This window comes from Acinetobacter guillouiae CIP 63.46, assembly GCF_000368145.1.
GTDB lineage: Bacteria > Pseudomonadota > Gammaproteobacteria > Pseudomonadales > Moraxellaceae > Acinetobacter > Acinetobacter guillouiae.
On the sequence record NZ_KB849283.1, the window covers coordinates 2,187,913 to 2,245,583 of the forward strand.

The following is a 57,671-nucleotide window of genomic DNA, read 5'->3' on the forward strand; positions in this document are numbered from 1 at the left end:
AGTCAGTTCAAATTGATCCTGATGTTTAGCAAGTTTTACATCAATCACTGGCAGACTAATTTGAATATTGTCATAACCATGTATACGCGCAACTTCTTCAATTAAATCTTGATAAATTGCCATATCGTAACGATGTGATGGTGGTACAACAGTCCATTCACCTTCAGCTTTTACAGTCACATCACAACCTAAACGTTGCAGCGCATTTGTAATAAATGCAGTAGGAACTTGATAACCCAGCAATTGATCCACTTGCGCTTGATTCAACTCAATTGCTTCACGCTTAGGCAATAATTCAGTTTTTTCAGATACGGTAATTGGACCGAAATCACCACCTGCAAGGGTTTGAATCAATTCTGAAGCGCGTTGCATTGCGATCATAGGCAATTCAAAGTCCACACCACGTTCATAGCGTTGTGACGCATCTGTATGCAAACCATAACGGCGTGCGCGGCCTGCGATATGTAATGGTGCAAAGAATGCAGATTCAAGGAAAATTTCAGTGGTCTCATCTGTTACAGATGAGGATAAGCCCCCCATGATACCTGCGATCGCCAATGCTTTTACATCATCTGCAATCACCATAACATCTTCGGTCAATTCAATTTCTTGTTCATTTAACAAAACAAGCTTTTCATTTGCACTTGCCTGACGCACATGCACTGAACCTTGAACCTGACCACCATCAAACGCATGCAACGGTTGACCAATCTCCATAAGCACATAGTTGGTAATATCAACAAGAATACTGTGTTGACGAATACCTGAACGTGCTAAAGCTTGCTCCATCCACGCTGGCGTAGCTGCTTTGGTATTTACATTTTTAATCACACGGCCTAAGTAACGAGGGCAACCATCCGTTGTCACAACGACTTGCTTCTGATCAACAATCGTAGCCGCAACCTCTTGAATTTCAGGTGCTGTTACAGGCAATTGGTTAATTACCCCAATTTCACGTGCCACCCCACGAATACTGAAACAGTCACCGCGGTTTGGCGTGATGCTGATATCAATCACATGATCATCAAGATTTAAATATTCTCGAATATTTGTGCCTACAGGAGCATCTGCAGGAAGTTCTAACAGACCATCAATTTTATCTTCAAGGTCAATTTCTGAAGCACCACACAGCATTCCTTGTGATTCAACACCACGAAGTTTGCCTTTTTTAATTTTAAAATCACCCGGGAGCACTGCACCAATGGTTGCAACTGGTGCTTTCATCCCAACACGTACATTTGGCGCACCACATACGATTTGCAAAGGTTCACCCGAACCAATATTCACTGTGGTGACACGTAAACGATCTGCATCAGGATGCTGTACAACAGTTAAAACTTCACCAATCACCACACCTGTAAATGGTTTAGCTGCAGGAACCAGTTCATCAACCTCAAGTCCCAACATGGTCAGTTGATCAGACAATGTATCGCTATCAATTGCAGGGTTGACCCATGTGCGAAGCCAATTTTCGCTAATTTTCATTTCTAAAACCTATATTCAATATCAATGAATTCCTCTCTGACTCCCCTTTAAAAAGAGGCAGAACCCTTCGTCTCATTATCTTGGACATCCCCTCTCCTTTTAGGAGAGGTCAGGGAGAGGTATAAATTTGTTAAGCAAATTGGCGTAAAAAACGCACATCGTTTTGGTAGAACATACGCAAATCATTGATACCATAACGTAACATTGCGAAACGCTCTACACCAAGACCAAATGCAAAGCCTTTATATTTTTCAGGATCAATACCCGCAGCTTGTAAAACATTTGGATGCACCATACCGCAACCCAAAACTTCTAACCAACGACCACGCTCATCCATAATATCCACCTCAGCACTTGGCTCTGTGAATGGGAAATAAGACGGACGGAAGCGTACTTTTAAATCTTTCTCAAAAAATTCATTTAGCAAATTAATCAACAAACCTTTTAATTCTGCGAAGCTGGTATTTTCAGCAACGTATAAACCTTCGATTTGATGGAACATTGGAGAATGGGTTTGATCTGAATCACAGCGATAAACACGCCCCGGACAAACGATACGAATCGGTGGTTGCGAGTTTTCCATTGTGCGTACTTGTACACCTGAGGTATGGGTGCGTAGCAAATGGTTTGCATCAAAGTAAAAAGTATCATGCATCGCACGTGCAGGATGATGTCCTGGAATATTCAATGCTTCAAAGTTGTGATAATCATCTTCAACTTCTGGCCCTGTCGCAACAGTAAAACCCGCTTTGGTAAAGAATTGACAAATACGTTCTTGAACCTGAGTAACGGGATGAATACTTCCTACAGCTTGCCCACGTCCAGGCAAAGTAATATCGATTGTTTCACTTGCTAGCTTTAATTCTAATTCAGCTTTCTGTAATTCAGTTTGGCGTTCAGTCAACGCTGCACTGATCGCTTCACGTACTGCATGAATTGCAGCACCCTGAACTTTACGCTCTTCAGGGTCCATTTTGCCAAGTGCCTTAGATTGTTCCGCAAGCTGGCTTTTTTTCCCTGTAAATTGCACTCGTACTTGGTCGAGTGTAGTCAGGTCTTGAGCTGCTGCAATCGCAGCGAGCGCTTCAGTGGTCAGGGCTTCCAGTGACATAGTAACTCTCAAAGCAATATTTTAGAAAAATAATATAACTCTATATTCTAACAGTTTTTATGCAGTTGAATGAAGTTTCCGCTTTACAAAAAATACGATTAGTCACAACTTATTCTAAATAATTTGTATATTTCCCTGTTTGATTCCTGTTGAAATGCTAGAACTTTGATTTATAAAAAGTATAAAATGGATTTAATGTCGCTGAGATCTATAAAAAATGGCACTCGATCAAATCTGGAAACGTCAACTTACACTCGTCACTTATGGCAATGAGTATCTCACTCAAGGGATCAGTTTTTCTCGTTGGGTCAATCATGCCATTTTTAATCAGCATGCTTTTGGCTTTCGTGATTTAACCAACCAGCACCTACTGGCACAGCATTTTCAGATTTGGCTTGAAGGGCTAAAAAAACAAGGCGTGTATCGACTCAGCTTACATAGCGCGAGCATTTTAAATGATGAACAAAATCCAAATGCCAATGTTGAACTGTTAGCCATCCCCCACTTTATTGTTAGCCATGATCAACAAAAGAAAACTGCATGGATTTTTGGTAAAGAATTGGCGGAATGGTATAGCGCAGACAATGATTATGAAGCGCCTGAGCAACAACGCCCCAATTTACGTACCGAGATTTTTTGGCGCTATGATCTCAATGCAAAATTGATTAAACGGATTGAACAAGATTTAGTCCAACCGAATTGGGATGATATTCAAGTTTATACAGACAATGAATTGTTCGATACTCAATATGCCAAAGGTTTTCCAGAACCTGTAAATAAAGATTTACCTTATTATGGATTAGATGAAGCGCTATACACGACCGAGGATTCAATTCTTAAACTTGCACTGTTACCCACTGATTATCAAGCTGATTACGCACACGAAACCTTCTGTCGTATCGATGCATTAGAGGGTTTTATTTCTGCAAAATTAAAGCATCCCTATGATGAAAATGAGCAAATCATGAGCCCTGAAGAACAAATGAATTTGCGCCATTTCCTCCAAAAAGTTGAAGATTTAAAATCAAAATTTATCGTTAAAGTTGCAAATCATTATAAATCTGCACGCTTAACGCCAAAACAAATTGCCTCGCCCTTTGACACGCATGACAATATCAAAACCGAGCAGCGTCAAGCGTTTAACAGCAAGGCAAATCCTGAGCATAAACCAGGTAAAACAGGTGTTTTTGCATTAATTATTGTGACCATTTTAATCTGCCTTGCGGCTTATTATTTTGGACTATAATGTCTTATCTATTTGATAAAATGAATCTTAAAAAGAAAGCAACATTAAAGTTGCTTTCTTACTTCCATTAAGGCAAAACCCAAAAGATTTAAACCTTGCCATGCGTTTGGATTTGTCGCATTAACATGATCTGCTGCAAGTCCAATCCCCCAAATTTGATCTACAGGCGAGGCTTCAACAATGATTTGATCTGAGGTACTCAGTAGAAATGCTTTAAGATCACTGTCTTGAGAAAACTTAGCCAAATTACCTTGAACCACAATTTCATAACGATGAGCAATCCAAATCTCATCTTGATAATTTTTGACCAAACGACCTAATGCTTTTATTTTCTTGGGATCATCTGTTTGTAAAATTTTCTGAAAGATATCTTCGTCATTAAATAGTTTGGCTTTCTGAGCCATCATGTATTGTTCTGTACTTTGATAATTGACACCATCAATTTCAAATTTTGCGGGAAACCATTGACTTAAACAGCTCTTATCTATTTTTCCAGAAATCTTTTGACTATGCCCCCAAAAACACAAATAACTATGCTTTTGCCCGTTCTTTACTTGTTCTTGTAAAGTTGTTAAAAATTGAGAGTCACTCATTTTATTTCCCTATGATTAATATCCCACTGATACGATACTTCTGTTATGCCATCACCATAATCAGAAAGAATCTCTTCTCCAAGTACATTTCCCCCTAATTTCTCATAGAAATGACGACTTGGATTTTTATTGATCACGCCCAAGCGAATAAATTGATAATGCTTAGCATGTACATATTGATAAAAGCGCTCAAACATCTCACGACCAATACCTTGTTTTTGAATTTTCTTTAATAAATAAAAAGCTTTAATTTCAGCAACATTATACGAAGTATTTAAATAACCACTTAAAAAACCAACAATTTGACCATCTTGTTCATACACCAATACATGATAATCTTGATGCGAAAAAATCTGTTGCCAAAGCTGTATTCGTTTTTCAATATTTTCGCGCTCTATAATTTCTTGCTTAATCATACCTGTATAGGTTTCATTCCAGCTTTGCACATGTATTTCAGCAATCTGCTGAACATCACCAGAAACAGCTAATCGAATCATATCATCCTCATTTATTGGGATTTACCTCGAAAGCAAACTTTATACCCTTCAAAAAATTAGGTAAAAAACTTTTTTATATTGTTTAATCTTATATGTTTGTATCTATCGCGCGATGTCATGGATATCAGCAACAGGGGAAAGTACTGCACATACCCCACCCAATCCAAGATTTTTATCACTTTGCATGCCAAGTAAAAACACAGCTGTCTGTAGCGTAACTTAAGATATCAGCTACACAAATATATTCAATCAATACAAGGTATAGCAGGATAAGTTAACTTTTAGGGGGGGCTAAATTATAACGCGTCAAATAGACGCTAAAAATTTATCAATATCCTTTCGCGATTTTAAATGGATAAATCGAATATGTGAATATTGAGGATCATTTATCATTGTTATATATTGCTGACGATTTTTTTGATGCGTTTTAATCATCCACCAAATAATCGAATCACGACTAAACATTTTACTAAAACTTTCACGATTATTTGAACTCTCCCAAAGTCTGTGTCTAAAAATAGCACGACGAACAGCTCTCTGTATGGATTGGTAAAGATTGATATAAAAAGGAATATCCAACCAAATTACAGTATCAATATCTTGCCATTTGATCTGCGTAGTTCGCGTATAATTACCATCTATGACAAAACCAGATTTAGCTTGATCTAGTTTGGCCTGAATTTTCTGAAAAAATGCAGTATCGGTAGACTCTTGCCAATCATCCAGCCAGAATAAATCATCCAATTCAATGTAGGTGAGCTTTAATTTTTGAGCTAATCTTATTGAAAATGTTGTTTTTCCTGATGCAGAAGTCCCCACAACATTGATGCGTTTCATAAATTTAAGAACTCTCTAAAAATAAAAAGTAGCCAAATAAGCTACTTTAAATCACGTAACAACCCAATCATCATTCAATCATTTTAGCTGATCTATATCAAAATACGGGTCGTATGCTGAGTATCACTTTATGTTCATTTGCATGCTGATTAATATAGTGCTCAACTGCTGTTACTTCACCTTTAACTTCCGCATCTGCACCATACATCACTTTTAAAACTTCCCCAACTCTGGGTAGTAGTTGCAACTCAACTTCAATTGCACCTTGTTGTAAACCTTCAATCTCAACACGCATACCCACTCCATCATTTTCTATTATTCGTTGTTCTACTCTATGCGAGCTATTTCTAAAACAATAATGCTTTCACGTTGATATTGTGTAATGTGTATGCAAAGTTATTTGAATATTTAAATCATTCGGATGGCCTACTCAATCAGCATAATCCAAATCATCCTCGTCAATATTGATAAAATTTGCTGGTGGTGTAATTTCAAACCTGACGGCTTTAATCGTAAGATGATCGAGTAATTTTGCTTTTGCCGCACGATGCATACCATCCATCACCCTGCCATCAGCAGATAGAATAATTGGATAACTTAGATCTGCCTGTTGCATCAGTTGAAAATGTTCAATCATTTGCTGTGTTGTTGGATGTGTATCTGGAAACCAATACGCTTCATTGAGTTCTTGTATATCGGATAATAGAACTTCATGGATTGGGAAGTCTTGGCTTAGTTCAACCAGATGATGCACATCCCAAATATAAGTGTCTTCACCAACTTGGCGAAAGTGATATTGTTTACGCATAAGACTAGATTCTATAATTTGGTCAATTCAATGCCATAACAAAATAGTTAGAGCAACCATAATGACAGATTTTACTGATTAGTGCTGTATTCGAACAATCAAACTCAATAGAAACTCATCTCGAAAAGTTCCCGCAATAGTTTGAAAATAAATTTTTAGGCATAAAAAAGACCGCTATAAAAGCGGTCTTTTTTAATCATCGAAGATGATTAAGCAGCTAATGCGCCTTTAGCTTTTTCAGCTAAAGCAGCAAATGCAACTGAGTCATGCATAGCGATGTCAGCAAGTACGCGACGGTCGATGATCACTTGAGCTTTTTTCAAGCCATCGATCATACGGCTGTACGACAAACCATTTTGACGAGCACCAGCATTGATACGCGCAATCCATAAAGCACGGAATTGACGTTTCTTTTGACGACGGTCACGGTAAGCGTATTGACCTGCTTTAATTACTGCTTGGAACGCTACACGATAAACACGTGAACGCGCGCCATAGTAACCTTTAGCACGAGCAAGAATTTTTTTATGACGGCGATGAGCCTGTACACCACGTTTTACACGAGCCATTTATAATCTCCTTAGATGTATGGGCACATACGACGAACTGAATTCATGTCACTTACGTGAACCATGACACAACCGCGCAATTGACGAATACGTTTAGCAGATTTTTTGGTCAAAATGTGGCGTTTGAACGCTTGTTTACGCTTGAAACCGTTAGCAGTCGCTTTGAAACGCTTAGCTGCACCACGGCGAGTTTTTAACTTAGCCATAACAACCTCTTTAAACACCTGTTCGGTACGTTCGCACCATTGCGACAACGACCTGCAGGTAAGGGAGGCAGTATTCTAAATCATCTCTGTACAAAACAAAAGCAAAACATCCAACAATTTCACAATTCTCCAATGTAATTTTCGATGTAAATTTCACCTAGTTTTATAAGAAAAATCAGGATTAAATCTTTATAATCATCACATCATGATAAAACTGGACAGTTATGACCCCTGCACAGGATGCTTTTGCTGCGCTTCGCTATCGAGATTTCTCAATTGTTACCATCAATCAATTTTGTTTAACACTCGCAATTTTAATTCAAGAAATTATTGTTGCCTATTCACTCTATCAAATTACCAAAGATCCGCTTACCTTGGGTTTGATTGGACTAGCAGAAGCAATCCCGTTTATTGCGCTGTCGCTTTGGGGCGGTTATTTTGCAGATAAGCTGAATAAACAAACCATAATGAAAGTTTGCTTATTCTTCTCCTTCCCTTTGCCATTGGTGCTTTGGTGGTTATTTCACAGTTATGATCATGGCCAAATTGGTGTGACTACACTGTCTTGGGGGATTTATGCGGTTATTTTTGGTTTGGGTACCATCCGAGGTTTCTACAATCCATCAGCAACCTCATTAAAACCATTTTTAATTCCTCGTGAACTGTATGCCAATGGTGCAACATGGACCACGATTGGATGGCAAAGTGGTGTCATTATTGGCCCAATGCTGGGTGGTTTTATGCTGGCAGGAATCGGTCGTGAAAACAGCTTACTCTCGGTAGCAGTACTTTTATTTATTTGCTTCTGTCTGATTAACTTATTAAAGAAGCGTACTTTTCCAACTATGGAACAAGACAATCTTTGGGACAGTTTAAGTGAAGGTTTTCGCTTTATCTGGAAAACTAAAATTGTACTGTGGGCCATATCTTTAGATTTGGTTTCAGTGCTGTTTGGTGGTGTGATTGCCCTACTGCCAATTTTTGCAGAAGATATTCTAAAAGTTGGACCTGAAGGTTTAGGTTATTTACGTGCGGCCCCCTCTATTGGTGCATTAATAACCATGATCGCTTTAACCAAATTTCCACCTACACATCATGCTTGGCGAAATATGCTGATTGCTGTTGCTGGTTTTGGGGTATTTACCATTATTTTTGCATTCTCAAACAACGTCTGGCTCTCTTTATTTGCTTTGGCTATGACTGGTGCTTGTGACAGTATCTCAGTGGTTGTACGCCAAACCATTTTGCAAGTTTACCCACCTGAAAATATGCGTGGTCGTGTCGCTGCGGTGAATGGGATGTTTGTTTCATCGAGTAATGAATTGGGCGCATTTGAATCTGGGCTGGCTGCAAAATATTTAGGAACGATCACTGCCACCGTATTTGGTGGATGTATGACCTTGGCAGTTGTCGCAATAAGTTGGGTAAAAACCTCTGATTTATTCAAAGTAGACATTACCAAAGGTCAAGAATAATGCCTTTTACAGAATAAAAAACAGTAAAAAAATGCACCTTCGGGTGCATTTTCTATTGCGAGAATACAAAATTCGATAAATACTTTGCGCAATTAAACTACTCTCATGCGTATTAAACTGCATGGATTGCCAAACCTATGAATAAAGCTCTTTTTACCACTTGTTTATTGTGCCTTTCAACCTATAGCTATAGTGCGGATAAACTTCCAACAATAAAGGTCAAAGGGGAGCAATCTGAACAAAATGATCCTCAACATTTGACTACACGTATACAATGGGTCAAATTTCCTCAAATTCACTATCAAATCACTGAATTAAAAGATCAAGATCGTTCAGCAATCATTCGAGTAAAAGCCAATAACGCTGGTGAAGTCACAGAGGCCGATATCCAAGAGAGTACAGGCATCCGTGCATTGGATCAGAAACTTGTAGATGCTGTGGAAAATGCAAAAGTAAAACCCTATTCAAAAAATGGAAAAGCCATTGCTTTAGTCGGTTATCAAACATTTACCTTAACGCTAGAGAATGCAACGGATCATGTTCAGCGCGCTAAGCAATGTACATATAGCTTTAATTCAAAGAATTGGAACAAACAACTACTCGATAAGTCAGTTGCCTTTGTTTATTTAAAACAACCACAACTAGCACTGGATCAATCACTATTAAAAAATAAAGATCGTACAGTAAAGTTTAAATTTAAAGCCAATAAACAAGGCGAAATTACCCAAGTTAAGCTAACTAAACGTTCTGGTATTAATGCACTTGATCAACAAGTACTTACAGCCGTAGAGCATGCATCAATCAATGTAAAACGTTCTTACCGTACTTTATGGATCTATAAACAATCCAGCTTCAATGATACGATTCAATTTAAAATCAATGAATGTAAATAAATTCATCAAGATGCATCTTTTAAGGTTAAAGATAGTTTTGTGTCTTTAGGGTCCGTTGACATTTCATAAATGGCTTGTCAACAGCCCCTAACCTTTTTATTAAAATAATCCGATATACACCAAATAAATAAAAACATACCGACCACCTTTTGCTATGGTCACAATCAATAGAAAACGCCAAAAGTTCTCTTTCATTAGCCCTGCAATAAGTGTGATTGGATCTCCAATAATTGGGGTCCAGCTTAACAACAAAGACCAAAAGCCATACTTTTGATATATTTTTTCTGCTTTAAGCATATTCTTTTCAGAGACAGGAAACCATTTCTTATCTTTAAACTGCTCGATTTTGAGTCCCAAATACCAATTCACGCATGAACCTAAAACATTGCCAATCGTTGCAACAACAAGCAATAAATATGCAGAATGCTGGGTTTGTACCAGTAATCCAAGCAATACTGCTTCAGACTGTAAAGGTAATAGCGTCGCTGCACCAAATGCGGAAAAAAATAAGAGAAGATAAGCCATAAAGTTAGCTAAAGTTGGGTTTAGGTTTTAAGGTATAAGTCAAGAATGACAGTATAAAGGGAGCCAGAAAAGCCAACCAAAATGAAAGATCTGATTTAAAAAATTTCTGCAACAATGTGAGTTGAGCTTTACCCTCTGAAATCGCTTGCCAATCGATTTTGATATGAATAAAGCAGTAGAATAAAACAATAAAATAAAGCGAAAGCAAAACGAGTAAGATCGTGGTATTCAAAAGACTTTGCTGTAATTTACTTTGAAAAATGCCAAAGACCATAGCAAAAACCAAGCCTGAAACACTCACGATGCTAAAAATAATAAACCAGAAGTAATCATATGCGGAGTGATACTGCAAGATGCTACAAAGCATTGCTGTGATTAGCATCACGGCAAAAGAGATAAGGAAGTGCCAAACAAAGTTTTGCTTCATACTCCCCCCTGTTGAATGTACTACTAACAGTTCAATCACCCTAAATTTAGCATTTTTTTGGTTTTACGATACTGAAAATGTGCCCAAATGATTGCCAACAACATAAAGATAATCCGAGACCATTGATAACGTTGCGCAATCGGGTCGATCACACTTCTAATCAGTGCTGACGCTTGACCATTTAATTGCTCTAAAATATTTTGGATATGCACAATTTCCGCAATATAGAGCATTAAACAACCGGCAATACCGACAATAATACTCCAGTAGATTTTTGGATTTGTTTCTAATATTTTCGTAAAGTTCAAAAAGAAATCTTTCATGACTAAAGCCTGCCAACCATCCAAAAATCGATTATTTAAAAAATAAAAAACCACGTAACGTGGTTTCTCATCTTAACATAAAATACATTTTACACTTTGATTGATAGCGCTCTTTGTATCGCTGGGCGCGCAGTTAAACGCTCAATATATTCTTTAACATAAGGATAATCATCTAGCTCTATTTGCTGCCACTCATAGCGTAATACCCACGGTAAAATGGCCATATCTGCAATCGAATATTCACCAGCCACATATTTTTGTCCAATGAGCTGCTTATTTAAAACACCATACAAACGTTGAGTTTCAGTAACATAACGATCAATTGCATAAGGAATTTTTTCTTTAGCAAATTTACCAAAATGATGGTTTTGCCCTAACATCGGCCCTAGCCCACCCATTTGCCACATTAACCATTGTTCGACTTCAACACGATCTTGCTCATCGCTTGGATAATACAGTCCTGTTTTACGGCCAAGATATTGCAAGATTGCGCCTGATTCAAATACTGAAATCGGCTCACCATTTGGGCCATCTTGGTCCACAATCGCGGGGATTTTGTTGTTCGGTGAGATACGAAGAAAATCGGGCTGGAACTGGTCATTCTCTAAGATATTGATAGGAAAAATCTGATAATCCAAACCCATTTCTTCAAGTGCAATGGTAATTTTATGACCATTGGGAGTACCCCAATAATAGAGATCAATCATATTTCATCCTTCTTCGTTTTCACGTATTTTCTGAATTTTATTGCGTTAATCGTTTACTTTTATAACATGAATTGGCTTGATTCAGTATGCTATAAAAAGAGATTATTCTAATAATCTATTCTAAAATTATGTTATTGCATTTTATTAAATACAGCACGTTCTCATATTATGATATTAATTTCAAATATCTACTTCAGCAATTGCATCTATATATGCTTTAGCCTTCTCCCCCACAAATTTACGACCAGCATTGTTTCCCAATATCCATTCATCTGGATTAAATAAGTCAAATAAACCAACTTTCACTAAGGTGGGGATCGCGAGGATCAGTTCTTGCTCAATCTCTCCACGTACACCTGAGTTATACAGATTGATATTATGCAACATGGTTGCCACTGTACCCGTTTGTACAGCGCTACCATCCTTTAACTTAACCACAGGCAACACCTCACCTGCTTGAATAATTTTTTGGTTAATACTCGATAGCGCATTTGAATTTTGAATAGATGACATATCAACTCCACTCGATTCAGATTAATTTACCCGCATTTTAACGTAAAAAAGCACTGCTTAATGCAGTGCTTTTTTTAACAGATGAATAATTACTTTTTCTTTTTAGGTCCAAGTAACATACCCATTTGACGGCCTTCCATTTTTGGTGCTTGTTCAACAAGACCAAACTCTGCTACGTCTGCTTCAATTTTTTGCAATTGTGCAAGACCCAACTGTTGGTGAGCCATTTCACGACCACGGAAACGTAGAGTAATTTTGACTTTGTTGCCTTCTTCAAGAAACTTCAGAATAGCACGCAACTTAACATTGTAATCACCAACGTCTGTACCAGGGCGCAACTTAATTTCTTTCACTTGAACTTGATGCTGTTTCTTTTTCGCATCTTTTTGCTTTTGCTTCAAGTCAAATAAATGTTTGTTGAAATCCATGATTTTACAAACAGGTGGCTCTGCATTCGCCACGATCTCAACAAGATCAAGATCAACTTCTTCAGCAGCACGCAAAGCTTCAGCAAGTGAAACGATGCCTTTTTGCTCTCCATCTGCAGCAACGAGACGCACATCTTTCGCTTTGATCTCATCATTTAATGCAGGACGATTACTTTTAGCACCTTGTTGTTGGTTACGGTCAGGCTGTTTAATCTTTCTTACTCCACAATATACCGGCCGCGTTCGGCTACGGCTGCTTTCACTAGGTCAATAAATGCGTCTATTGACATAGTACCTAAATTTTTTCCAGAGCGAGTACGAACATTCACAGTCCCTTCCTCTACTTCTCGATCTCCAAGTACCAATAGGTATGGAATACGCTCTAGTGTACGCTCACGAATCTTAAAGCCGATTTTCTCATTTCTCAAGTCTGAAATTGCTCGAATTCCATTTTCTTTGAGTTTTGCGACGACTTGCTCACAAGCTTCCGCTTGAGAATCCGTAATATTCATGACACATGTTTGGATTGGAGCCAACCATGGTGGCATAAAGCCTGCGTAGTGTTCAATTAGTATACCAATAAAACGTTCAAAACTGCCAAGAATTGCACGATGTAACATCACAGGATGGTCACGATCGTTATCTTCTGTTACATATGAAGCGTCTAAACGTAACGGTAAGTTAAAATCACACTGGATTGTACCGCACTGCCAGATACGTCCTAAACAGTCTTTTAATGAAAATTCAATCTTCGGACCGTAGAAAGCACCTTCACCAGGTTGTTCTTCCCATTTAAGATTTGCAGCATCTAAAGCATCCGCTAAAGATTTTTCTGCAACATCCCAAAGTTCATCAGCACCCACACGCTTTTCAGGACGTGTAGACAATTTCATTTGAACTTCTTCAAAGCCAAAATCTTTATAAACATCTAAAGTCAGTTTAATAAAGTCTGCAACTTCTTTACCAATTTGTTCAGTTGTACAGAAAATATGTGCATCATCTTGAGTAAAGCCACGTACACGCATAATCCCATGTAACGAACCTGATGGCTCATTACGATGGCATGAACCAAACTCTGCCAAACGAATTGGAAGATCACGGTAAGATTTTAAACCTTGGTTAAACACTTGAACGTGACATGGGCAGTTCATTGGTTTTACCGCATAGTTACGACTTTCTGAATGGGTCGTAAACATATTTTCTGCATAGTTGGCAGCATGACCCGATTTTTCCCACAAAGTGAAGTCTACAATTTGTGGTGTTTTAATCTCTTGGTAGCCATTGTCCTGTTGAACTTTACGCATGTATTGTTCAAGCACTTGGTAGATCGTCCAACCATTGGCATGCCAAAACACCATACCTGGTGCTTCTTCTTGCATATGGAACAAATCTAAAGCTTTACCAATTTTACGATGGTCACGCTTTTCAGCTTCTTCAATACGCTTGATATATGCTGCTAATTCTTTTTTGTCTGCCCAAGCAGTACCATAAATACGCTGTAATTGTTCATTCTTAGCATCACCGCGCCAGTAAGCGCCAGAGATTTTAGTCAATTTGAATGACTTTAAAAATTTAGTATTCGGTACGTGTGGACCACGACACATATCTAAATAATCTTGATGATAGTACAAGCCCATTTGAGTTTCTTCAGGCATGTCAGCAATCAAACGTAACTTATAATCTTCACCACGTGCAGTGAACTCAGCAATCACATCATCACGAGGTGTCATTTTTTTAATGACATCATAATCTTGATCGATGAGCTTTTTCATGCGCGCTTCGATTGCAGCCATATCATCTAAAGTAAATGGACGAGGCATCCAGATGTCATAGTAGAAACCTTCTTCAATGACAGGGCCAATCACCATTTTTGCTTCAGGGAAGAGTTGTTTTACCGCATGACCCACCAAGTGTGCACAAGAGTGACGAATAATTTCTACACCGTCTTGATCTTTTGGAGTGATGATTTGTAAGGTTGAGTCTTCGGTAATTAAATCACTTGCATCGACTAAGCGACCATTTACTTTCCCAGCAACTGTATTTTTAGCCAGTCCAGGTCCAATACTTTGAGCAACTTCCATAACGGAAACAGCTTGATCAAAACTTTTTTGATCGCCATTTGGCAATGTGATAATAGGCATATTTAAAAATCCTTAAGGAGTGATGCCCCGTACAATGGAGCATGTCACCGCGAGATTATGATCGAGGAAGATCCTCAAGATAAAATCGGTGGAACAAAATAAAAGTGTGTCGAATTTTACACCTTTGTTGAATATTTATAAACCTTTGTCTTAAATTAATCTAAATTTTAGTTTTTGATTTTATCCAAGCACTCATTTATGATCGCGCCGTGACACTTTAGTAACTTTAAAATCATAAAACGAATGGATAACTAAATGAATTCGGTAAACTTAAGTAAACTTACTTCAGCAATACTTGTTGGCTTTACATTAACTGCTTGTGGCGGTGGTTCTAGCGATAATCAACAAACATCAAATACATCAATTGCTCCAACTACACCCGAAGAAATTAAATGTGTAAATGGAATTCCAAAAAACCTTAAAACTCAAGGTTCCGGTTTTTATGATGAGGAACAATTTTTCCTTGATACAGAATATGATGCAAACAGTACTGAGAAACTGGTAATCTCCTCACATCAATTAAAAGATGGTGTATGGTATCAAAGCGATACCAACCTATTAAAAAATACAATTCCCCTAACTGCAGATGGCTTTATTGAATATATTTTAACACCTTCAAAATTAGAAACTGGTTTTAAGCGTACAGTGACCAGTTCTGGCATCCCTCTAGGTTATGTTTTGTCTCAAAATGCTGACTCTGCCCAACTTGCAATGTTCACTGACGCATGTAGTATGAATAAAGAATTACAAATGTCTGTCCATACTCAACGAGTTGATCTTTCAGGTAAGAAAATCTCTGAACTGTTTGCTTATACTGTTAATTCACAAGGTCAGAAAGAATATAAATATCTTCCCAATGCTTTGGTTAATTACTTAATTTGGCAAAACCCAGAGATTGGCGAAAAAATTAAAAATAGCCCACTCACCTTTCCTCAAGGGGCTCGTTTAGGTTTTAACGATCAGGAAATTTATACTGCTCCAATCCTGTCCTTTTATACAGATAATGATTATGGTGATAAATCATTAGAAGATTATGCAAAAAAATGGGAACTTGATGCTAACCAAAGTTGGAAAAAGGATGTCTTTGGTGGTCTCAATATCATTTATGCCATCGATAAAGCAACCAGTCAATACGTATATGCTGTAGACCCAGCAGTTGAAATGAATGGTAAAATTTATGACACTGAATGGGTGATTCCTGGCAATCGTTTAGAATATGACAATAGTTATGAAAACGGTATAGAAAATAATGATTTATATTTTAATAAAATCGCAATACAGACACTCGCAGATGCTATTAATGCAGCTGAATAATCCAATAAATACATTCAAAGCCGTTGTATGACGGCTTTGTTTTATTACTCTCTAAAGGTTTCCCATGCTTCAAAATCTCGATTTTTATAACAATATAATTTATGAAATTGAGGAATAATCGCTTCGCTTTGTGTGGGTCTTAAAAATACAAAATCATCAACAGCTATTTCAGTGTTTTTAGGCACATTAACCATTTCCTGATTGGTACTCCGCCCATAAAGTGCATGCGGATGAATCCCTCGCGGATAAACATAATGCGCCATCCAATATCCGCCATAAACAAATAAGGCTTTAGAGCTATGTGGTAATTTATCTAAAACGGCTAATCCAGGTAACTGGGTAAATGGCAGTACTTTTAACACAGGTGTTGAAATCCATAATGCAGCTTGTAAAACACTTAATCCATCACTGTCAAAGTCACTTGGTTTAAGCAACATCGAACCAAAAGAAAGATCATTACACACACTTTGCTCCACGTGGAGATAAAATGTAGGGCTACCACCACCATTAAAACAAAGATCAGCTCGCCATAAATGTGGAAATTGCTGTTGAATAATATTTTTATACTTTTGATAAATGTCTTGTGACTCTCGATACGCGACATCAATCTTTTTAATCACTGAAGGTAGCTTCGTCACATGGGCATCATAGCCCATCAAACCAGCAAGTACTAAATGCTCAGGATTTTGTTCAATCAATCTTAATATTTCGATGAGTGCAAAATCGGAACGAACACCACCGCGATGCAAACCCACATCAATTTCAATATTGATTTTAAGCTTTAAACTAAACTGTTTTGCGACCTCAAGGTACTGTAATAAACGTGCTTTAGAATCAATTAACCATTGTATATCGACTTGTCTGCAATTTTGATTCATCGCATAAAAATGCTGAACTATACTCACAGGCATCGGTTTCCCAAACAACACATCTACATCCGAAAAGTTCTCAAGGATTGGTAAAAGCTGTGGCATATGAAACACCATAAACCGTTGAGTCGAAAGCTTTAGACTAATGGTTTTTAATAATGCTAAGCATGCCAAAGACTTTACCACGATACGTGGTTGCAATTGGCTAGCGTATTTAAGCTTTTTGGCAACGTACTGTAGATTTTGTTCAAGCGCCTGATCATCAACAATTAATCGAGGTAATGCACCATTTGACTGTTTTAAATCACGATTTAATTGCTCAAAAAAGTTGTTCATAGTCTACCTTTATGCTCTATTTTAATTTTACCCATTCACTCAACTTTACCCATTACTCAGATAAGAATAACTTTTCTAAATAAGGGTTTAAAAACTTTCTGCTTGGATCAAGTCGTTCTCTCAACTGCATAAACGCATCCCACTTAGGGTATAGGGTTTTAAGTTGTGTTGCTGTCATACTATGCATTTTCCCCCAATGTGGTCGCCCCTGATAACGTTGTAAAATCGACTCAACTTCATCAAATAATTGTCTAGGTGCTTGCTTATAATATTGGTGTACTGAGATGGAAATAGAGTCCCGCTGATAAAACGGACTTAACCAAATATCATCACCTTTGACAAATCGAAACTCCACAGGGAAAAAGGTTTGTGCTTTTGAGTTTTTTAGCGCTGCTAGAACAGCTTGCAAACATTCCACCCCCAATTCAACTGGAATCTGATATTCCATTTCATTAAATTTCGTTTCACGTGGTGTCGGGAAAATCTTGCCTGACCAATCAACAAATGTGCTTGGCTTAATAAAAACGCCTAAGAGCTTTTGTAGTTTTGGATTCAATGCCGGAAAAGATTTGGTTAACTCGCAACATAGGGTTAATAACGTATCCTCAGATGGCCATGATTCAGTGCGTGGTTGAATTTCATCATCAGTAATATCTAAGGTTTTTAAAATCAATTTATCTGCATGAGAAAATGCAAAACATTCGATATGCCGATGTTGTGCTTTCCATTGGTCAATATTTTGAATAAAGTCTTTGACCGCACACAGTCTAACTTGCTCTTTAAGTTTATAGCGTGGTTTATTCTGCATGGTGATTTTAGTCAAAATCCCTAAGCTCCCTAAAGACACTCGTCCTGCTGCAAAAATATCTGGATTTTCATGGCGATTACAATGAATAATTTCTCCTGATGCTGTAAGTAATTCAAATGCTTGCACATAACCTGAAATACAATGTAGGCCTACACCTGTACCATGTGTTCCTGTTGAAACAGCACCAGCTAAACTTTGCTGGTCAATATCGCCCTGTTGCATTAAAGACTGCTGCATCGGTTCTAAATATTGCCCTAAATTAAATAATCGTGTTCCTGCCCAAATACTGGCTTGGGCAAATTCAGTATTGACTTGATCCACACCACAAAGACCATCCAAAGACAGCAATGTTGCATCGGTACTCACCAAAGGTGTAAATGAATGCCCTGCTCCCACCACTCGAATCTTTGCTTGGGTTTGGACAATGTGTTTTAACTCATCAAGACTGTCAGGCTTTAAAATCTGCTCAGGGTGAGACTGTTGATAGCCCGACCAATTGTTCCATTTTTGCTGATTTAATTTGTGCTTGTTCGGTGCTTGATTAATCAATTGATTCATAATGCTCATCCTTTAGCGTACAGCAGTTTTTAAATTGCCATGATTTGTTCTTTTTTCTATTTCGTGTGGTGGAATCGCTACGGGCCGTGTGATTTGGTCATATTCGCGTTGAGATTTATCTAGATTCAGTTGCGTTGCCAATTGCTGAAATTTGTACTGAATTGCCGCATGTGTCCATTGACCATATAAGGTATGTGCACCTTCATAAGCTTGTTGCTGATATTCTTCATTGGTGGTGATATAGCCCATATAATCATTGCAATAAGACACTAAACCAACCTTTGAAATACCACGATGCTTTGAGAACTGTTTTGCCACAGTCTGAATTACACGTTGCCCTGCTGTTGTGGTAATTTCTCCGGGGCAACAAATCAAAGCTAATTGACCAATTTGGATAATCTGTAGCGGAATAACACTTGGAACCAGTGGGCTGTCTTGAATGGCACCTGCTTTAACTTGGCGATTCATTTCTGCAATTAAAGGATCAAAAATGCTTGGTGAAAAATCTAAACTTTTACCCAGCAACTGATTGTCAGGACTTTCTAAAACAATCTCTTTCGGGAATTGTGAGTCATAGAGTGCTTTATATTTGCTGTACTGCAGAGAATTCGAGTTTGCTAAACGTTGCTTACGTACTCGCTTAGCAAGTAAAGACATCACTTTAAGAATCGCTGTAGGTGTCCCCTTACCATCTATAGGCGTTCCCCCGAAGAAGCCGACGCCATGGCAAGCTGCACTGGTTTTAGCGCCTTGTATCCCCTGACTAAATTCACTCGGCACATCGACTTGACTCAGATCTACATAAGATAAAACAGCATCGACACTGCCTTGGAGTAAACATGCTTCCATCGCATTGTTGGTATTTTTTTCAAGCGGTATAGTCAGTGCTTTAATCGCAATTTCACTTTGATAACGCCCATTTTGCTCAGCATATTGATATTCTCTTTCGCCCTTAATTTTCTTGCGAATCGCATCTTGTTTGGGGCCATGAAAATGTGGAGAGACATCTCCTGCTGTTGCTTGTGCGAAAATGGCAACAGGGTTTGGAATACCTTGTGTTAATAGATAATGTTCACTTAACGCAGCAGCATAGCCTTTATTGTCACCATCATGTGCTTTGAGATGACTACTCAAACAGGTTGCATGCACTCCAAATAATGAAATAAAGGAACATAATTGATCATCACGATAAAAACCGATTAATTGCATTTCACGGTTTAAGGCGAGATGGGTTTCTGCTTCGGTTCTTTGAATCACATCGGGGTTACGATTATATGCCTGCAATGATCGATTCCATGCCACTGGAATATCATCAGGGAATTGGCAACGTTGATAACGAAGTTCAGTTTCTTTTTCAGTGTCTAAGGCATTGGAAATACTGAGCATGACCGCATTTACTACAGCTTCGACATGCTCTGGAACAAAACCTGGGGTCGGCATATTGTATAGAACTTCATAAGCACAACCGCCAGGGCCAGAATGAGTATGAGTTGCCATCAAGACCAAATACTGTTCATTAAATTGCTCAGCTAATTGTTGTTTTAAGCGCTCAACAACACCACTACGGATCGCATAAGTAATACAACCAAAATCCAGACAACAAAAAATAATGGGTTGTTCTAAAGCTAAACGACGGATAGTGAATGTACGAGCAAACAATGCTGTACGTTTTTGATAAGCACGATGCGACCACATACCATAACCAAACATGGCATAACCTTGTGGCTGAATGTTTATTTCTTGTTTATCCCAACCCACCATAAACATATGCAGTCATCCTTTATCTTTTTTATGTCAGCGAATTTATATCAGCGAATACCAGAAGTAGATTGAATCTTAATCAAAAATATGCGATACCAACTAGGGTAAAAGCAACAATAATATGGGGGGCGAAGCGGACTTTATGAGCTTGCAGCAAAAGGAAATTGCCAATACTCAATTTTATATTCCACCAATGATACTGACGAGTTTGGTTCATTATGCAGAACAACAACACTGGCAATATGACAATTGGTTCGCAGCACAAAATTTAGACTTGGAACAAATTCGCCAAGGGCATGGTTTTGTTGGTTTTTCAGAACTCTGTGAGGTTATTCATCTCGCAGTTAAAGATACCCAGCAACAAAATTTAGGTTTATTGCTGGGCAGTAGTGAAGGTCAGATTTCAATTGGTATTTTGGGCTTTGCCATGCAAGCCTGTAAAACGGTGGCTGAAGCATTGGAGACCGCACTGCACTATCATCCCATTTCAGGCAGTGTCTTAGATTTAACCGTCAATCTTGTTGATGATTATTGTGAAATTGAACTTTCTGAGCGAAGTAACTGTGGTGAGCTAAAAGCATTTTTCTGTGATGAAGTTTTTGCCAGTATTATTACCTGTGTCAATATGATGCTAGACCATAGCTATGAGTTAATCAGCTTGGAACTGAGCTATGATCATTCAGCATATATCAATGATTATCAAAGAATTTTCAATTGTCCAATTTATTTTAAAACGGCTAAAAATGTCATCCGATTTAACAAAACACTCTTGTCGAGAAGCCTCAAAAACTATAGTCCTGTCAATTATCAAAGTGCAATTCTGATTTGTGATCAAGCTTTAAAACAATTTGATCAAATGAATCAACACAGTTTGGCAAAAGTGTTAGCACATTTGGTTGAAAGCCATCTACCTGAACGCTTTGATATGCAACAAGCAGCGCAATATTTTCATTTTAGCGAACGCCATTTACGGCGTTTACTACTCAATGAAGGGCTAAATTTTCAGTTATTAAAGCAACAAGTGTTAGAAAAAAAAGCCAAACAGTGGATTGAAGAAAATCAATCGATGAGTGAAATCAGTTTCAATCTTGGTTTTAGTGAGTTAAGAGAATTTCGTCGTGCGTTTAAAAAATGGACTGGATCTTCGCCAACGGAATACAAAAAAGCGAAACTGTTGGGTTCAGTTATTCGTATTTGAATGACGTGGTTTGAAATAAGATTCTGCATAAAATCAGGGTTAATATTTATATTAAGCTTACAAAATATTAATTTAATTCAATAAATTAAATATTCCAAAAAATATTTAAATAAGGGTAAAGATGTATAACGATGCATATTTAGCTGGAGTACTCGACTAAAGCCTAAATGAATTCTGACAGGCTTATGCATATCTTTTAAACACGGAAATTAGAACAAATATAGATGGAGCTAAACATGGTCAGTGCCTATGATCAATTACCACGAACCCCTGCAAACTTTGTAGCATTATCACCTTTACGTTATCTAGAGCGTGCAGCCTACATTTATCCAAATCAAGATGCGATTGTACATGGTGCTCGTCATATCTCTTGGCGTGACACCTATACCCGTTGTCGTCAATTTGCCCATCAATTACAAAATCTGGGGATTCAAAAAAACGATACCGTTTCTGTTCTTTTACCCAATATCCCTGCGATGGTCGAAGCGCATTTTGCAGTCCCTATGGCTGGTGCTGTTTTAAATACGCTGAATACTCGTTTAGATGCCAAAACCATTGCGTTTATGTTAGAGCATGCTGAAACCAAAGTTCTTTTGGTTGACCCTGAGTTTGCGGCTTTGGCTAAAGAAGCGGTAGCGCTTATTGCTCAACACATCTATATCATTGATGTTGCAGATGAGGAATACGAAAACAATGATGCTACAGCACGTATTGGTCAAATTGAATATGAGGATTGGCTGAAAAGTGGTGATGCAGATTTTGAGTGGCATTTACCTCAGGATGAATGGGATGCGATTAGTCTAAATTATACCTCTGGCACTACAGGCAATCCGAAAGGTGTGGTTTATCACCATCGTGGTGCTTATATCAATGCAGCCAGTAATATCATCGCCTGTGGTATGACACCACGTTGTAAATATTTATGGACACTTCCGCTATTCCATTGCAATGGTTGGTGTTTTGCTTGGACTGTTGCAGCCAATGGCGGTACCAATATCTGCTTACGTAAAATTGATCCTGAGTTGGTTTATCAACTTATTGATCAATACAAAGTTGACTATTTCTGTGGTGCACCGATTGTCTTATCGATGTTGATCAACACCCCGAAAGAACAACAAATTAAATTTGAACATCATGTAGAAGTAATGGTGGCTGGTGCTGCACCGCCTGCAGCAATTATTGAAGGAATGCATCATATTGGTATTCAAGTCAATCATGTCTATGGTCTCACTGAAACTTATGGCCCTTCTGCATTATGTGCATCTCAAGCAGGTTGGAGTGACCTGTCTATTCAAGAGCAAGCACAATTACACTCGCGCCAAGGTGTACCTTATCCATTACAAGATGGTATGCGTGTGTTGGATGCTGAAACGATGCAACCTGTGCCTAATGATGGCAAGACCATGGGAGAAATTATGTTCCGTGGCAACATTGTCATGAAAGGTTATTTAAAAAATACCAAAGCCACAGAAGAAGCCTTTAAAGGTGGCTGGTTTCATACTGGTGATTTAGCGGTTTGCCAGCCCGATGGTTATGCAAAAATTATGGACCGTTCAAAAGACATCATTATTTCAGGTGGTGAAAATATCTCATCTTTAGAAGTTGAAGAGGTTCTTTATACTCATCCTGCAATTATGACTGCGGCAGTGGTTGCGCAACCCGATCCACGTTGGCAAGAAGTTCCTTGTGCCTTTATAGAACTTAAACAAGGTGCAGAAACCACACCTGAAGAGGTGATTGAATTCTGCAAACAGCATTTGGCACGCTTTAAAGTCCCTAAAAGTGTAGTGATTTGTGAGATTCCAAAAACATCGACAGGTAAATTACAAAAATTTATCTTACGTGACTGGGCAAAAGAGCGCTCAGTGGGTGAGTTTCAGTAATTTTTATCTTTCATTATTCCCCTCCTAAATAGAAATCACCTTTGGTTTGTTTAAGCAAAGTTGATTGTCTAAAGGAGAGGACACGAAAAATACTGATTAAATTCAAATATAAAGTTACTTTGATAAGCTCATGATTTTTTCTGACCCTAATTTATACGGTAAAATAGACTTCTTGCGTTATATCTGATTACTTAATTTATTGGCACACTCTAAAGCCATACAAAATGGTATTTTACAGGGTATTTTTGTGATAGAACTTTTAGAAATTGGCTATAGTCAAAAATCAGCATTCAATACTTGCATACTTTTAAATATTGATGAAACATAGATGGTCTTTCTATCGTGAGTCGCCATGTTGGGTGGGGGTACAGGACGTGCCCCTCACCCATGAGCAAAAACAAAGCACTGCTTTGTTTGCAGCGCAAGGTTTGGCATCGCCTACGCAAAGCGATTTAAACTTGAAATGTAAAGCGTGGCATTGCAAACTTGATCTTCATACACTTAATTTCTATGTAATGGTAAAATTTTCATAGTTAATAATGCTTAACCACATTTAAAAATCGTCCCAAAGCTTATTTTCGCAAGAGCTCTAATACTTAGCAATGAATAAACTTCGTACAGAAATAGAACCCGATTTCGAAACAGCACAACAACTTTATCCAACTGTGCTCGAATTGATTGCCAATTACCTAGGGTCTATTGACAATTCGTCTATGTTTGCGACTACGTGTGTTTTTTAGGCGATACTAGGCGCGAAATACGAAATTTAGTCATTCTAAATGAGTAGTTCGTAACGACGTAGCGGCAAAAAACACGCTAGTCCCGGCGGCTCCTTGCGCTGCAAACAAAGCAGTGCTTTGTTCTTGCTCAGGGTTGTGGCTAAAATTATCTCAGCCTTCGTTATGAAACTCGAAAATAGTCTCGCTATTCTCTTCGTTTCATGCCTTGCCTGCTCAATTTTAACCTACAACGCAAGCCATTTATGAAATGGCAACAGACCCTAAACTATTGCGATAAGTTTGGTGATGAAGATTCGCTTGAATATCAAAAACTCAGTGAAAAGCTCACAGAAATTACCAGTAAAGACATTTCTCAATATGATCTTTGGGAGTGGTGGGAAGCCGAAGGCATCGAAAATTTAAGCTTTGATATTTGCCTACCTGGGCCTAAAATCATCCACAATATTTCAAAACAAGAACTTACTGAAATCGTCCAGCGGATTAAAAGCTCAGATTTTAATACTCAACATGCAAATGAATTCATCAATGCTTTTTACCTCCGCACCATTTTCTCAGGCGGGTATTTCTATAACTTTATAAAACTCAATTTTAAAGCATTTAAGCATCAATTGTTTCAACGCAATAAAGATCAAGCAGGACGATACTTTGAATATTCGGTAGAAGACATTGTGGATCGGCTTTGGGGCGAGTGATTGCCATAAAAATATCACCATTAACAAAACATGCAGTGCGTCTATTGGTTTAAATCATTCAGAATCATATTGCGTTAAAAAAACTAAAAACGTTCTAAATATCTATAGTTTTAACCACACATTCAATCACGCCTCATCCAAGATCAAGTCTGCACTTCAATCTTTTGCTACATTTTAAAAATATAAATGGCATTTCCGTCATATTTTGACTGGCATTTTATTGGACACAAGTTTTTACGATTTTGACTATTTGTATCCTTATTTTTCAATCAAAAGTGTTTACACTCAATGCACTTACAGCTTTCAAGCCTTTTTTCTTTGACTTTACAGTCACAGAGAAATAACCATGAAATACTTGTACGTCACTATAAGATGTTGCACGATGTAGCGGAACAAATATGTGTCATAGAAGACACACATCGTATTTATGAAGATTATAAATCTGGTTTAACCAGTATTGAGGAAACCGATATGCCACAATACAAAGCACCCTTACGTGATATGCACTTCGTTTTGCATGAATTATTAAATGCTGAAGAACATTACGCGAAACTCCCTGCATTCCAAGAAACCGTAAGCCGTGAATTGATTGATCAATATTTAGAAGCTGGCGCGGATTTCTGTGAAAATGAATTATCTCCACTTAACCAAATCGGTGACAGTGAAGGCTGTAAATGGAATGATGGTGTAGTGACTACGCCTACAGGCTTTAAAGCAGCGTATGACAAATATGTAGAATTAGGCTTCCCTTCTCTTTCAGTTCCAGAAGAACATGGCGGTCAAGGTTTACCAGGTTCTTTAGCAACTGCTATTTCTGAAATGGTGGGTTCTGCAAACTGGGCGTGGGGTATGTACCCAGGTCTTTCACATGGTGCGGTTCGTACAATTGAGCATCATGGTTCTGCTGAGCAAAAAGCAACATATTTACCTAAACTTGTTTCAGGTGAATGGACTGGTACCATGTGTTTAACAGAATCTCATGCAGGTTCTGACTTAGGGATTATCCGTTCTAAAGCTGAGCCACAAGCAGATGGGAGCTATGCAATTTCTGGCGAGAAAATCTTTATCTCTGCTGGTGAACACGATATGGCGGACAACATCGTTCACATCGTTTTGGCGCGTCTACCAGGCGCACCTAAAGGCACTAAAGGTATCTCGTTATTCATCGTACCTAAGTTCAATGTAAATGCAGATGGCTCTATTGCAGACCGTAATGCAGTACGTTGTGGTTCAATTGAACACAAAATGGGTATCCACGGTAATGCAACTTGTGTGATCAATTTTGATAACGCAAAAGGTTTCTTAATTGGACCTGAAAACCGTGGTTTACATGCAATGTTTACCTTCATGAACACTGCGCGTATTGGTACGGCTGTTCAAGGTTTAACAGCATCTGAATCGTCTTTCCAAGGTGCACTTGCATATGCGAAAGATCGTTTGGCAATGCGTTCACTTTCTGGTCCTAAAACACCAGAGAAAGAAGCTGATCCAATCATTGTTCACCCAGCTGTACGTAACATGTTAATGACACAAAAAGCATTTGCTGAAGGTGGCCGTGCATTGGTTTACTTCTTATCTCAATATGCAGATATCGTAGAGCAAGGTGTCACTGAAGAAGATCGTAAATTTGCTGACAATATCTTGTCATTATTAACACCGATTGCGAAAGCGTTCTTAACTGAGACAGGTTCTGAATCAGCGAAGCATGGTGTACAAGTATTTGGTGGTCACGGCTTTATTTCTGAACACGGTATGGAGCAAATTGTACGTGATACACGTATCTCTTGCTTATACGAAGGTACAACTGAAATCCAAGCACTTGATTTGTTAGGCCGTAAAGTATTAGGTACTCAAGGTGCGATGTTGAAAGACTTCACCAAGATCATCCATAAATTTGCGGAAGCAAACAAAGACAATGCTGACCTGAAAGAATTTGTTGAACCACTTGCTGCTCTTAACAAAGAGTGGGGTGATTTAACCATGCAAATCGGTATGAAAGCTATGCAAAATCCAGATGAAGTAGGCGCAGCTGCGGTTGACTACCTATACTTCTCTGGTTATGTAACGCTTGCATTCTTATGGGCTCGTATGGCGCTTGTTGCTCAACAAAAACTTGCTGAAGGCTCTACTGAAACTGGCTTCTATAACGCAAAAATTAAGACTGCTCGTTTCTACTTCAAGAAAATCTTACCACGCGTTCGTTCACATGTTGACGTGATCGCGGGTGGCTTAGATCCATTGATGTCATTAGATGCTGAAGACTTCGCATTCTAAGTAGAATGCTGAGCTAGGTATTTAGAAAACTGTACTCAAGAGTGCAGAAATAGAGAAAGGACGGTCATAGCTTTGGCAGTCCTTTTTCTTTATAAATAGAGCGTTATTTACTTAGACCATCTAACAACATACATGCTTGTTGGTTAAACTGATCTAAGTCTACAGATTCAAACAATAAACAGGTGAACGAACATGCCAATTTATAATGCGCCACTTGCAGATATGAAATTCATTCTGAATGACGTTTTCAATGCAGAGCAATTCTGGCAAGCCAACGAAAAGCTTGCACATGTTGATGCAGCAACGGCTGAAGCAATTTTAGAAGAAATGGCTAAATTTGCACAAAATGTTACGCTTCCTTTAAACCGTACAGGTGATGAAGAAGGCGCTCATTATGAAAATGGCAAAGTCACGACACCTGCTGGTTTTAAAGAAGCATTCCAACAATACGCTGAAGGCGGTTGGATTGGCCTAGGTGCTGAAGAGGAATGGGGCGGTCAGGCAATGCCAAAAATGCTGACTGTACTTGCAGATGAAATGTTATTTGCTACCAATCCATCATTCATGCTCTACCCGCTTCTCTCTGTCGGTGCTGGTATGGCTTTAAATAGCTATGCATCTCAAGAACAGAAAGAAACCTATTTACCTAAAATCTATTCAGGTGAATGGTCTGGTACGATGTGTTTAACTGAACCTCATGCAGGTACAGATTTAGGGATTATCAAAACTAAAGCTGAACCTAATCAAGATGGTACATATAACATTACTGGTACTAAAATCTTTATTACTGGTGGTGATCACGATCTTGCTGACAACATCATTCACCTTGTTTTAGCAAAAACACCTGATGCACCTGCGGGTTCACGTGGTATCTCACTCTTTATCGTGCCTAAATTCCTCGTCAATGCTGATGGTTCATTGGGCGAACGTAATACAGCTGGTCCTGGTTCAATTGAACACAAAATGGGGATCAAAGCGTCTGCAACATGTGTCATGAACTTTGATGCAGCCAAAGGTTTCCTTGTTGGTAAAGAAAATGAAGGGCTTGCAGCAATGTTCGTGATGATGAATTACGAACGCTTGTCAATGGGTATTCAAGGCCTAGGCGCTTCTGAATATGCATACCAAAATGCAGCACAATATGCGACTGATCGCGTACAAGGCCGTAGTGCGACAGGTGTTAAATCTCCAAACAAACCTGCTGACAGCATCCTTGTACATGGTGATGTACGTCGTATGTTACTCAATGCACGTGCCAACAATGAAGCTTCTCGTGCATTTGCAGTCTATGTTGGTCAACAACTCGACATTACTAAATTTTCAACCGATCCTGAAGCTGTAGCGAAGGCAAATAATCGTGTTGCATTATTGACGCCAATTGCCAAAGCCTATTTAACAGACACCGCGTTTAATGCTGCAATCGATGCGCAAATGGTGTTTGGTGGTCATGGCTATATTCGTGAATGGGGCATGGAACAGTGTGTACGTGACTTACGTATCGCGCAAATCTATGAAGGTACCAACGGCGTTCAGTCACAAGATTTAATTGGTCGTAAAACAATTAAATGTAATGGTGAATTCATTGCTGAATATATTGAAGAGATCCGTGATTTTGCCAATGGTCTAGATACCGACTTAAACTTCATTAAAGATGCGACTTTAGATATTGCAACTGAAGTAGATATGATTACGCAGCATATTTTAGAACGTGCAAAAGAAAATGCTGATTTCGCAAATGCTGCGGCAGTAGAGTATCTGCATGTTGTTGGCTTATTAAGCTTCTCTTATATGTTTGCTCGTATTGCCAATGCTGCAAAAAATAAGCAAGGTCAATTCTATCAAGACAAACTTGCATTGACTCATTACTTCATCCAACGCCTCTTGCCTGATTTAAATGCACGTGTTGCTAAAATCAAAGCAGGTGCAGAAGTTATTATGAATTTCAGCGAAGATTATTTTACTAATCAAGCTTAATTTCATCATCAACTGAAATAAAACATTAAAACGCCCGATGATTCGGGCGTTTTTTATTTGCAACTGATGCTTTTTTTAGAACACCTACTGATCTATATCTCTTGAATGTCATAAAGCCGTTAGGTTTGCTTTTCTATGCATCTTAAAATCAAGGATGGTGCAATTATATCGTGTGGCTATAAAAGTTGATCGCAATATAAATCAAGTTACATCAGAAAATCTTACTTTGGATAAAACTTCCGAATTGATTCAGCCATCTCTGGAGATTGGTTTTGTAAAGCATTTGCCGCACTTGTGGCATCCACAGTACTGCGATTTTGACTGACTTTAAATTTCCCTACGATTGAATCTATTTCGATTTCAATCGCCACAATTTCCTGTAATAAAGCAGCGATATAATCATTGGGCGCATCCCCCATTTTCCAAGGTACCGCCTGCGGTGCTTCATGCTGACGAGTCAATCGCGCCAAAATACCCCGCAAATATTTTTCATCATCTATTTTTCGAATTGTTCCCTTCACATGCACAACACGATAATTCCATGTCGGTACTTCCCGATGATGCTCAAATTTCCCTGGATACCAATTCGGTGAAATATAACTTTGCTCAGCATGGAAAATCACATAAGCCGATCGAACCTGTTCTAACAAGGTAAATAAAGGGTTGGCTTTGGCGATATGTCCACGTAACAATCCAGTCTTGCCAGCTGACCGATCCAGTTCAAAAGGAATATGGTTCGCTTCAATTTCACCGTCATAATTAACCATCAAACTTCCCAATGGATTTTTTTCAATTAAATCGAAAAGTTCAGGGAGATTCTCTTGTTTAAAATGAGTAGGAAGATACATGTTTTATTTCCTAATACTCTTTCGAGCCATCTGGACTAGTTTTAAATATTTCAGGTAATTCAGCATCTTCAGTAAAAGCTTCACCTTTAAAAATATTAACCACTTCAATTTTCCCTATAATTTGCTGATTAAACTCGTCTAGTCGCTCAGCTGGAATCCATAACTCCTGACAAAAATCATCACCAACCGTATGTATTTCAAACTGAGCCAGATACTCATCATTCAGTTCAAACCGTGTGACATAGCCAATATAACCACTTGCTTGATCTTTGGTATTCCAATCTAAAGCAATTTTTTCAGCATACTTCTGATTTAAAACAGGATAGAAAATAGGTTGCCAATACAATCTTGGTGGGAAATTTTTAAAGCCACTCTTTGCAATCAATTGATATTCAAAAAGCCCAATTGGTCGGTACAAATACATTGTTATTCCTTTAATTGTATTGAAAATAATCTATCTATAGACTAATCAGATGAAATGATCAATTTCTTAATTAAATCGTTGTGATTTATTCGCCATAAACATTTCACTTCGCTTTTCATGTGCATGAAATTTGCATAGTGTTTAATCATAAATAGTACGCACAAATGGAGGATGTTATGAATAAAGATCCACGTATAGAAAAAATAGAAAACCTCCTCGATAAATTGGGCAATATTGCAGTAGAAGCATTTCATTATATTGCGCTGTTTATCATTGGCTGTATGATCGCTTGGTCAGCGGTACATACAATTATTGAAATTTTAACCGTGAAACAATACGCCAGCATTGACGATATTTTATTGTTATTCATCTATTTGGAATTAGGTGCAATGGTGGGGATCTATTTTAAGACCAACCACATGCCTGTACGTTTCTTAATTTATATCGCAATCACCGCACTCACGCGATTACTAATTTCAGATATTCAGCATGACCATAAAGCAGATATGGATTTAGTGATTATTACGGGATCGGTTTTAATTTTAGCCATTGCAATTTTGATCGTGAGATATGCATCTTGGACATATCCTTCTGTCATTCGTGATAAACATACTGAAAAATCATTACCTCATGGCAAAACACCACGACCAGAAGATGATGAACTAGCTTAGTCTCTTGTCTTGATTCATACGCTTACCCTTCTCTCTAAACAAAATTAAAGAAATTCCTTATGCAAGCGCAAGACATAGAGGAGAAGGGACTTTTTTAAATGTGTTGAAAATTTAATACATTGCTATTGATCATGATGATGCTTTTAAATCACGTTCAGCGATCATTGGGCACTTGTAAATAACGACCATTCTGGAAAATCCAATGCATACCAACCTGCGGATCAGGTAAACCATAACGGCGCCAATCACTAATCAATGTATATTGCGAACTTTCTATATGACCACCCTCCCCATTTACATAACCATAACTGCTACCTGAATACTCCGTCCGGGTTGGAAACTGGTGATTATAAATAATCGTCACACCATTTTGTGGTGGGTAACTTGGGTGTGGGCCATTTGGATGCGGATAGGGCCTGTTCGGATAACTTGGGTACGTTGGATAGGGATGCTGGTATTGAGGTCGAACAGGAATCTCCTGTGACATTTGGCGGCCATATTGATCTGTATATTTATAAGTCGTTGTTGGATATTTCTTTTGAGGGCGCTCAACACTGCGATAATTCGCCCAATCTTTAGCATCTGCCCATGTCATTGTTGAAGTCACTGAAAGCATCAACATCAAGACACTTAAACTGAGTATCTGTTTCATTTCAACCTCCAAACTTGAACGTATACACAACAGCTTAATCCATCATTCAAGATAAATAATGGATGAATTACAGTCGAAATTTAATCTTCTTTATTGTTTATACATCAACTTGGGTAAATTCTGACATCAATCTGATAAAATATAATTTTAATCTGATGAGTGCTGTATTGTGGCTGAACTGAGCTTTGATCGTTTACATCAATTTTTTTGCAAAATCCCAAGTGTGCAAGAGGCATTTATTGATAGCTATGGTTCAGATGGCAAACAAGCATGGTGGTTTAAATTTCAAATCAATATTGACCACCCTTTAGCATGGCAAACTGTGCAAGAACTTGGTCACGTTCTAAATTATATTTCTAAAAATGAACGTCTTCCGACTCAGTTTTTACCCGTTTCTCCTCCTCCGTATATGAATGGTGAAGCGAAACAATTTTTAGCTTGGGTGATTCAATGTAACCATGCAGATTTTTCACCCGATGTGGTGTGTGACTGGTTAGAGGCACGTTTACCAAAACCTGTAGATGATGAAAGCAAATGGAAAATCAAAACTGATTTACATGAGTTAGATCATATTTCAAATAAAGATTTGGATGAGTTAGTGCCACCAAATCCAAAAAACTAAATAGAAAGCGACAGCTAAGCACACATTTCAATTCGTTAACCGTCCCCTTCGCAGCGACAAGCATAGCTTACTTTGAAGGGGGAGGTTTTAAAAATGCTTAACTGATCAACACTAAGGTTGAAGAACTGAGTTTATCTTTTTCGGTTCTTAGATTCAGTTTCAGTACGCTCAGCATCATTATTGATGCTTTCAATCAAGCCACCTAAATTATTGTTGAACTGGGCTCGCATTTGAATATATGTTTTTAGATTTCTCGCTTTGATCGGATCTTTAGTTGTGCCCTTACCTGTTTGATACGCTTCTAGGGCTTTACTTTGCGTATCTTCTTCAGATGATCCATTTTCATAAGCCAAAACAGCCCAACGATAATCTTCTGGTTCATCTTCGATGCGTGCCAAATTATCCATTGCATTGACAGACCCTAGTTGAGCAGCTTGTTTAAAATATTTTTGCGCAAGTGCTTCATCATAGCCTTCATTTTCTTCGTTATAGTACCAAACACCGAGATAATTTATTGCATCAGGATCGTTTTGAGCCGCAGCTTTTTTTAAATAAATTAAACCTTTGTTAATATCTATTTGTTTTTCATCATCTGACCATAAATAGTCAGATCCAAGTTCTGTTAATGCCACATGATTATTTAATTGCGCAGCTTTTAGATACAAATTCTGCTTATCTTTATCCGCATCTTTTTTTAATGCAAGCATCAAGTACGCATCACTTGCCCCTTTGGAAGCTTGTTTTTCATAGTGTGCTAAAATTCCATTTTCAAGCAGTTTAATATCCTTTTCTGACAAGTATGAGTCAGCAGCATAATTTTCAAGTAATTTTATTTTTGCTCCAATATCACCTTGATTAGAAAGTTTCTGAAGCATTTGAAAATGAGCTAAATCACTGTCTTTATGGTCCTTTTCATACGCAGCTTTCGTCTTGGCACCTATTTTTTTTAGAATATTTTCTGAGCAATTTTGGATACTATACCCCGCCCTTAATAAATCCCCCTGCTGTACTGCTTTATATAACCATTTACACTGTTCATCACTGTAATCATCATTCCCATTGTCTAATGCAAGCACGAATGTACGTATGGCTTCAACATCACCTTGTTCAGCAAGTTTTAAAATTTGTGGACGAATTTTTGTTAGTTTTTGCCTGATATCATTAGAAATACCAAAACCTTCAGTTATACCCGCTTCTAAATCTAATGATAAATATGCATCAAAATTACCACGTTGAGCAGCTTCCAAACGCAGCTGTTTATATAAATGACTATTTTCAGGTAAAAAACGATAATCTGCTGAATTAGAATAATATTTTGAAAGTAGAAAATAAGCCTCTGCATCACCTTGATCTGCAGCTTGTCTGAATAATTGAATGGCTTTGTCAATATTGATTGAGACAGTGGGACTACCTGTTTGCAATGTTTTTGCTTGAACTACTAAAGCATTCTCTGCAAAACTAAGTGGTGAAATAAACAGACCCAGTGTAAGTAATGATTTTAAAAATGATGTTTGTAATGTTTTCATTTAAAGCTCAGGTTTGTTATTAAAAAATCTACCAAGCTTTAAATTATGTACCGAAATCTCTTCATTTCGATACATATTTTTTTGAATAAATCAAAACGTCGACAAACCACTCCATTCCATAAAACGGTAAACCCCGTATTTAAGTTTTGATTCATCAGCGTATTTGCTGTAATCCACACTCATTTGACGACCATTTAAGTTTGACCAAGCCGTATTAAAATACTGTTCAGCATCGATAAAAACTTGCTGTTGCGGATTGCCAACCACGCGTAAATCAGTCTCTAAATTATAATTTTTTAAATTACGTGCGGTAAAGTTGGCAGAACCTAAAATCATTTCCGCAGATTGCGCATTATGCTTTACGATCATCTTACTATGGCACTGCTCACCTTGGGTATTACACCAACGTACATCAATCCCTGCGTCATTTAACTCTGAAGCCACTTGACGGTTTGGGATACCATTTTTTTGACGACCAAATGCATCTTTATTCGGATCAAGCAAAATACGTAATTTCACTCCACGTTGCTTGGCAGCTACTAAACCTTTAACAATTTGGCGCTCTGACAAATAGAACATGGCTAAATCAATTTGATCATTGGCTTTTGCTGACGCCAACATGTTTAAAACTGCATCATAAATTGCTTTTTCAGTGAGTACTTGAACCTGAGGATCATTTGGATTTTCAGGTAGTTTGCCAAATGCAACAAAAGGCGTATCACCTCCCGACATATGCGCGACGGTTTGTTCAGTATTTAAAATATCTGTCGCAGTTGCACCGTCAACCATTAATGCAATATTGGAGTGACGTGAACTACCATCATGAGGATTGGCAGATGTGACGATGGTTTTCCAACCTTCTGCAGTATCAACCACGATGGTTTTACGATGATTGGCTTTAAAATTAAATAAATTTAAATAACTGCGGACTGTAATTTTTTCTTCGCCAAATGGATTATTCAGCCAGCCTTTATTTGGGTTATTGCCAATATCCTGACAGCATAAATACCATATCCCAGACCAAGTAGGATTAGATGCGCGGAGTGGTGTTAAATTCGTTTCAATCACGTCAATACCACCTAAACGTAATTGACGATATTGTTCAGGCTGAATTCCACCATAAACAGAATTGATTGGATCGGTAATAAACTTAATTTCTAAGCTTGGGTTTACAATTTTTTCATTAATCAAGGCTTGGGTTAATTGCTTGGTTAATTCTCGTTGCTGAACTTTAGAATCGCCGACTTCACTGTTAAATAGAAACATATCGATCACAATGGTGGTCTTGGCTTGCTTAATCAGCTGTAACACCTGATCAAAGATATGTTGATCAAGTTGCTGCTTCCCTTGCGCATTAATATAGGTTTCATCGGCAATAAATTTTACATTGGCGTGACGCAACGGTCCGGTAAAATTCAGCCCTTTAGGAAGCGGTTTATAAACATGATAAATCGCAGATGAGAGATATCCTAAGGCCAATATGCCGATAATAATGCCGAAATAGCGACGTTTTGACCAATTCAGTTTGTTTTGAATTTTATTGAAGATACGCATAAGAAAAGACCTAGACCAATTTAGGGTCTGTCAACATTTCATATATAACTTGCGTTGTCGGCTAAAATTGAGCAAACGAGGCATGAAATGAAGAGAATAGCGAGACTATTTTCAAGTTTCATAACGATGTTTGAGATAATTTTAACCACAACCCTGAGCAAAAAACAAAGCACTGCTTTGTTTGCAGCGCAAGGCGCAGCAGAGACGACTAGAGTGTTTTTTGATGCTACATCGTTATGACCTACTCATTTAGATCACTAAATTTCATAGCTCATGCCTTGTATCCTCTAAAAAACACTCGTTGTCGCAAATACAGATGAAGTATTGGCAGACCCTTAGAGCCTAGGTCGAATTCCTTTATTTTTCAATAACGATTTGGTGAATGATTGCAAATAATTAGAACTTATAGTCCATACCTATGACAAAGTTACGTCCAATTTGTGGAATATTCGATAAGAAAGAAGTGTGTTCATAAATCTTCTCGTCCAACAGGTTGTTGGCTTTAAAGAATACTTTCGCTTCTTGTTTGTTGGCCAAAGGATATTGATAAGCAACGCCTAGGTTCACCATGTTATAACCTTTGGTTTCTTGTTCATAAGACGCAAATTTATCTTGATTAAACACATGTGAATATTCTGCTGAACCAGACCAACGCTCATCAAACTCAGCATTTACACGAGCGCCTAAACGACCAGCAGGAACACGCGGTGCATTTTCATCTTCAATTTTACCGCGTACATAGTCACCAAACAGACTGGTTTTATACACATCATTCCACTGATAAGCGACTTCACCTTCTGTACCATAGAACTTGGCTTTATCTTGACTATATTTGATCAAACGGAAGTTTTCGTATTGATCCAAAGTTTTGGCATAAATGTAGTTATCAAACCAATTTTGATAGACATGTACATGATAGCTCAACTTGTCATTGTCATAATGAAGACCTAATTCCACATTATTTGACTTCTCTTTATTTAAGTCTTGATTCCCTAATTCATAAGTGTTGGTCGCATAATGCTTTCCATCAGCATAAAGTTCTTGTGCTAAAGGCAATCGCTCTTGATGAGAACCCGTTAAAGAGAGCGTGTAATTTGGTGCAAATGCCCAATTCACAGCACCAGAATATGAGAATGCATTACCATCAAAGTCTTTTTGATCTGAATCGACATCCACTGTTTGATGATCAAGACGAGTCCCTAATTCCACATGAAAATCACCAAATTGGCGATGCTCTAAGCCAAATACACTATATTTTTGGGTTTTATTTGGCGCAAGAACCGCTTCTTCACCTGTGATATCTAATTTTTGCTGGCTGGCTTGGACACCCCACACCCCTTCCCAAGCAGCAATCGGATTGTGTAACAACTCAACACGACCTTCATAACCTTTGCTCTTGAAGGTTGTCATTGCTGTACTTCCTTCAATTTCATCATGTTGATAGTCGGTATAACTTGCTTGTGCACGAAGTTTTTTAAAGCCAGCAAAAGGCTCATTGAGCTCAGAACGGAAATCATAACGTTCTGTTTTCATATCAATCCATGGCCCTGCTTCAGCATGATCATGGTCTTCGTCACCATGATCATGGTCATGACCAGAATGATCATCATCATCGTGCCCACCACAATGCAGTGATAAACCATGTAAATGGCATGACTCATATTCATGGCTATGCCCAGGTAAACCGTATTGATCTTGGCGATTGCTATAAGAGACACCTGCAAAACCACGTTCACCGATCCAAGATAAGCCCACATTTACATTTTCCGACTCTGAAAATGTATTGCCAACTCGACGCTCTTTCGTACTATGTGCATGATCACCATGCTCTTCTGTTACGATATAGTTCGGGGTAATGTAATCATTGGCGTCACGTTTTAGGCCTTCTACACGTAATGCAACATTTGAACCTAATCCAACAGTCACCCCAGCATGTGCCATTTTTTCGTCGTTGCCCGTGTTATAACGCAGACCAACATTGCCTTCATAACCATTTTCAGGCATCGCTGTCGGAATCTTGCTGTCAACCACATTGACTAAGCCACCCACAGACCCAGCCCCATATAATAATGTTGATGGTCCTCGAATGACTTCAATTTTTTGTGCCAGCTGCGGATCTACAGTGACGGCATGATCGGGTGACAAACTTGAAACATCCATTGTCTCTGTTGCATTCTGAGTCACTTTAACCCGCGCCCCCTCTTGCCCACGAATTACAGGGCGACTGGAACCCGCTCCAAAGGTATTGGAATAGACCCCTAATTCATCTTTGAGTGCTTCACCTAAAGTCGTGCCCGCCTGTTGTAGTTTTTCACGTGAAACAGTTTCATCTGCAACGCCAAAATCTTGACTTGAACGGACTAAGGGATGTCCAACAACGGTAATGGTTTCTAATTGTTGTGGATTTTTTTCAGTATTGGTTTGATCTTCAGCCCAAATAGAAGTTGAAATAACTGCAGAAATGGAAAGTGTTAGGGCACTTTTGGTAAAGGACATGCGATTGCTCTCAAAGCTCAATATTTTTGAATTATGTTATATTATAACATTTCAATATTTTTGCAATAAAAAAAGGAAATCAAAACTGATTTCCTTTGCAATTAAAATTAAATTTATTTTTCTTTCATAAGCTTATTGATCAAAATAAAGCTCATAAGAGATGCCGTCACCCAATAGAACACATAGGTCGTATTTTGAAAAAATAAATAATATTCCGTAAGACCGCTACACATATAATAGATTACGAACACTGTACCAGTGATTGCTAAGTTTTGAATTAGCAAATTTTTAGCAAAGATATGCTTTATAAAAAAAACCAAAGCAGTCAAAAATGTCATCAATAAACCAATAAATCCAATCAAACCATTTGCTGCTAATTCATGGAAGTAGATGCTATGCATGTGCTGAAAACAATGTGGTAAATCGCCTCGTTTATATAAACGGCAATTTTCAGCTTCTATTTCATACATCCCGATTCCTGTAAAAGGTGAGGTTTTAAACATTTCCACTGAATTATTCCAAAGGAATAATCTAATTCCCGAACTATTTTGATAATTATTATTACGAATATTGAGTGAATCAGATTGAAAGTTTTCAACTCTTTTTAGCAGTGGGGAATTTGGAATAGCCATATTTATGCCAATAAAACAAGCAACCAAACCCAGCATCAAAATGATTTTTTTTAATTGAGTTTTGGTATAGAAAAGAACTAAAAAGCCCAATACAAATAGCAACCCCAACCACGCTCCTCTAGTGCCATGAAGGATTAAAAGAAACATACAGAGTAAGCTGGTCACTAAATATAAATAAGATTGTTTACCTTTTAAATAAAATGAATAACATAGCAAAAGTATTGTGAGCGAAATAAAGCCGATATCATAACTAATCACTGGATTAAAGAAAATACTAAACAGGCCGCGATCAAACTGTAACATTATCCCCCAATACAATAAGTAGGGAGTCAACAAAAACAATATAAAAAACAATATCCGATAAAAAAATTCGGCATTAAAATTACTTTTATAATAAATTGTTGGTAAAAAAATGAATGGAATAAACCAAATATACTGGTTAATAATATGCTTATACGTACTCAATAGATTATGCGGAACTGAATCAAGTCGAAAAAGTGACTGATTTAATAAAGTAGTACTTATAAATCCAATACAACAAAATGCAACCAGATAAAAATTTGGTTTTATAATTTCCCCCTTAATTAAAAAATAGCTAAAAAACAAAATAAAAACAATTGAAATATTCCAATGCCTAAAATTATCATTAAAAATATAATGCGTAAATACAACAACAAAAAGGATAGATATTAAAAAAATAAATTTATTATTTTTTATCATCAAAGAATAACTTTCAAACATTGACACTTTAGATCTACTCAATTTTTTGTAATATTCTACTTTGAAATTACATTTAATTCATTGATGTAAACAACAAATTAACGAATAATTTCCTAATATAAGTTTTAATAACCTATTTTCAATGCCTTTTACACTTTCACATGCTGTTTTAGCACCACCTTTGTCCAAACTTTCAGGAAATCGCTTGCCGATTGCAGCACTCGCGATTGGCACAATGACACCAGATTTGTATAGAGTGTTGGTCAAAACTGAAATTTATTTAAATCATCAATTTAAAGGAATCATTTATCCAGATTTATTGGTGGGATTACTGTTCTGCTTACTTTGGTATAGCTTATATCGCCCATTACTATTTAAGTTTTTAGGCATTCAAAAACCATTAAACATTGCTTCTTTTTCTACTTTTTTTCAATTTCTAATTTGGATGATATTGGCGATTATCTTAGGTACAGCAACCCATATTATTTGGGATGGTTTAACTCATTTAGATTTTCGAACTTTCGCTTTTAAAGAATTTTTAGCGCAACCTGTCAGTATATTTGATCGTATTTATCCGATGCATAAAGTCCTACAAATCGGCTGTTCTGCTGCGGCTTTACCTTTTTTAATGTGGATGGGCTTGCATTACTTTTTTAAATATAGAGCCAGTCAAATACGCAATCCTAAAGTAAATTTTTTCTGTATAAGCTTATTTGTAAGCTCATTTTTTAGTGGTTGCTTATATTATGTGTATATTGCCAAAAGTACAGGCTTCGTTCCACAAGACACTGATCTATATGTGCTGATTGGCTTGTTTATGAAATTTTTTACCCAAGGTTCAATCCTTTGTTTCACTTTAGGTTGTCTTTTGTTTCATTATTTAAATGATAAGAAATATTTTGAATGATGCTCTATTTGCCGATTTAGTCACTGAAACTTTCTCGAAATCAGCTTAAATTTATTCGGCAACATGCTAGTTTTTGCCCCAAGTCCTTGTGACTCACCGCTCAAAGAGGCATAATCTCACATTACATTTTTAGGCGATGCGCTGTTTACGTACTCGCTTCCTTAACCCATATAGTTGGATTTTTAACGCTATGATGCGAACTCATTATTGCGGTTCTTTAACCGAAGCTCAAATTGACCAGACTGTAACGCTTTGCGGCTGGGTACATCGTCGCCGTGACCACGGTGGGGTGATTTTCCTTGATATGCGTGATCGTGATGGTCTCGTTCAAGTCGTCATCGATCCTGATACCCCAGAAGCATTTGCAACTGCGGATAAAGCACGTTCAGAATATGTATTAAAAATTGTAGGACGTGTACGTCGTCGCTATGAAGGCACCGAAAATGCCAATATGGTGAGTGGTCAAATCGAAGTTTTAGGTAAAGAAATCGAAGTTCTTGCTGCATCTGAAACTCCACCATTCCCATTGAATGATGAAAATGCCAATATTTCTGAAGAAATCCGTCTGAAATATCGTTTCCTCGATATTCGTCGTCCAGAAATGATTGATCGTTTACGTTTCCGCTCTAAAGTGACCACGTTAATTCGTAACTACTTAGATGAAAACGGCTTCTTGGATGTTGAAACACCAATTTTGACACGTGCAACACCTGAAGGTGCGCGTGACTATTTAGTGCCTAGCCGTGTTTCAAATGGTAGCTTTTATGCGCTTCCACAATCACCACAATTGTTTAAACAATTGTTGATGGTTGGTGGTGTAGACCGTTATTACCAAATCGCAAAATGTTTCCGTGACGAAGATTTACGTGCAGATCGTCAACCTGAATTTACTCAAATCGACATCGAAACATCGTTCTTAAACGATGATGATATTATGGATTTGATGGAAGGCATGACCGTTAAGATGTTCAATGAACTTCTTGGTGTGAAATTCGACAAATTCCAACGCATGACTTATGCAGATGCTATGCGAGATTATGCATCTGACAAACCAGACTTACGTATTCCTTTGAAACTTGTAGACGTTGCTGACATGATGCAGGACGTTGAGTTCAAAGTATTCGCAGGTCCAGCAAAAGATCCTAAAGGCCGTATTGTTGCACTTCGTGTACCAGGAGCAGGTTCACTGCCACGTAGCCAAATTGATGAATACACTAAATTCGTTGGAATTTATGGCGCGAAAGGCTTGGCTTATATTAAAGTCAACGAACTTGAAAAAGGCATCGAAGGTCTTCAATCACCTATCGTTAAATTCATCGAACCAATCGTGCTTGATTTGTTAAAGCGTGTTGGTGCTGAAAACGGTGACATCGTATTCTTTGGTGCCGATAAAGCCAAAGTTGTAAATGATGCAATGGGTGCTTTACGTATCAAGATCGGTCACGACATGAACATGTCAACAACCGAGTGGGCGCCACTTTGGGTTGTTGATTTCCCAATGTTTGAAGAAACTGATGATGGTAAATGGACGTCTGTTCACCACCCATTCACACTTCCAAAATCAAGTGTTGAAGAAGTGAAAAGCAATCCTGGTGCAGCACTTTCTGTTGCTTACGATATGGTATTGAATGGTACTGAAATTGGTGGTGGCTCGTTGCGTATCTATACTTTAGAAATGCAAAAAGCAATTTTTGAAGCTTTAGGTATTGGCGAAGAAGAAGCTGAAGAAAAATTCAGTTTCTTATTAAATGCTTTAAAATTCGGTGCGCCTCCTCATGGTGGTTTAGCATTCGGTTTAGACCGTTTAGTGATGTTAATGACAGGTTCATCATCTATCCGTGACGTGATTGCTTTCCCGAAAACTAAAACGGCTGAGTGTCCATTAACTCAAGCACCTGCACCAGTTGAACCAAATCAATTGCGTGACTTAGGTATTCGTTTACGCGAAAAACCGAAAGCTGAAGAAGCTAAATAATTTTTAGCGGTTTCATCGAAAACCCTGCGCTATGCAGGGTTTTCTCTTTTTTCATGTGCATTTTTTTAGATAGGTTCTAATTGAGATAAGTTCTCATAAATGGCATACTATCGCTGTTAACTTTTGAGGTGAAAACCTATGGCTATGCGACCTAATGTACTTCGTCATACAATTATTATCATTGTATTTTCAGTGGTTCAATGGGGATTTATGCGTTATATCCTAAGCCATCAGTTGTTTAATTTAGATACTTATCAACGTATTCTATATTTCAGCATGAGCAGTTTTATTGCTGGTTTCTTTATTATTTCAGCGCTGATTTACTTGGTGTTGAAAGGCAATGCTGATCGCGACTAATAATAATTAAATGTATAAGCTACTTAAAACTTTCTCTCGATTACCTCTAGGCATGATACAAAATATTGCTAGAGGTGTCGGGAATTTATTGTTTATGAGTAATTCTTCAGCAAAACGCATCACTGAATTGAATTTAACTGCGGCATATCCTGAGCTTGATGAACAACGACGTAATCAACTAATTAAGGCCAGTTTAAAAAGTCAATGTATGACTTATGCAGAGTCAATTAAAATTTGGGGATCTTCTCCAGAGTTCGCATTAGCACAAATTAAACAGGTTTATAATGCTGAGATTTTTCTCAATGCCTTAAAGAACCCCAATGGCTGTATTGGTGTGGTACCCCATTTTGGAGCATGGGAGCTCATGAATGCGTGGATCAACCAACATACTCATCCCGTTATCATGTATAAGCCGAGTCGAAATAAAGACTTAGATCAGTTTATGCTAGAGTCGCGCCAACGCTTAAATGCAACATTGGTACCCACTGATGATACTGGTGTACGTGCCTTATTTAAACATTTAAAACAAGGTGGATTTACTGCTATCCTTCCTGACCATATTCCCAAAGAGTCTGGCGGTATTTATTCTGAGTTTTATGGGCAAAAGGCATTTTCTTCAACTTTGCTTTCAAAGCTTGCTGCAAAAACCCAATGTTCAGTTGTGGGTTTAACCTGTGTTCGTCGCCCTGATTTCTCAGGTTTTGATATACATTTTACGGCACTATCTCAAGATATTAATTCTAAAGATTTACAGCTTTCTGTCGATACCTTGAACAAAGAAATGGAGCGAATGATTAACATTGCTCCTGAACAGTATTTATGGGGTTATAAACGATTTAGAAAGTTAGAGGGTGGCAGGAATTTGTATAAATCATAAGCAACTCAATAATACTCATTGAGCAAAAATTCTTTTCTTAAATAATCATAATATGAATTTTCTATAATCTTATCTATATAGGTCATTTTATGAATATTTATTCTTTGCAAAATATTATTGTATTCAGCTGAGTTAAATTGATCATTTAATTTAAATTGCAATAAGTGAGGTAGAGTGTCATCTATAATCTCACATTGTTTGGATTTTAATCTACTTTTTATTAAAACATCATACATAATTTGAAAGAAAAAATAATGCGGAATATTATTTTGAGTTTTCCAGAAATTTAACAAAATATCTAAGCAAATCTGTAAAACCTCATTGTCTTTTTTTCCAACAATAAAGCTGTTTAAAACATTCACATTTTGCTCATCAGACCAATCAAAATAATCATGATTACGATCATACCAAAGTTGCTTTTCTGACGTATCACTATGCCTTTGGAACATAAAGTAATCTGCCTCTGATATTTCACTTTCAATTGGTGCTGTCAATAAAATTGTTGCATCCAACCAAATCCCACCATAAACATTCAGTAAAGCCAAGCGAATCAGGTCAGCAAAAAAAGCAGGTTTAAATTTTGGGTTCTTTCTTTTATCCAACACAAAATCTGGTAGATCCAAATAATCTACTATATTACTGTCATCAAGACGGATCACTTGATAATCTGCCTTATGTCGATCTACAGAAGAAAAGCATAACTCAACAATATTTGGTAAGTCACTGTGGATACCTTGCCCCCAGTATTGCCAAATAATTTTCTGATCACTAAATTGCATTTTTCCTTTTAATTGAAATCGTTCCAGCTTATTCGAAAAATAATCATCAATAAATATATTCCAACATTTTCCAACATGTTTTTTTTGCAATTTATTGGCTTGAATACTTAGCTTTTTTCGGACACTTTTCGGAATAAATGTAAAATAAAAAATACGAAATGGGAATTTACTGAGTGTATCAATATTTTTTTTAAATTCTGCTTCTGAATTAAAAATACTTGATATATCACTCATACATAATCTCAACTTTTTTTTAAATTCTGCTTTATTTAACATCTAAAGTGTATTTAGATTTAAACATATTAAATTTTCATAAATACAATCAACTCCAATTTAATTTGAGTTATGAAATCATATTCATTTAATATTTTAAATTGATTACTCTTAACTATAGGCTTAAATCAATAAAATCCAATCTTACAAAATTTTATTCTTACTTGATACAAAAACCTCAAAATTTCACGTTTTAGCTTTTGCATAAAAGCGAGCTTTTGTTTACGTTTCTCTTTTCCCAATTGATTTTCTTTACGATCAATTTCAAGCTGACTTTCAAGTTCACTTTTACCGATTCTATCCGCTTGGGCCGATAATCCAGGTACCATTTGATAAACTAGTTCATCGCCATCATTTAAATAATTTTCAAACATTAAACGATCTAAAGGGACTTCAACATTCTTATCTTTTATATATTTTAAATAATTTCTAGCTCCTTCTAATGATAATATATATCCCGCAGTGCCCAAATGCTTTTCTTTTAATTCTCTCAATAACCTATTATTTTCCAATTTTATTTTATTCAGACTCATCAACACATATTCTTCAAACATTTCTAACTTAATAATATTAATTTTTTGGGGTATCCAGTCCAAGCTTTTAAGGAAACTATTAGCATTATTGCCTAAAAAAACATCATCTTCGAATATAGCGACATGTTTCATTCCTTTAGAAGCAACCATGTTCCATATTTCTACATGACTAAAGAAGCAAGCTTTTTCTCCAGCAGTTAAACCACTATTTATGAGTGAAACTTCATATTTTTCCTCCATTGAAGGAATCTGATTAGGCTGAATTGCATCAAAAAAATAAAATTCAATATTTTGGGCTTCAAACTCATTTATGATATGTAGTCTACGCTCTTTAGCAGTAGCTAAACTGATAACAAAATTCATATATGATATCCGGAACAAGACATAGGTTAAAATAGAATCACTGATCTTACTGTTTAAAACTAAATTTGGTTTTATATCAATATTCCAAAATTTGAATAAAAATCATTTCTCAGATTATTTTGTTGAATAGTTAACCCATTTTTTCGCCTGAAAATCTAATTGAGTAGACTCAATCGAATCAAAAAACAAAATTTACATTTATTAGCAAACTTATTCAATATATGTTATCTACCTTCAAGTACTAATAACGATTTTTTCATAGATGTGAGACTATAAGCAATAGCTTCATTTTACTATTTTTGTCTTGTAATCATCCTTACCTACATACTTTCCTAAGATTCTACTTTTTGTCTAGCTAAGAAAATATAGCGAATAAAACTGGAGCTAAAAAATCCCATTAAATCAAGGGCAAAAATCATATAAAAACCTCTTAGATTGCCTCAAAATAATTCTAGACAAACACAGCTGGACAACGATTTTGATGCAACAACTTAAATCAGATTCATTTAAATTTTATAGATCGACATGCCGATAATTTGAAAATTTGATGAAACAATCGTAAAACTTCTCTCTGAATTTTACTGAGTATAGTCATTGCTTCTTTCTGCCGATGTTGCTCAAGCCTGTCAGATTCATGCCGAATAGCACGCTCATTCTCTAAATGACTCGGAAAATTATCATATTTTTTATGTAAATAAAAATCTTGAACACAAATTGCTGGCACCATTTGATAAGCTTTATACTTTGCATATTTCACATGACAACCAAATAATATGTGATCGACTGGAACTAACTCAGGCATATTACAAATAGATGCCAGAAAATATTCTGCTGCTTCTCTTGATAAGATATAACCTGCTCCGCCGAGATGCTTCGCTTTAAGTTGATATAGTGCTCTATCATTGATTATCGCTTTTGGAAAAAATGAGAGATCCACTTTTTTATCAAAAGCTTCTAATTTTATAAGATGTATATTTTTAGGAATCCATGAAAAATTATCAATAAAATTTTGTAGATTTTCTCCAAAATGTACATCATCTTCAAAAATTGCCATATATTCTAAATCTTGTTCGACAATTTTTTTCCATAGTAATACGTGACTTAAAAGGCAAGCCACCTCACCCTGTGTTAAAAGACCTGTCCGTGTTAGTTCAACACCTACACTTTTCGCATTTTCTATAATCGTTGCAGGTGTAACTGCATCAAAAAAACTAAATGATACTAAGTGCTTTTCAAACTCTGAATAAATATGCTGTCTTCTATCAAGAGCAGAATCTAAACTAATAACAAAATTCACTACAAAAACGATCTCTACGAACACAAAAAATTGATTATATAACAATTAAGCGATCATAAAACCACAGGACTACTCATTTAATTGATTTTAAATAAATTAATCTTTAGAGCTTCTGGTAAATTCGAGTTTCGTTTTAAACGGAAGGTCGGCAAGTTGAATAAAAACCCGACTGACTTCTCTTAAAATTTTTTGCAGTCCTTTCGGCTTAAATACAACTTGGTCTCGCCATTGGAGGCTTGTCGTAAATTTTTGCTCATTGGGATTGAGTATATAATCTTGAATACATAATGCAGGTACTAATTGGTAAACACCTGCGTTTCGTTCAGAAATATATTTTCTGAAGATCATTTGATCGACATGGTCAAAAACGTCTTGTTTTTTTAAGTATTCAACAAGCTCCATCGCGCCATTGTAAGATAAAATATAACCTGCAGCACCAAGATGGGCTTTTCTCAACCTTCTTAAAAAAAAGTTCTTATTATTAAAAACCTTAGTTCTATCTAGGTCCAAAAACACTTTGTCATAAGCTTTTTCAGTTTTCACAATATCATGACTTAACCAATTTGAATCTTTTAAAAACAATTCAGCATCTTGGCTGAGATGAATATCATCTTCAAAAATTGCGATTGCTGGGATTTTTTCATCGATTGCTTTTTGCCAGAGTGAAACATGACTCAATAAACATGCCAATTCATTTTGACTTAAATCATTTTTACAAAGCGTCAAATTAATTTTTTCTGCTTGAGCTAGAATTGAATGTGGCTCAATAGCGTCAAAAAAAGAAAAAGGGATGTCTTTCTCTTCAAATTGCTCTCGAATATGTGCTCTACGGTCTTCTGCTGATTTTAAACTAATAACAAAACTTTTCATAAATTACTCTATTTATTTAAAACCTACCGACTTAAAAAATAGGATACATTTTAGCTGATGTAATATGCGATAAAGCTCTAAAATAATTTTACCCACTCCCTTCTTTTTATTGTATTTCCTTCTTGTCAAACGCTCTTTATATAAATGACTGGCAAACTTAACGCTATCTTTGCATGAATACAGGGTCACATCCTGAATACATAAAGCAGGTTTCATTTGGTAAACAGAAAAAATATTATCCGTGATCACAGATTCAAACATTAAGTGATCTAATGCAATTAACTTATCTAATGTCTGAATGTAGCCCAGCAATGTCTTTGCGCCATCTAAAGACAATATATAGCCAGCAGTGCCCAGATTTTTACTCTTTAATTGAAAAATAGCTCTATTATTATGATCATTAAAAGCCTTCACTTTTTTGCCTAATGCAATTCTATGTGTAAATTCCTCTAATTTAATAAGATGCCAACTTGGATCTATCCATTGACTATCAGAAAGAAATTCAGTTACATCCTCACCCAAATAAATATCGTCTTCAAATATCGCCATATACGGGGTATTGTCATCAACCATTTTCTTCCATAAATAGGCATGACTCATAAAGCAAGCAACTTCACCTTTTGTTAGAACTTGCTCATCAATGTTTAAATGCAGCGCTTGTGCGAAAATAGCAGCAGGTTCTGGAGTTAAAGCATCAAAAAAATCAAAATCTACATTTTTTTTACCAAACTCACTCAATATATGTTGTCTACGTTCAAGTGCTGTCGATAGGCTAATAACGATTTTTTTCATAGGGATGTGACTATAAGCAATAGCTCTATTTTACTATTTTTTTGTCGTACTAGCATCCTCACTTACATACTTTGCTAAGAAATATCGAGGAAACTACCTTCGAAATACATTTTCTTTGAAAAGTAATGACTGAGTGTTTTTCGTTCTTTCCCTGCAAGTTTTAACAATCTAGGCGCTTCAACAGGAGGATAATTAATAGCAAAATCAATTAAAATTTTTTCTTTTACCCATTGATTTTTCACTTGATAAAACAAAGCATTTTCATCGCAATTAATTAAAGTGATACTTGGAAAAGATCTCCTTAATATTTTTTGGCAAGCAACATAGGCCACTAAATATTCTAGATTACCAATTCTTTGAAAAATATCTTTGCTGTTTTCTTGGGTATTTCGAATATTTTCTACATAGCGTTTGGGAGTTTGTTGAATTGCTACATATAATTCATCATACCAATATTTAAAAAAAGCATTATTTTGAACAGTTGCCAACAACCAATTTTCCAATACTGGATAATCGATCTGCGTGGTATTTTTTTTACGATAATATGAAAAACATTCTGTCTGATTTTTTTCCATCAACTCAGAAATCCAGTCTAGATTTTCATAGACAATAATACTGGCATCTAACCAAATCCCACCATGCCGATATAACAGATCAAATCTAAGTAAATCAGCCTTTTGTTGAGGTGTTGCATTCATTAACAAAGAAAAATCAATATCGCTATACTGGCTGACATTTTCGGGATTAAGTACACATACTTGATAAGATGGATTTTTTGCTTGAGTATTTTGAATACACTTTTCAACAAACTCAGGAAAGTCACCTTCCCAATACATCCATATCTTTTTAGGTAATTCAATGGGTGTAGCAATAGGATTAAAAATCAGTTGTCCTGCATAGTTATCAATTTTTTGATTGGTATGTCTAATTTTGTAATAGTACATCATATGAAATTTAGCTAAATAAAATAATTTTTTAAAAATTTTCATATAAAAAATCCAATATTTTTTACAAAAAAGCAGAACCAATAAAATTTAAACTATACAGTATTTAAAATATTCATTACTTCATTTACTACAACATCTACAACATCTTTGTACACTTAAAAGTAAAGATGTTTAAATGCATACATCCGATCACGCCACATACGTTTTTGCTTCTTAAAACCATAAGAATGGTCACGATTTTCTTTCTCTTTACGAGATATTCCTTGGGTTGCAACTGTACCTAAAATATCACTATCCAAACCTGCTGGGCGAACAAAAGCAGGCCAAACACCTAATCCTTTTCCATTCTGACTCAACCAAGTTTGGAAAAAGATATCAACAGGCATGGCAATTGTTTTGCCTTGTGCAATAAACGCTTCAGCACCTTTACGTGACCAAATTAAGCCCAAGCCACGAATAGGAAAATAATAAGCATGCCACAATGAATAGTCACCTAACTGAGTAATATCTTTGGCTAACTTTTTCTTCTTTGCCGCTAAATTTACCAGATACCAATCTAGCGCTTGATGGCGATCTAAATAAGCTAAAACTTGATCCATAGATTGTTTGAAATTAGCTGTAATTTTCATATCATCTTCTAAGACAACAAGATAATCCGCATCACTTGCTAAAAATTTCTGAGCGCAGCCATAATGACTGAGATAACAACCCAGTTCTGAATTGAGCAAACGTCTTCCAAGAGTTTGCTGCGTCAACGCATCATCATAATCCTGAAAAGATGACAATTCTTTGCCACGTCCATCATAAGCAGAAAAACGCTCAAACTCCCAGTTTACCGCCTGTAATTGTTCTGTTGCGCGAGCAAGCCGCTCATCACTACCATCTAAATTGATCAGATATGTTTTAACTTTCATGATTGGCTTCCTACGATAAAACTTTGGCTGAAATCACTGATTTAGGTAAATAGTCATATAATTTATCGATCATTTTACGACGTACCTGCGCAGCATTCTCAGAATTCAGTTGATCTAAACTTTGGATACAACCATATTTAATATTGTCTTGATTCAATGCGTCTACAAACGCAACTAAGCTTTCAGCATTTTTCAAATAAGCCAAAGCTAAATCAGGCTTTAAAACAGCTTCATTTTTTTGAATCTTTAAATGATTCATCAATGAAATCGGATTTAATTGTTCGACACTTCTAAATCTAAACTTAATCTGTGTTTCTAATAGGTCTGGATGACACAATAAATATTCACTTAAAATTTTACGATCGACACAGTGTGGATAATGATGGATTTCAAAAAACTCTTTAAATCCTAAAATATCAGCACCCAGCATTTGTGCTATCACATGACCGGGTTGAATCGGTTTATTAAAATTACGATTTAAAAATTGACGGTATTTCAGCTTGATCTTGTAACTAAAGCAACTTTTCCAGTGTCCATAGGTGACGATTTTATCGCACTCAAGAAAATCTTCAATTTGAGCAGGTGAATTAAAAAAGAAGTCATCATTTAAGTAGATAAAATAATCTGAAAGCCCGTTGATATTCCATAACATGCTTTCAATTGACCGAGTGTTAAACGTAGGTAGAAATTGCGTATAACCAGCAAAAATCTCACGATGATCAACGACACGAATTTTATTTGCATCACAAAGACCTTGCGCTACAAATTCATTTAAAAACTCAGGCTGCTGATTATCTGTAACAATGAAAATATGACGGCAAAAAGGCACATACTTCAATATAGATGCAATGTTGTAATAGATCTCATCATTACTGGCAAAACGTGTATCGCTCACAGCATCTGAGGCATCACCACCTGTGAGATATTGCTGACGTTTACGTTTTAACTCAACATCATTGCCATCGACCCAAGCAATCACGATATCAAGGTTTTGCATCTATATTGTTCTCAAATGTTCTAATCATCTAAATAAAGTTATTGCCAAGCGTCTTTAATCCAGTCTGAAGGCAACACATAGCGATACCATTTACCCCCACCACCTGTTACGGCATCAGGTGGATTAATTTCCCCATGGAAAATAATGATTTTGGCATCTTGTGGCTTGACTGGTGGCTTAAAATAAGCAAGCGGTAACTTTTGCAAACAATGGTATTTATAACTCTTACACCAATCTTTTGGCCAGTAGCTGAGTTTCTGCTGCTGATCGACATACCAAGACAGATATTCTTGTTCATTTCGAAATTTATGACTAATTTCTTTAAAGTTTTCACGAAAATAAGGCAAGATGTCAGGAAAAGTGCCCAATTTAAAACGATAAACTGAACTATTGCCTGTCACACGCCAAGGACGTTTCCAGTCGTGAATAATGAGGAATTCACCTGGATAGCTAAAGAAGTCATCAATGTTGTCTACAATGACCACATCAAGATCTAAAAATAATAAATTACCTTTTAAACCATATAAATCAGGTTCAAAAGTCGATAACTTATTCCAACCACGTTCAGGGCTTCCTTCAGGCAATGCTAACGGCGGAATTGGAAAGCATTGAACCTCTGGATTAATACCTTCTGTACGGTCAGTCAAACACACCATTTGGAAATCAATTGTGGTATGTCGTTTGACCATGTTATATAGGCGATTGACATAATCAGCACCATATTTGCTGCCCCACTTCATACACAAAACGATATTCTGTTCTGATTCAACTAAATTCGACTGTAAATTTGATTCATTGACCTGCATGCATCAATCTTCCACCTGAGCAATCCCTATATCATACCATTACCATCGCCAAGTTACTGTATTCGATTGCATATGCTGAACAATTTGTTTCATGAGAATATGCTATGATGCGTTAACAATTTACATTGATCATGATCATTTTAATTGTTCGATATTTTATTGAGCAATCTTTTTTGAATGAACGCTCTGTGAAATTGAATACAACTTTTGCAAGCACATTTTCTATATTAGGTTTTTATGAAAATAGCAGTCGCTGGAACAGGTTACGTTGGCTTATCCAATTCAATGATATTTGCACAACATCATGAAGTTGTTGCAGTAGATATTTTAGAATCTAAGGTTAACTTGCTCAACAATAAAATATCGCCCATTCAAGATGCGGATATTTCATTATTTTTAAAAGAAAAATCATTAAATTTTACAGCCACGACAGATTATCAAGCAGCTTATCGCAATGCAGATTTTGTGATTATTGCGACCCCAACGGATTACGACACCAAAACCAATTATTTTAATACGCAAAGTGTCGAAAGCGTGGTTCAGCAAGTCTTAGAGGTCAACCCAAATGCAGTGATGGTGATTAAATCAACTGTCCCTGTCGGCTTTACCAAGAGCTTAAAAGAAAAATTCCACACTGAAAATATTATCTTTTCTCCAGAATTTTTACGTGAAGGAAAGGCATTGCATGACAATTTGTACCCTTCCCGTATTATTGTTGGGGAAAAATCTGATCGCGCAAAACTATTTGCTGACTTATTGATCGAAGGCGCCATCAAAAAAGACAGCCCTGTTTTATTTACTGACGCAACTGAAGCTGAAGCAATTAAGTTATTTGCCAATACCTATCTCGCTATGCGCGTTGCCTATTTCAATGAACTGGATACCTATGCGCAAATTTTTGGTTTAGATACTCATCAAATTATTGATGGTGTTTGTCTAGATCAACGTATTGGTAACCACTATAACAATCCGTCATTTGGTTATGGTGGCTATTGCCTACCCAAAGACACCAAACAACTTTTAGCTAACTATAATCACGTTCCAAGTAATTTGATTCAAGCCATTGTTGACTCAAACAGTACGCGTAAAGACTTTATCGCAGACTCAGTGATTGCACGTAATCCCAATAAAGTTGGTATTTATCGCCTAGTGATGAAAAGTGGTTCAGATAATTTTAGAGCGTCCGCAATCCAAGGTGTGATGAAACGCATCAAAGCCAAGGGAATTGAAGTGATTGTCTATGAACCAACTTTACAAGAAGATGAGTTCTTTAAGTCCAAAGTCGTCAATGATTTAGAACAATTTAAACAGCAAAGTGACGTGATTATTGCCAATCGGGTTTCTAATGACTTAAGTGATGTATTAGATAAAGTCTATACACGAGATATTTTCGGAGCAGATGAATGAAAGTCCTCGTCACAGGTGCAGCAGGTTTTATTGGCTTCAATGTTGCAAAAAAACTTTTAGAGCGTGGTGATGATGTTGTCGGCTTTGACAATATGAATGATTACTATGATCCCGCATTAAAACAAGCCCGATTAGCAGTTCTTAGGGATACAGCGGCACAAACCCAGCAAACGTTCACTTTTATTCATGCCAACCTTGCTGATAAAGCAATCGTTGATCAATGTTTTCAAGATCATCAATTTGATCGGGTGATTCATTTGGCTGCACAAGCTGGTGTCCGTTACTCATTAGAAAATCCATTGAGTTATGTCGAAAGTAATTTAATTGGCTTTACCAATATTATTGAAGCATGCCGTTATGCCAAAACGCCACATTTAACCTATGCCAGTACCAGTAGTGTTTATGGCGCGAATACCACCATGCCATTTAGTGAAAAACATGGTGTTAACCATCCTGTGCAGTTCTATGCGGCAACCAAACGTGCCAATGAACTCATGGCGCACAGTTATAGCCATCTCTTCAATTTACCGACAACAGGCTTACGCTTTTTTACTGTCTATGGTCCTTGGGGCCGTCCAGACATGGCTTTGTTTAAGTTCACCAAGAACATTATTGAAGACCAACCTATTCCTGTATTCAATCACGGCAACCATACCCGTGATTTCACTTTTATTTCAGATATTGTGGAAGGTGTGATTCGTTCAAGTGATCAAATTGCGCAACCTGATCCAAACTGGGACAGCAAAAATCCAGATCCATCGACCAGTTATGCGCCTTTCCGTATTTTCAATATCGGCAATAACAATCCAGTAAAATTGATTGAATATATTCATGCCATTGAAAAAGCTTTAGGCAAAGAAGCAATTTTAGAATTACTTCCATTACAACCGGGCGATGTGCCAGATACTTTTGCGGATAGTAGTGCTTTAGAACAGATGGTGGGGTACAAACCGTCTGTATCTGTTGACGATGGTGTTAAGCAATTCGTAGATTGGTATCGAGATTTTTATCGAGTTTAAAGATTAATTTTAGCATTTGAGTTTTTCTTTGAATTCTTTCAACACTCAAATCTAAGCACAAAAAAAGGATTCCACTAGGAATCCTTTTTAGCATTCAGCCACTTATTTTACATAAGTCAGCCAATGTGCATATTTTGGATCTTTACCTTGAACAGCATCAAAGAATGCTTTCTGAATCTTCTCAGTAATCGGACCACGTGCACCTGAACCAATTTCACGATCATCATATTCACGGATCGGCGTCACTTCAGCAGCAGTCCCAGTAAAGAATGCTTCATCACCAATATAGAATTCATCACGGGTAATACGACGTTCAACAACTTCAATACCCATATCTTTCGCAATGGTGATAATCGTTTGACGCGTAATCCCATCCAATGCACCGCCAGCAATATCTGGTGTATGTAATACACCGTCTTTGACTAAGAATACATTTTCACCTGAACCTTGGCATACATAACCTTGAGGGTCCATAAGCATTGCTTCATCATAACCAGAATGCGCCACTTCTTGGTGTGCAAGAATAGACAAGGTATAGTTACCTGAAGCCTTGGCTTTACACATAGTCACGTTAGGGTGATGGTGCGTAAATGATGAAGTTTTAACACGAATACCTTTTGCCATTGCTTCATCGCCAAGGTAAGCACCCCAGCTCCATGCAGCAACTGTCGCATGAATGGTATTATCAGTTGCAGCGATACCTAATTTTTCCGAACCAATGAAAATAATTGGGCGTAAATAGCATGACGCCAATTTATTTTCACGGACAACATCAATTTGAGCTTGTTCAAGAGTTGCTTGATCAAATGGAACTTTCATTTGATAAATTTTTGCAGAATTTAACAAACGTTTTGTATGGTCTTGGAGACGGAAAATCGCAGTACCGTTAGGTGTTTCATAAGCACGGACACCCTCAAAAACACCCATACTATAATGTAATGTATGAGTTAAGACGTGAATTTTAGCTTCACGCCAATCAACCATTTGTCCATCTTGCCAAATAAAACCATCACGATCAGCCAAATTCATGGCGCACACTCCAAATTTTTACACAATTATTCACTTTCCAAAGCGAAACTCGCTGTTGGATCAATTAATCTTTGCCATAACTTGCAAACGACCTCTCGGGTATCGTGCCAATCCGCAGCACTCACTTGCATATTATGATTTGCAAGTGCCAAACGGTGGCTCTCGGCGCGTTCACTGAGATAAGCTTGAATCAATGCGGATACATCGTCGCTGGATAAGCAACCTGCCTTTGCGGCATCTTCAAGGATTCGTACGTTGTCGGAATAATGGGCGAGATCAGGATTCGTCCCACTCCAGGCTAATACGACATACTGTGCCATAAATTCGATGTCAACGATACCACCTGCATCCTGTTTTAGATGAAAAATTCCATCTTTTTTCTGATCTTTTGAGGAACCCAAATGATCTTTCATCTTCTGACGCATGTTCAAGACTTCTTTGCGAACTGTCTCTTCTTCTCTCGGTAATGTGAGAACCCTGCAACGTAATTCTTCAAATTTTGCTCTTAGGCTTTGCTCACCTGCGATTGAGCGTGCTCGAACAATTGCTTGATGTTCCCACAACCAGGCACTTTTGAGTTGGTACTGTTCAAATGCTTTTAAACTGGTGACCAATAAGCCTGCTTCACCAGATGGGCGTAAACGGGTATCAATTTCATAGACTCGACCATCTAAAGTTTGTGTGGTCATCAGAGACATAAACTTCTGCGCAACACGCATGGCAAATTCAAAACCGCTAATGGCCTTTTGACCATCGGTATCTGCTTGCTCATCCATATAATGAATAAAAACCAGATCAAGGTCTGAACCATAGCCCAGTTCAATGCCGCCTACTTTGCCATAACCAATCACAGCATAGGCCATGTGGTCTAATGAACAACGTAAGCCTTCTGCATCGACAGGATAACCATGACGCTTGGCAACCGTCTGATAAGCCAAATTTAATGTCGCAATCACAGAAACTTCTGCAATATCTGTTAAAGCATCCGAAACTTTCATCAATGGGCTTTCTGCCAGTACATCACTTGCGGCAACGGTAAGCACATTGGATTTTTTAAATAAGCGCAATACTCGCATTTGATCTTCAACTTGATCGATTTCAATACGTAATAATTGCTGGCGTAGCGAATCTTCCAAATAATCTCGTCGAGGCAGTTCAAAATCCATGGATAAAAACTCATCCAGCAGAACTGGATAATGTGTCAATTCCTCACAAATCCATGGACTGACTGTGGCCATTTTGACCAAACGTTGCAGCGCCCCTTTGCTTTCAATCAGCATCACCAAATACACGGTACGGCGCATTACAGATTCGACCAACGGCATCAATCGCATTAAAGCCACTTGCGGACTATTCGACTGTAAAACCGCTTCAACCAAATGCGGCCAAAATTCTTTTAAACGCTGTACAGCTTTAGCAGGCAGCTTCTTGATTGCATGACCATACCAAAACTCATGAATCAGATTTTGTGCATTACTGTCTAAGATCTCATTGAGCTGGCTTTCCAGCTGACTAAAACTTTCAATTGGAGAATCTAGCCCTTTTTCTTTAATCAAATGCTCAAATTGAAACGTTACTTTGCTGCGCTTTTGGTTGAGAAAATCAATAAAAGCAGCCCAATCATCAAAACCCAAGGTATCAATTATTCGCTGACGAAGTTCAGGTTCTGTCGGTAAAGATTGTGTTTGCTGGTCATTCAAAGCTTGAATAGCATGCTCTACACGTCGTAAGAATAGATAAGCATCTTCAAGATCCTCAACGGATTGATGATCGAGTAATCCCGCCTCACCCAAATGTTTTAGGCTAACAAGGCATTGGCGGTCTTGTAACTCTAATTTTGCTCCGCCATAAATCAGCTGAAAAACCTGCACAATAAATTCAACTTCACGAATACCACCAGCGCCCAGCTTAATATCATCTGCAATGTTACGCCGAGCCACCTCTCGTTCAATCATGGCTTTCATTTCACGCATGGCTTCAAAAGCGGTGTAATCTACATATTTACGAAAAACGAATGGGCGGGTCATGTCCAATAAACTATCACCGTCTTGTCCACCCGTGATAATACGTGCCTTAATCCATGCATAACGTTCCCACTCACGCCCATGCTGACTTAAATATTTTTCTAAAGCCACATGACTTATTGCCAGTGCTGAACCATCCCCCCAAGGACGTAAACGCATATCCACACGG

54 protein-coding genes (2 of these 54 only partly in view) are annotated in these 57,671 nt (G+C 37.3%); 17 read left to right on the forward strand and 37 right to left on the reverse strand.

All coding sequences use genetic code 11. The annotated features are described in order from the left end of the window. Positions 1-1,485 carry the 5' portion of a phenylalanine--tRNA ligase subunit beta gene (pheT, locus tag F981_RS15250; RefSeq protein ID WP_004723043.1) on the reverse strand. 897 nt of this gene lie to the left of the window's left edge, so 1,485 of the gene's 2,382 nt are visible here — the first part of the coding sequence; its start codon is at positions 1,483-1,485; its stop codon lies off the left edge, out of view. A gap of 130 nt (positions 1,486-1,615) precedes the next feature. Next, a complete protein-coding gene (pheS, locus tag F981_RS15255; RefSeq protein WP_004723046.1) occupies positions 1,616-2,596 on the reverse strand; it encodes a phenylalanine--tRNA ligase subunit alpha in 981 nt (326 codons plus the stop codon). 217 nt (positions 2,597-2,813) lie between these two features. Here pheS and F981_RS15260 point away from each other — a divergent pair, with 217 nt between their 5' ends. Beyond that, positions 2,814-3,842: a hypothetical protein gene (locus tag F981_RS15260; protein WP_004723047.1), complete on the forward strand. Its 1,029-nt coding sequence runs from the start codon at positions 2,814-2,816 to the stop codon at positions 3,840-3,842. A 44-nt stretch (positions 3,843-3,886) separates the two neighbouring features. On the opposite strand, the gene F981_RS15265 is transcribed toward F981_RS15260, so the two are convergent. From F981_RS15265 to rpmI, 7 genes are all read right to left on the reverse strand, one after another. Further along, on the reverse strand, positions 3,887-4,435 hold the full coding sequence (locus tag F981_RS15265) for an NADAR family protein (RefSeq protein WP_004723050.1): 549 nt from the start codon (positions 4,433-4,435) through the stop codon (positions 3,887-3,889). After that, the gene (locus tag F981_RS15270) at positions 4,432-4,932 is read right to left on the reverse strand and encodes a GNAT family N-acetyltransferase (protein ID WP_004723051.1); all 501 of its coding nucleotides are present in this window, start codon (positions 4,930-4,932) and stop codon (positions 4,432-4,434) included. The genes F981_RS15265 and F981_RS15270 overlap by 4 nt, the downstream gene beginning before the upstream one ends. Before the next feature lie 306 nt (positions 4,933-5,238). After that, a complete protein-coding gene (locus tag F981_RS15275; RefSeq protein WP_004723054.1) occupies positions 5,239-5,769 on the reverse strand; it encodes a P-loop NTPase family protein in 531 nt (176 codons plus the stop codon). Between the two features lie 97 nt (positions 5,770-5,866). Continuing rightward, complete coding sequence (locus F981_RS15280; RefSeq protein ID WP_004723056.1) at positions 5,867-6,064, reverse strand: hypothetical protein; 198 nt, start codon at positions 6,062-6,064, stop codon at positions 5,867-5,869. A 135-nt stretch (positions 6,065-6,199) separates the two neighbouring features. Next, on the reverse strand, positions 6,200-6,577 hold the full coding sequence (locus F981_RS15285; RefSeq protein WP_004723059.1) for a hypothetical protein: 378 nt from the start codon (positions 6,575-6,577) through the stop codon (positions 6,200-6,202). 209 nt (positions 6,578-6,786) lie between these two features. Then, a complete protein-coding gene (gene rplT, locus F981_RS15290; protein WP_004723060.1) occupies positions 6,787-7,146 on the reverse strand; it encodes a 50S ribosomal protein L20 in 360 nt (119 codons plus the stop codon). Positions 7,147-7,157: 11 nt separating this feature from the next. Beyond that, complete coding sequence (rpmI, locus tag F981_RS15295; RefSeq protein ID WP_002054552.1) at positions 7,158-7,352, reverse strand: 50S ribosomal protein L35; 195 nt, start codon at positions 7,350-7,352, stop codon at positions 7,158-7,160. 224 nt (positions 7,353-7,576) lie between these two features. Here rpmI and F981_RS15300 point away from each other — a divergent pair, with 224 nt between their 5' ends. Beyond that, on the forward strand, positions 7,577-8,827 hold the full coding sequence (locus F981_RS15300; protein WP_004723063.1) for an MFS transporter: 1,251 nt from the start codon (positions 7,577-7,579) through the stop codon (positions 8,825-8,827). Between the two features lie 137 nt (positions 8,828-8,964). Next, on the forward strand, positions 8,965-9,720 hold the full coding sequence (locus F981_RS15305) for an energy transducer TonB family protein (RefSeq protein ID WP_004723064.1): 756 nt from the start codon (positions 8,965-8,967) through the stop codon (positions 9,718-9,720). A 99-nt stretch (positions 9,721-9,819) separates the two neighbouring features. Here F981_RS15305 and F981_RS15310 read toward each other — a convergent pair whose 3' ends face one another. The 7 genes from F981_RS15310 to thrS all read right to left on the reverse strand — a co-directional run bounded on the left by F981_RS15310 (position 9,820) and on the right by thrS (position 14,784). Beyond that, positions 9,820-10,245: a YqaA family protein gene (locus tag F981_RS15310; RefSeq protein WP_004723066.1), complete on the reverse strand. Its 426-nt coding sequence runs from the start codon at positions 10,243-10,245 to the stop codon at positions 9,820-9,822. Between the two features lie 4 nt (positions 10,246-10,249). Beyond that, complete coding sequence (locus F981_RS15315; protein WP_004723067.1) at positions 10,250-10,672, reverse strand: hypothetical protein; 423 nt, start codon at positions 10,670-10,672, stop codon at positions 10,250-10,252. A gap of 35 nt (positions 10,673-10,707) precedes the next feature. Continuing rightward, positions 10,708-10,995, reverse strand: a complete 288-nt coding sequence (locus F981_RS15320) for a hypothetical protein (protein ID WP_004723070.1) — start codon at positions 10,993-10,995, stop codon at positions 10,708-10,710. Between the two features lie 89 nt (positions 10,996-11,084). Further along, positions 11,085-11,702, reverse strand: coding sequence for a glutathione S-transferase N-terminal domain-containing protein (locus F981_RS15325; protein ID WP_004723071.1), 618 nt, complete (start codon positions 11,700-11,702; stop codon positions 11,085-11,087). A 180-nt stretch (positions 11,703-11,882) separates the two neighbouring features. Next, positions 11,883-12,215 carry a DUF7709 family protein gene (locus F981_RS15330; protein WP_004723073.1) on the reverse strand — a complete coding sequence of 111 codons (333 nt, stop codon included), beginning with the start codon at positions 12,213-12,215 and terminating at the stop codon, positions 11,883-11,885. Positions 12,216-12,304: 89 nt separating this feature from the next. Then, entirely contained in the window at positions 12,305-12,856 is a 552-nt protein-coding gene (infC, locus tag F981_RS15335) for a translation initiation factor IF-3 (protein WP_081401072.1), read from the reverse strand. A gap of 5 nt (positions 12,857-12,861) precedes the next feature. Next, entirely contained in the window at positions 12,862-14,784 is a 1,923-nt protein-coding gene (gene thrS / locus F981_RS15340) for a threonine--tRNA ligase (protein ID WP_004723075.1), read from the reverse strand. A gap of 255 nt (positions 14,785-15,039) precedes the next feature. Here thrS and F981_RS15345 point away from each other — a divergent pair, with 255 nt between their 5' ends. Then, positions 15,040-16,098 carry a hypothetical protein gene (locus F981_RS15345; RefSeq protein WP_004723076.1) on the forward strand — a complete coding sequence of 353 codons (1,059 nt, stop codon included), beginning with the start codon at positions 15,040-15,042 and terminating at the stop codon, positions 16,096-16,098. A gap of 44 nt (positions 16,099-16,142) precedes the next feature. On the opposite strand, the gene F981_RS15350 is transcribed toward F981_RS15345, so the two are convergent. The 3 genes from F981_RS15350 to F981_RS15360 are packed head-to-tail and all read right to left on the reverse strand — an operon-like array spanning position 16,143 to position 20,436. Then, positions 16,143-17,303, reverse strand: a complete 1,161-nt coding sequence (locus tag F981_RS15350) for an alanine racemase (protein ID WP_004723077.1) — start codon at positions 17,301-17,303, stop codon at positions 16,143-16,145. 52 nt (positions 17,304-17,355) lie between these two features. Then, positions 17,356-18,669, reverse strand: coding sequence for a D-arabinono-1,4-lactone oxidase (locus F981_RS15355; protein WP_004723078.1), 1,314 nt, complete (start codon positions 18,667-18,669; stop codon positions 17,356-17,358). A gap of 12 nt (positions 18,670-18,681) precedes the next feature. Beyond that, positions 18,682-20,436 (reverse strand): neutral/alkaline non-lysosomal ceramidase N-terminal domain-containing protein, encoded by a 1,755-nt coding sequence (locus tag F981_RS15360; protein WP_004723079.1) that lies wholly within the window; start codon positions 20,434-20,436, stop codon positions 18,682-18,684. A gap of 136 nt (positions 20,437-20,572) precedes the next feature. Here F981_RS15360 and F981_RS15365 point away from each other — a divergent pair, with 136 nt between their 5' ends. The 5 genes from F981_RS15365 to F981_RS15390 all read left to right on the forward strand — a co-directional run bounded on the left by F981_RS15365 (position 20,573) and on the right by F981_RS15390 (position 29,191). Continuing rightward, positions 20,573-21,628, forward strand: a complete 1,056-nt coding sequence (locus F981_RS15365; RefSeq protein ID WP_035371711.1) for an AraC family transcriptional regulator — start codon at positions 20,573-20,575, stop codon at positions 21,626-21,628. Positions 21,629-21,864: 236 nt separating this feature from the next. Further along, a complete protein-coding gene (locus F981_RS15370) occupies positions 21,865-23,511 on the forward strand; it encodes an acyl-CoA synthetase (RefSeq protein ID WP_004723082.1) in 1,647 nt (548 codons plus the stop codon). 982 nt (positions 23,512-24,493) lie between these two features. Beyond that, the gene (locus tag F981_RS15380; protein WP_016539581.1) at positions 24,494-24,943 is read left to right on the forward strand and encodes a hypothetical protein; all 450 of its coding nucleotides are present in this window, start codon (positions 24,494-24,496) and stop codon (positions 24,941-24,943) included. A gap of 471 nt (positions 24,944-25,414) precedes the next feature. Then, positions 25,415-27,217: an acyl-CoA dehydrogenase C-terminal domain-containing protein gene (locus F981_RS15385; protein ID WP_016539580.1), complete on the forward strand. Its 1,803-nt coding sequence runs from the start codon at positions 25,415-25,417 to the stop codon at positions 27,215-27,217. 192 nt (positions 27,218-27,409) lie between these two features. Then, positions 27,410-29,191 (forward strand): acyl-CoA dehydrogenase C-terminal domain-containing protein, encoded by a 1,782-nt coding sequence (locus F981_RS15390; RefSeq protein WP_004723090.1) that lies wholly within the window; start codon positions 27,410-27,412, stop codon positions 29,189-29,191. A 221-nt stretch (positions 29,192-29,412) separates the two neighbouring features. Here F981_RS15390 and F981_RS15395 read toward each other — a convergent pair whose 3' ends face one another. Together F981_RS15395 and F981_RS15400 are read right to left on the reverse strand one after the other, a co-directional pair. Further along, entirely contained in the window at positions 29,413-30,039 is a 627-nt protein-coding gene (locus F981_RS15395) for an FMN-binding negative transcriptional regulator (RefSeq protein ID WP_004723091.1), read from the reverse strand. A gap of 10 nt (positions 30,040-30,049) precedes the next feature. After that, entirely contained in the window at positions 30,050-30,463 is a 414-nt protein-coding gene (locus F981_RS15400) for a hypothetical protein (RefSeq protein ID WP_004723094.1), read from the reverse strand. A 176-nt stretch (positions 30,464-30,639) separates the two neighbouring features. Between F981_RS15400 and F981_RS15405 the strand changes: the two genes are divergently transcribed. Then, complete coding sequence (locus tag F981_RS15405) at positions 30,640-31,134, forward strand: phosphate-starvation-inducible protein PsiE (protein ID WP_004723097.1); 495 nt, start codon at positions 30,640-30,642, stop codon at positions 31,132-31,134. A gap of 154 nt (positions 31,135-31,288) precedes the next feature. On the opposite strand, the gene F981_RS15410 is transcribed toward F981_RS15405, so the two are convergent. Continuing rightward, complete coding sequence (locus F981_RS15410; RefSeq protein WP_004723098.1) at positions 31,289-31,786, reverse strand: RcnB family protein; 498 nt, start codon at positions 31,784-31,786, stop codon at positions 31,289-31,291. A 169-nt stretch (positions 31,787-31,955) separates the two neighbouring features. On the opposite strand from F981_RS15410, the gene F981_RS15415 reads away from it, so the two are divergent. Next, positions 31,956-32,408, forward strand: a complete 453-nt coding sequence (locus F981_RS15415) for a hypothetical protein (RefSeq protein WP_004723101.1) — start codon at positions 31,956-31,958, stop codon at positions 32,406-32,408. Between the two features lie 131 nt (positions 32,409-32,539). Here F981_RS15415 and F981_RS15420 read toward each other — a convergent pair whose 3' ends face one another. The 4 genes from F981_RS15420 to F981_RS15435 form a co-directional block, all read right to left on the reverse strand. Next, a complete protein-coding gene (locus tag F981_RS15420; protein ID WP_004723104.1) occupies positions 32,540-33,934 on the reverse strand; it encodes a tetratricopeptide repeat protein in 1,395 nt (464 codons plus the stop codon). 90 nt (positions 33,935-34,024) lie between these two features. After that, positions 34,025-35,488: a phospholipase D family protein gene (locus tag F981_RS15425; RefSeq protein ID WP_004723106.1), complete on the reverse strand. Its 1,464-nt coding sequence runs from the start codon at positions 35,486-35,488 to the stop codon at positions 34,025-34,027. A gap of 396 nt (positions 35,489-35,884) precedes the next feature. Then, a complete protein-coding gene (znuD, locus tag F981_RS15430) occupies positions 35,885-37,984 on the reverse strand; it encodes a zinc piracy TonB-dependent receptor ZnuD (RefSeq protein WP_004723108.1) in 2,100 nt (699 codons plus the stop codon). A gap of 113 nt (positions 37,985-38,097) precedes the next feature. Further along, complete coding sequence (locus tag F981_RS15435; RefSeq protein ID WP_004723110.1) at positions 38,098-39,357, reverse strand: O-antigen ligase family protein; 1,260 nt, start codon at positions 39,355-39,357, stop codon at positions 38,098-38,100. Positions 39,358-39,478: 121 nt separating this feature from the next. Between F981_RS15435 and F981_RS15440 the strand changes: the two genes are divergently transcribed. The 4 genes from F981_RS15440 (at position 39,479) to F981_RS15455 (ending at position 43,452) form a co-directional block, all read left to right on the forward strand. Further along, positions 39,479-40,243, forward strand: coding sequence for a DUF4184 family protein (locus tag F981_RS15440; protein WP_004723112.1), 765 nt, complete (start codon positions 39,479-39,481; stop codon positions 40,241-40,243). A 190-nt stretch (positions 40,244-40,433) separates the two neighbouring features. Beyond that, positions 40,434-42,218 (forward strand): aspartate--tRNA ligase, encoded by a 1,785-nt coding sequence (aspS, locus tag F981_RS15445; protein WP_004723113.1) that lies wholly within the window; start codon positions 40,434-40,436, stop codon positions 42,216-42,218. A 138-nt stretch (positions 42,219-42,356) separates the two neighbouring features. Then, entirely contained in the window at positions 42,357-42,575 is a 219-nt protein-coding gene (locus F981_RS15450) for a hypothetical protein (RefSeq protein ID WP_004723114.1), read from the forward strand. 10 nt (positions 42,576-42,585) lie between these two features. After that, the gene (locus F981_RS15455) at positions 42,586-43,452 is read left to right on the forward strand and encodes a lysophospholipid acyltransferase family protein (protein ID WP_004723115.1); all 867 of its coding nucleotides are present in this window, start codon (positions 42,586-42,588) and stop codon (positions 43,450-43,452) included. 5 nt (positions 43,453-43,457) lie between these two features. Here F981_RS15455 and F981_RS15460 read toward each other — a convergent pair whose 3' ends face one another. The 9 genes from F981_RS15460 to F981_RS15500 form a co-directional block, all read right to left on the reverse strand. Then, a complete protein-coding gene (locus F981_RS15460; protein ID WP_004723116.1) occupies positions 43,458-44,465 on the reverse strand; it encodes a capsular polysaccharide synthesis protein in 1,008 nt (335 codons plus the stop codon). A 167-nt stretch (positions 44,466-44,632) separates the two neighbouring features. Then, the gene (locus F981_RS15465) at positions 44,633-45,400 is read right to left on the reverse strand and encodes a glycosyltransferase family 25 protein (RefSeq protein WP_004723118.1); all 768 of its coding nucleotides are present in this window, start codon (positions 45,398-45,400) and stop codon (positions 44,633-44,635) included. A 502-nt stretch (positions 45,401-45,902) separates the two neighbouring features. Further along, a complete protein-coding gene (locus F981_RS15470; protein ID WP_004723119.1) occupies positions 45,903-46,697 on the reverse strand; it encodes a glycosyltransferase family 25 protein in 795 nt (264 codons plus the stop codon). A 96-nt stretch (positions 46,698-46,793) separates the two neighbouring features. After that, entirely contained in the window at positions 46,794-47,567 is a 774-nt protein-coding gene (locus F981_RS15475) for a glycosyltransferase family 25 protein (RefSeq protein WP_004723122.1), read from the reverse strand. 12 nt (positions 47,568-47,579) lie between these two features. Beyond that, the gene (locus F981_RS15480; RefSeq protein ID WP_004723123.1) at positions 47,580-48,359 is read right to left on the reverse strand and encodes a glycosyltransferase family 25 protein; all 780 of its coding nucleotides are present in this window, start codon (positions 48,357-48,359) and stop codon (positions 47,580-47,582) included. 74 nt (positions 48,360-48,433) lie between these two features. Further along, a complete protein-coding gene (locus F981_RS15485; protein ID WP_004723125.1) occupies positions 48,434-49,348 on the reverse strand; it encodes a glycosyltransferase family 32 protein in 915 nt (304 codons plus the stop codon). A gap of 113 nt (positions 49,349-49,461) precedes the next feature. Next, entirely contained in the window at positions 49,462-50,220 is a 759-nt protein-coding gene (locus F981_RS15490; protein WP_004723126.1) for a glycosyltransferase family 25 protein, read from the reverse strand. Positions 50,221-50,230: 10 nt separating this feature from the next. Beyond that, positions 50,231-51,217, reverse strand: coding sequence for a Stealth CR1 domain-containing protein (locus F981_RS15495; protein ID WP_004723129.1), 987 nt, complete (start codon positions 51,215-51,217; stop codon positions 50,231-50,233). Positions 51,218-51,255: 38 nt separating this feature from the next. Then, the gene (locus tag F981_RS15500) at positions 51,256-52,023 is read right to left on the reverse strand and encodes a hypothetical protein (protein WP_004723130.1); all 768 of its coding nucleotides are present in this window, start codon (positions 52,021-52,023) and stop codon (positions 51,256-51,258) included. A 237-nt stretch (positions 52,024-52,260) separates the two neighbouring features. On the opposite strand from F981_RS15500, the gene F981_RS15505 reads away from it, so the two are divergent. Then, positions 52,261-53,430 (forward strand): nucleotide sugar dehydrogenase, encoded by a 1,170-nt coding sequence (locus tag F981_RS15505; protein ID WP_004723131.1) that lies wholly within the window; start codon positions 52,261-52,263, stop codon positions 53,428-53,430. Then, a complete protein-coding gene (locus tag F981_RS15510) occupies positions 53,427-54,449 on the forward strand; it encodes an NAD-dependent epimerase (protein WP_004723134.1) in 1,023 nt (340 codons plus the stop codon). The genes F981_RS15505 and F981_RS15510 overlap by 4 nt, the downstream gene beginning before the upstream one ends. A 102-nt stretch (positions 54,450-54,551) precedes the next feature. Here the strand turns inward: F981_RS15510 and F981_RS15515 are convergent, their stop codons facing one another. After that, positions 54,552-55,478 carry a branched-chain amino acid transaminase gene (locus F981_RS15515; RefSeq protein ID WP_004723137.1) on the reverse strand — a complete coding sequence of 309 codons (927 nt, stop codon included), beginning with the start codon at positions 55,476-55,478 and terminating at the stop codon, positions 54,552-54,554. 26 nt (positions 55,479-55,504) lie between these two features. After that, a protein-coding gene (gene glnE / locus F981_RS15520; RefSeq protein WP_004723138.1) for a bifunctional [glutamate--ammonia ligase]-adenylyl-L-tyrosine phosphorylase/[glutamate--ammonia-ligase] adenylyltransferase crosses the window boundary here: on the reverse strand, positions 55,505-57,671 show its 3' portion. 584 nt of this gene lie beyond the right edge of the window; 2,167 of the gene's 2,751 nt are visible here — the last part of the coding sequence; its start codon lies beyond the right edge, outside the window; it ends in the stop codon at positions 55,505-55,507.

What these genes read in the sequence shown, in the direction of transcription:
- pheS (WP_004723046.1), bottom strand. Translation starts at nt 2,596, where the DNA reads ATGTCACTGGAAGCCCTGACCACTGAAGCGCTCGCTGCGATTGCAGCA.
- F981_RS15260 (WP_004723047.1), top strand. Translation starts at nt 2,814, where the DNA reads ATGGCACTCGATCAAATCTGGAAACGTCAACTTACACTCGTCACTTAT.
- F981_RS15265 (WP_004723050.1), bottom strand. Translation starts at nt 4,435, where the DNA reads ATGAGTGACTCTCAATTTTTAACAACTTTACAAGAACAAGTAAAGAAC.
- F981_RS15270 (WP_004723051.1), bottom strand. Translation starts at nt 4,932, where the DNA reads ATGATTCGATTAGCTGTTTCTGGTGATGTTCAGCAGATTGCTGAAATA.
- F981_RS15275 (WP_004723054.1), bottom strand. Translation starts at nt 5,769, where the DNA reads ATGAAACGCATCAATGTTGTGGGGACTTCTGCATCAGGAAAAACAACA.
- F981_RS15280 (WP_004723056.1), bottom strand. Translation starts at nt 6,064, where the DNA reads ATGCGTGTTGAGATTGAAGGTTTACAACAAGGTGCAATTGAAGTTGAG.
- F981_RS15285 (WP_004723059.1), bottom strand. Translation starts at nt 6,577, where the DNA reads ATGCGTAAACAATATCACTTTCGCCAAGTTGGTGAAGACACTTATATT.
- rplT (WP_004723060.1), bottom strand. Translation starts at nt 7,146, where the DNA reads ATGGCTCGTGTAAAACGTGGTGTACAGGCTCATCGCCGTCATAAAAAA.
- rpmI (WP_002054552.1), bottom strand. Translation starts at nt 7,352, where the DNA reads ATGGCTAAGTTAAAAACTCGCCGTGGTGCAGCTAAGCGTTTCAAAGCG.
- F981_RS15300 (WP_004723063.1), top strand. Translation starts at nt 7,577, where the DNA reads ATGACCCCTGCACAGGATGCTTTTGCTGCGCTTCGCTATCGAGATTTC.
- F981_RS15305 (WP_004723064.1), top strand. Translation starts at nt 8,965, where the DNA reads ATGAATAAAGCTCTTTTTACCACTTGTTTATTGTGCCTTTCAACCTAT.
- F981_RS15310 (WP_004723066.1), bottom strand. Translation starts at nt 10,245, where the DNA reads ATGGCTTATCTTCTCTTATTTTTTTCCGCATTTGGTGCAGCGACGCTA.
- F981_RS15315 (WP_004723067.1), bottom strand. Translation starts at nt 10,672, where the DNA reads ATGAAGCAAAACTTTGTTTGGCACTTCCTTATCTCTTTTGCCGTGATG.
- F981_RS15320 (WP_004723070.1), bottom strand. Translation starts at nt 10,995, where the DNA reads ATGAAAGATTTCTTTTTGAACTTTACGAAAATATTAGAAACAAATCCA.
- F981_RS15325 (WP_004723071.1), bottom strand. Translation starts at nt 11,702, where the DNA reads ATGATTGATCTCTATTATTGGGGTACTCCCAATGGTCATAAAATTACC.
- F981_RS15330 (WP_004723073.1), bottom strand. Translation starts at nt 12,215, where the DNA reads ATGTCATCTATTCAAAATTCAAATGCGCTATCGAGTATTAACCAAAAA.
- thrS (WP_004723075.1), bottom strand. Translation starts at nt 14,784, where the DNA reads ATGCCTATTATCACATTGCCAAATGGCGATCAAAAAAGTTTTGATCAA.
- F981_RS15345 (WP_004723076.1), top strand. Translation starts at nt 15,040, where the DNA reads ATGAATTCGGTAAACTTAAGTAAACTTACTTCAGCAATACTTGTTGGC.
- F981_RS15350 (WP_004723077.1), bottom strand. Translation starts at nt 17,303, where the DNA reads ATGAACAACTTTTTTGAGCAATTAAATCGTGATTTAAAACAGTCAAAT.
- F981_RS15355 (WP_004723078.1), bottom strand. Translation starts at nt 18,669, where the DNA reads ATGAATCAATTGATTAATCAAGCACCGAACAAGCACAAATTAAATCAG.
- F981_RS15360 (WP_004723079.1), bottom strand. Translation starts at nt 20,436, where the DNA reads ATGTTTATGGTGGGTTGGGATAAACAAGAAATAAACATTCAGCCACAA.
- F981_RS15365 (WP_035371711.1), top strand. Translation starts at nt 20,573, where the DNA reads ATGAGCTTGCAGCAAAAGGAAATTGCCAATACTCAATTTTATATTCCA.
- F981_RS15370 (WP_004723082.1), top strand. Translation starts at nt 21,865, where the DNA reads ATGGTCAGTGCCTATGATCAATTACCACGAACCCCTGCAAACTTTGTA.
- F981_RS15380 (WP_016539581.1), top strand. Translation starts at nt 24,494, where the DNA reads ATGAAATGGCAACAGACCCTAAACTATTGCGATAAGTTTGGTGATGAA.
- F981_RS15385 (WP_016539580.1), top strand. Translation starts at nt 25,415, where the DNA reads ATGCCACAATACAAAGCACCCTTACGTGATATGCACTTCGTTTTGCAT.
- F981_RS15390 (WP_004723090.1), top strand. Translation starts at nt 27,410, where the DNA reads ATGCCAATTTATAATGCGCCACTTGCAGATATGAAATTCATTCTGAAT.
- F981_RS15395 (WP_004723091.1), bottom strand. Translation starts at nt 30,039, where the DNA reads ATGTATCTTCCTACTCATTTTAAACAAGAGAATCTCCCTGAACTTTTC.
- F981_RS15400 (WP_004723094.1), bottom strand. Translation starts at nt 30,463, where the DNA reads ATGTATTTGTACCGACCAATTGGGCTTTTTGAATATCAATTGATTGCA.
- F981_RS15405 (WP_004723097.1), top strand. Translation starts at nt 30,640, where the DNA reads ATGAATAAAGATCCACGTATAGAAAAAATAGAAAACCTCCTCGATAAA.
- F981_RS15410 (WP_004723098.1), bottom strand. Translation starts at nt 31,786, where the DNA reads ATGAAACAGATACTCAGTTTAAGTGTCTTGATGTTGATGCTTTCAGTG.
- F981_RS15420 (WP_004723104.1), bottom strand. Translation starts at nt 33,934, where the DNA reads ATGAAAACATTACAAACATCATTTTTAAAATCATTACTTACACTGGGT.
- F981_RS15425 (WP_004723106.1), bottom strand. Translation starts at nt 35,488, where the DNA reads ATGCGTATCTTCAATAAAATTCAAAACAAACTGAATTGGTCAAAACGT.
- znuD (WP_004723108.1), bottom strand. Translation starts at nt 37,984, where the DNA reads ATGTCCTTTACCAAAAGTGCCCTAACACTTTCCATTTCTGCAGTTATT.
- F981_RS15435 (WP_004723110.1), bottom strand. Translation starts at nt 39,357, where the DNA reads ATGTTTGAAAGTTATTCTTTGATGATAAAAAATAATAAATTTATTTTT.
- F981_RS15440 (WP_004723112.1), top strand. Translation starts at nt 39,479, where the DNA reads ATGCCTTTTACACTTTCACATGCTGTTTTAGCACCACCTTTGTCCAAA.
- aspS (WP_004723113.1), top strand. Translation starts at nt 40,434, where the DNA reads ATGATGCGAACTCATTATTGCGGTTCTTTAACCGAAGCTCAAATTGAC.
- F981_RS15450 (WP_004723114.1), top strand. Translation starts at nt 42,357, where the DNA reads ATGGCTATGCGACCTAATGTACTTCGTCATACAATTATTATCATTGTA.
- F981_RS15455 (WP_004723115.1), top strand. Translation starts at nt 42,586, where the DNA reads ATGTATAAGCTACTTAAAACTTTCTCTCGATTACCTCTAGGCATGATA.
- F981_RS15460 (WP_004723116.1), bottom strand. Translation starts at nt 44,465, where the DNA reads ATGAGTGATATATCAAGTATTTTTAATTCAGAAGCAGAATTTAAAAAA.
- F981_RS15465 (WP_004723118.1), bottom strand. Translation starts at nt 45,400, where the DNA reads ATGAATTTTGTTATCAGTTTAGCTACTGCTAAAGAGCGTAGACTACAT.
- F981_RS15475 (WP_004723122.1), bottom strand. Translation starts at nt 47,567, where the DNA reads ATGAAAAGTTTTGTTATTAGTTTAAAATCAGCAGAAGACCGTAGAGCA.
- F981_RS15480 (WP_004723123.1), bottom strand. Translation starts at nt 48,359, where the DNA reads ATGAAAAAAATCGTTATTAGCCTATCGACAGCACTTGAACGTAGACAA.
- F981_RS15485 (WP_004723125.1), bottom strand. Translation starts at nt 49,348, where the DNA reads ATGAAAATTTTTAAAAAATTATTTTATTTAGCTAAATTTCATATGATG.
- F981_RS15490 (WP_004723126.1), bottom strand. Translation starts at nt 50,220, where the DNA reads ATGAAAGTTAAAACATATCTGATCAATTTAGATGGTAGTGATGAGCGG.
- F981_RS15495 (WP_004723129.1), bottom strand. Translation starts at nt 51,217, where the DNA reads ATGCAAAACCTTGATATCGTGATTGCTTGGGTCGATGGCAATGATGTT.
- F981_RS15500 (WP_004723130.1), bottom strand. Translation starts at nt 52,023, where the DNA reads ATGCAGGTCAATGAATCAAATTTACAGTCGAATTTAGTTGAATCAGAA.
- F981_RS15505 (WP_004723131.1), top strand. Translation starts at nt 52,261, where the DNA reads ATGAAAATAGCAGTCGCTGGAACAGGTTACGTTGGCTTATCCAATTCA.
- F981_RS15510 (WP_004723134.1), top strand. Translation starts at nt 53,427, where the DNA reads ATGAAAGTCCTCGTCACAGGTGCAGCAGGTTTTATTGGCTTCAATGTT.
- F981_RS15515 (WP_004723137.1), bottom strand. Translation starts at nt 55,478, where the DNA reads ATGAATTTGGCTGATCGTGATGGTTTTATTTGGCAAGATGGACAAATG.